A 57,671-nucleotide genomic window follows, 5' to 3' on the forward strand; every position below is an offset into this window, starting at 1 on the left:
GGCGGGGCCCAGCCGGACGCCGGTGCCGCCCAGGCTCACGCCCGCAGGCTATGACTATGCGACCATCGGCATCTTCTACGAGACGCTGGAGGACGAGCTTCGCCGGCTTGTCGGCCAGCTTGGGGAAGCGCAGGTGTTTTGCGGCGATCCCGGGCTTCAACTGACCTCGGCGCAAGTCGGGATGGCCGGCGATCCGGTTACGGGGCTTGAAAGCGCGCTGGCGGCGCTGAAGCGCATTGTCGAGGAAGGGGAGGGCGCGCCGGAGCATGTCGATGGTTCGCATTTCCAGCGCTTCGTTGCGGTGCGCGATGAACTGCGCGAACTGACGGCACGCAATCCGGCCTTCGCTCCGGCATGGCCCTGCGCCGAGAATCCGGTCTTGCGCAAACCGCCGCGTCCCGAGGGGCGCGTGTGGTTGGAAGATCCAGAGGCGGTGGCGACGGTGGATCTCGCCAATGCCATCTATGCCCTGGCGCTGCGGCTGCTGGGCGGAACTTACCTGATCCCGGCGCAGGATTCGGAAAAAGCCCTTTACGCGGGGTGCGCTATCGGCCTGATGCACGGCATCGCCCATGTCGCGGCACGCGCCGCGCGGCTTCCGGCGGGGGCTTCCCATCCGGGCGTGAACGCCGGAATCACCTTCACGGCGCTGCGCAACGCTGCCGCGCTTCCGCATGGCCCCTCCGCGCGGCGGTTTTACGTCGAGCGGGTGGAAGAGCTTGCTGCCGTGGCGGCAAGCCTCGACCAGAGCGATCCGCATTGCCACAGCGCGTCGGCCTTGCTCGACAAGATGGTGCAGCGTCTCAAAGGGACGCCGCCGCCATCGCCCACGAGCGTGTCACAGTGACCGAGGGAAAGGCCATGACCGTCAGCTTCGAGGGGCGACGCTGCATTCATTCCCGCATGTGCGTGACCCGAGCGCCAGACAGTTTTCTGGCCGATCGTGCCGGGGACTGGATTTTCCCCGATGCGACCGACCCGGAACTGGTCAGCGCCGTCATTCGCGAATGTCCCTCGGGCGCGCTGCAATACAGCCGCAAGGACGGCCACAATGAACCGGCACCTCAGGTCAACCTCATCGCCGTGCGCGAAAACGGACCTTATGCCGTGCGCGCGCAGCTGGCGATCGATGGCGGGTCCGACGGCTACCGCGCTGCCCTCTGCCGGTGCGGAGCATCGCGCCGCAAGCCCTGGTGCGACAAATCGCATGTCGCTTCCGGTTTCCAGGCCTCCGGCGAACCCGACACGCGCGAAAGCCAGGCGCTGGCGGTTCGCGATGGGCCGCTGGCGATAGCGCCCGAAACGGATGGTCCGCTGCACATAGCCGGCAATCTGGAAATCGTCAGCGGTACGGGGCGGATCGTGTCGCGCGTCACGGAGACGCGGCTGTGCCGGTGCGGCGGCAGCAGCACCAAGCCGTTCTGCGACGGCACGCACCGCAGGATCGGCTTTCACAGCGAATAAAGGAGCATTCGGACATGAGCAGGCTGCAAGGCAAAGTTGCCGTCGTCACGGGAGGCAGCAGCGGCATCGGTCTCGCCACGGCGCGGCTTTTCGTGGAACACGGCGCCCGCGTGGTGATTACGGGCCGCCGTCAGGACGCCCTTGATGCAGCCCTGCGGGAGATCGGCGATGGCGCCGTGGCCATCCAGGGCGACATTGCCGATCTGGCGCATCACGACGATGTGGCCCGTATCGTGCGCCAGGCGTTCGGCGGGGCTGACATCTATGTCGCCAATGCCGGCGTCAACACGATCACGCCTGCTCACGAGGTGACGGTCGCCGAATTCGATCAGCAATTCGGTATCAACACGCGCGGCACGTTTTTCGGCGTCCAGAAGATCACGCCTTTGCTGCGCTACGGCGCATCCGTCGTGGTGGTCGGCTCCCTCGCCAGCGAGCGGGTGCTGGCGGGCCATGCGGTCTATGCCGGGACCAAGGCGGCGCTGGGCGCCTTTGCCCGCAGCTGGGCCGTGGAACTGAGCGGCCGGGGCATCAGGGTCAACATGCTGAGCCCCGGACCCACCGATACCGCCATCATCGAAAGGCTGGGTGTCCCGGAGGCGGAATTGGAGGGTTTCATAGCCGGGATGTCGGCGGCGATTCCGCTTGGGCGGCTCGGCGCACCGGACGAACTGGCCCGCGCGGCGCTGTTCCTCGCTTCGGACGAGAGCAGCTTCGTAACGGGCATAAATCTTCGCGTCGATGGAGGGATGGCGCTGCTCTAGGACTTGTGCGCCATAACGTGGACTCGTATGATCCACGTTATGGCGCACATTACCGTCAGCGTGGAATATGGCATGCACTCGCTCCTCTGGCTGGTGGGCGAGAGCGATCGACCGCGCAGCGGCCGGGATTTGGCAGCGTTTCAGGGCATTCCTCCCAGCTATCTCCTCAAGGTATTGGCCAAGCTGGAGAAAGCAGGAATCGTCCGTGCTTTCGAGGGCGCCCGCGGCGGCTTCCGATTGGGACGTCCGCCCGAAGAGATAACCCTGCTTGATGTTGTCGACGCGATCGAGGGGCGCAAGCCGCTGTTCGATTGCCAGGAAGTGCGGGGGCGCTGCGCCCTCTTCCAGCCGGAGCGACCGGCCTGGGCCGACCACGGCGTCTGTTCGATCCATGCCGCGATGCTGCAAGCCGAAAAGGCGATGCGCAGTTCGCTGGCGGCGCAGACGCTCGCCCAGATATCCGCCTCCGTTGCGACCAAGGCGCCCGATACGTTTTCGGCTTCCGTCAGCGACTGGTTCGAGAACCGCAAGGCGCAGCCGGCCCAGCGGGCGGGAGAGGGCACATGATGGACATCGCAATTGCCGCGGGACAGCCGCTGGTCATCGTGGTCGACGATGACGAGGAAATCCGCATGGCCATCGCCGAACTCATGCTCTCGGTCGGGATCGAGGCGGCCTGTTATGCCTCCACCCGGGAACTTCTGGCGGTACCGCTCCCCGACCGGCCCTGCTGCCTGATACTCGATGTGCGAATGCCGGGGGCGAGCGGCCTCGATCTTCAGCATCATCTGGTCGCGGCGGGCAATGCCAAGCCGATCGTCTTCCTGACCGGGCATGGCGATATCCCTATGTCCGTCCAGGCCATGAAAGCCGGCGCCGTGGACTTCCTGACGAAGCCGGTGCGCGACCAGACGCTGATCGATGCGGTAACCGCCGGTATCGAGCGCGATATTGCCCAGAGCGCCGAGCGCGCGCGCGTACGGCGGCATGTGGAGCGCTTCCAGAGCCTGACCCCGCGCGAGGAACAGGTGCTGCGCGAAGTCGCTCGCGGCCGTCTCAACAAGCAGATCGCCTACGATCTCGGCATCAGTGAGATCACGGTGAAACTCCATCGCGGCAATGTGATGAAGAAAATGGAGGCCGCTTCGCTCGGAGAACTGATCCGCGCCTGGGAAAGTCTGCCCACGGAGTTGCGGGAAGCGGTACGGACCTAGACCTTGGTATAGTTATAATCCCGGGCGGTTTGGCGGCAAATTGGAAGGGCGGCCGCAGGCCCGAACCACAAGGGTATTTCTTTGGCATCCGCCCCGACAGTTGCGATTATCGATGACGATGAGGACGTCCGTGAAGCCTTGTGCGAACTGCTTGAAGTGATGGGCTTCGTCTGCCGTCCCTTCGAAGGGGGAAGCGCGTTTCTTGCGGCATTTCCGTCTGGCCGGTTCGACTGCGTCATCACCGACATCCGCATGCCGGAGATCAACGGGCTGGACGTGATCGATCGCTTGAAGGAGCTTGGCGCAGGGACACCGGTGATCGTCCTTACTTCGGCCATGGATGAACACAGCCGCCAGAGAGCCGTGGCAGGTGGGGCCTGCGCCTATCTCATGAAGCCGGTCGACGATGCGATGATGCTCGCGAGCCTTGAGCGCGCGTTGAGCGGTTCGGGTTCCGATCCCCGTACGGATGCCAGATGACATGAAGCAGGGCCCTCAACACCCAGAGCGGCCTGCATTCCCCGCCGCGAGCGATATTCATGGCATGGAGCTGCCGTGCTTCCGCATCGATATCTCCGCGCTTCGCCCTTTGTTTGAGGCGGCGCAGCTTGAGCAATCTATTGGCCTGGACGGCACGGTTTCGCTCCTTTCCGGAACGCGGGTCGTCGATCTCAACGAAGCGGCGGTCCATCTGATCGTGCCTTACTCGGCGCGCGGCGGAATTGCGGGCCAATCGCTTGCCGAAGTCTGGCCGCCCGAAAGCCAACCGGAACTGGCAGATGCCATAGCGGCCCTGGCCCGGCGGAAGCCTGCGGCGGGCAGGGAGGTGCGCGAAGTCCGCTCGCTGGTCCTCGACCGTCCCTCGCTTTCGGTCTGGCGGGACGAAGGGGACCGGGACGAGGTGTTCTTCTCGGTCTCCGGCCAGTTGAAGCAGAACCGCACTTATTACCAGTTGTGGACGAGCGAGGCGCGCTTTCGCAGGCTGATCCATCACTTGCCGTTTGCGCTCCTGCAGGTCGATGCCACGGCCATGGAGCCGATATGGAGCCGGCTGAGGACGGAAGGGGTGACGGACCTGTTCGCGTACCTCGATGCCCATCCCGAACTGGTCGCGTTCTCGTGCGAGGCGGTGCGCGTAACCGATGCAAACCACTATGCCATGAGCCTGTTCGGCCTGGACGATCCGGCGCCGCTGCTGACCTCGGTGGAGTATCTGTTCTCCCAGGCACAGGACACCGCGCGGCGCGTGATGAACGCCCATTTCAAAGGCAAACGCTCCTATACCGAAATTACCCGTATCGCGCGTCACGATGGAGAACTGCGCGACGTGCGCATCTCGGTCACTTATCCCACTGCGCCCGAACTCCTCGATATCACCATGATCAGCCTGGAGGACGTGACCGCCCGGCTACAGACCGAGGCACAGCTCCGCCAGATCCAGGCCGATTTCACCCATGCCGCGCGGATCTACACGCTTGGCGAGCTGACGACATCGATAGCCCATGAGGTGAACCAGCCCCTCGCCGCGATCGTTACGAATGCCGATGCGAGCTTGCGCTGGCTGGGGCGCGGCGCCCCCGATCTGAGCAAGATACAGCACCTGACCTCGCGGATTGCAGCCAACGCCCGGCGCGCCGGTGACATCATCCAGCGGATCCGGGGAATGGCGGCCAAACGGCGGCCGGAGCGGACGGTCGTCGATCTCAATGCCATTGTCGAGGAAGCCTTGCTCTTCGTCCGCCACGATATCGAGAACCGGTCGATTGCGCTCAGCATGACGCTGGCAAAGGTTTCTCCGCGCGTGCTGGGTGACCGGGTCGAACTCCAGCAGGTCCTGGTCAACCTCCTCCTGAATGCCGCGCAGGCGCTGGAAACCGGCGAACACCTTGGTGGACGCCATATCATCGTGGTCACCCGCACGAACCAGGACGGGACGGCGGTGGTGGTGATCTGCGACAATGGACCGGGCATCGCGCCGGAACACTTCGAACGGATCTTCGACGGCTTCTTCTCCACCAAGGACGGAGGCATGGGCATCGGCCTGTCGATCTGCGAATCCATCATTTCAGCCCATCAGGGGCGCATCGAGATCTCGAACCGGGCCGATGGCGGCGCCAAGGTGGAAGTGACGATTCCGGGCGTACAGGATCGGCCGGGTTAACAGCTAATAGGGCAGCGGATCGCTGGCGGGGAAGCTGTCGGCAAGGGCCTGGTCCAGCCATTCGTCATTTCGCCGCACATCAGGCTCGATGCGCTCCGCCGGCAGGATCAGGCGGATGGTGGTGCCTTCGCCATGGTGGCTGTCGATGGTCAAGGCGCCGTCAAGGTCCCGGGCGAAGCGGTGGACGTTCACGAGGCCGAGCCCGGTTCCGTCAAGCTTGGTGGTGAAATAGGCCTCGCAGGCCTGAGCCTGGACTTCGCGGGTCATTCCCGTGCCGCTGTCCGCCACCTCGAGCATGATGCTGTCTGCGGCCGTGCGCTTGGCCGCGATCACGATCAGGCCGCGCTCGGCAATGGCGCTGTCGGCGTTGAGGACGAGATCGACGATCACGTTCTCCAGCCGGCACGGGTTGCAGCGCAGGTTCGGAAGGTCCGGCGCCGCATGTACCGCCAGAGTCACATTGTCCTTCACCAACCATTGCAGACGCCTTTGGCAGCTTTCGAGCAGGGTGCAGAGGTCCACCGTTTCGTCGGTGCGCGCCTCGGGCGCAGCGAACTGAAGGAATGCCCTGACCATGCGGCCGATCTGGCTGACTCCCTCGGCCGCGTCGTCGATCACGCTGGCAATTTCGTCCGGTTCCAGTCTGGCGGCCGATTTCAGGATATCGATCGTGCTGGTCAGCAGTTGGACGCGGTTGCGCAGCTCATGTGTCATGCCGCCGATCATGATGGGCAGAGCATGGGATCGCAGCGCGGCCTGCTCGCTGCGCAATTGCTGCGTGGACGCAACGGCCTTGTGATCGGAAATCGCAGATCGGGGCATGGACATCGCTAACTCCGGGTGTGGATGAAAGGGAAAGTGAGGAGCCGGACAGGTGGGATGCTCGCCTGCCAATTCGTTGGCCGCAGGGTGAAATCGGAAAAACCCCTGCGTTCATCATCCCTGTCGCGTCCGATTGACACGGCTCCCCCAGGTGTGGGGCTTCGGGGGTTGGCGGATTTGCAGCGCCCGTTGTGGGGATGGCGATAGTCCATCGCCGGCTGCCGCTTCGGCCACGGCGCCACAATGATCGCATGGAGCCGCTCCGGTTAAGTCCCGAGATGGCGGCAAGCGCCTGTACCAAGCCCGGTTGGTACATCGTCATTTGCCTGTCTCGGTCCTGCCGGCGGCATTCCCGCTCCCTTATCCCTTTGCTCGTCGGATCGACCGGCATCTGCACATGCAAGGAAAGGACAGCACGATGAAGATCGTCGTCATCGGTGGAACGGGATTGATCGGCTCCAAGGTCGTGGCAAGGCTTGCGCAGGCGGGGCACGATGTCCTGGCCGCCGCCCCGAACACGGGCGTAAACACCCTGACCGGAGAAGGCCTGGCCGAAGCGCTGGTCGGCTGCGAGGTCCTGGTCGATCTCGCCAACTCGCCGTCCTTCGACGATCAGGTGGCCATGGACTTCTTCCAGAAGGCGGCCGCCAACCTCATGCCTGCGGAGATCGCGGCGGGGGTCAGGCACCACATCGCGCTTTCGGTGGTGGGGACGGATCGGCTTCAGGAAAGCGGCTATTTCCGCGCGAAGCAGGTTCAGGAGACGGCGATCCGCGAGAGCGGCATTCCCTTCACCATCGTCCATGCCACGCAGTTCATGGAATTCCTGCGCGGCATCGCGCAGTCGGCGATCGTCGGCGATGAGGTTCGCCTGCCCCATGCCTGGATCCAGCCCATGGCCGCCGACGATGTCGCTGCCGCCGTGGCTGCCGTCGCGCTCGACAAGCCGGCGGGCGGCATGGTGGAGATCGCCGGGCCGGAGAAGTTCCACCTCGACGAGATCGTGGCGCGCGTGCTCGCCTTCGACAAGGACCCGCACCCTGTCGTCCGCGATCCCGAGGCCCGGTATTACGGCATTCGCCTGAGCGACGATGCGCTGCTGCCGGCTCCGGGCGCGCGGCTGGGTGAGACGGCATTCGACTGGTGGCTGGCCAACGTACCGCCGCCGCCCAAGCGGTGATCGTGCCATGGGACGTGCCTGTGCGTGTCCGTCCCATTGCCGCCCCATCCCTGGATCAATCCCCGCAACGAAAGGCCCCGTCATGCTCATGAGAAGCTGCGCGATCATTGCCCTGCTGCTCGGGCTCCTGGCGCTCGCGAACGGAGCCTTCATGCTCTATGCGCCCTCCGCCTGGTATTTCGCCGTTCCCGGCGTCACCACCACCGGCCCCTTCAACCAGCATTTCATCCGCGACATCGGGCTGGTCTTCCTGTTCCTGGGAGCGGCGTTCCTGATCGGGGCCGCAAGGCCGCAATATCGCACCGTCTGCTGGGGCGGCGCGACGGTCTGGCTGCTGGGCCACGCGCTGTTCCACTACTGGGAAGTAGCCGTGGGCATCTGCGGGCCCTCCGCCATCCTGCGCGATTTTCCCGCCGTGAGCCTGCCCGCCCTGCTCGGCTTGGCGATCACGGCCTGCGCCATTCTCGATCCCACCAAAACCGCAACTGAAGGAGATTATCGATGACACCACGTATGAACATCTTCCAGGCCGCGCCCGATGCCATGAAAGGCATGATGGCCGTGGAAAAGGCGATCGACGATGCCGGCATCGAGCATGGCCTGCTCGAACTGGTGAAGCTGCGCGCCTCGCAGATCAACGGCTGCGCCTTCTGCATCCACATGCATGCCAAGGATGCGGTGAAGAACGGAGAGAGCGACATGCGCATCCACCTGCTGGACGCCTGGCGCGATTCCCCGCTGTTCTCCGAACGCGAGCGTGCCGCGCTCAACTGGACGGAATCGCTCACCAAAATCGCCAAGACCCACGCGCCGGACGATGCCTATGCGATGCTGAAGGCGCAGTTCGAGGACAAGGAAATCGCCTACCTGACCGTCGCCGTCGCGGCGATCAACTTCTGGAACAAGGTCCAGATCGGCCTGCGCGCCGTACATCCGGTGGAGACGCCGGTCACCGCCTGACCGCCTGCCGCGTCGATGGCCGGAGTGCTGCCGCAGGCGGTGCTCCGGCCGTCCCTTTTGGGAGATATGACCATGAAGCTCTATTATTGTCCTTGGGCCTGCAGTCTTGCCGTGCACATCGTGCTCACCGAGGTGGGCGAGCCGTTCGACAGCGAGAGTGTCGATCTCAAGACGAAAGTCACGGCCAGCGGCGGCGATTTCAATCGGGTGACCACCAAGGGCTACGTCCCGGCGCTGGTGCTGGATGACGGCGAGGTCATTACCGAGAACGTCGCCGTGCTCTACTACCTCTCCACGCTCTACCCGGCTTACGGCCTGGAGGATGCGCTGGGGCGGACGCGGCTGCTGGAAGTGCTCTCCCTGGTCGCGACCGAGATCCACAAGGGATTCAAGCCGTTCTGGCACGGCGGCACCGAGGAAGAGAAGGCTGCTGCCAGCGCCAGGCTCACGGCCCTGTTTCAGCAGGTCGAGAGCGGCATGGTGAGCGACTACCTGTTCGGCGCGCGCCCGACGGTCGCGGATCTCTACGTCTTCGTCATGACCCTCTGGGCCGCGCGCTTCGGTGTCGAAATTCCCGAACGGCTGATCGCCTTGCGTCGGCGCATCGGGGAGCGCGAAGGCGTGAAGACGACGCTGCGCTCGGAAGGCATGGTCATGCCGAAGAACATGCGCGAGGAAGGGTGATCGGGGCGGCGAGTCGCCGCTGCCGGCCCGCTTGCCTCTTGTGGAAATGGAATGCCGATGCCGACGCGCCCGTTCGAGTTCACCGCCCGCTCGGGCCTGCGATTGGCGGGCCGGTTGGAAGTGCCCGCCGCCACCGTGCGCGGCTGGGCGATCTTCGCGCACTGTTTTGCATGCGGCAAGGACAGCCATGCCGCGGTGAGGATCGCCCGTCGCCTGGCCGGCGCCGGCATCGGCGTGCTGCGTTTCGACTTTACCGGTCTTGGCGGCAGCGAGGGCGACTTCGAACCTGCTGAAAAGGGGCGGGACGTCGCGGATTTGCTCGATGCGGCGGCCGCGATGGCCGTGCAGGGCATGGCGCCGTCACTGCTGGTCGGGCATAGCCTTGGCGGCTCGGCCGTTCTCGCAGCTGCCGGATCGCTGCCGATGGTGGAGGCCGTCGCGACGATTGGGGCGCCTTTCGACATATCCCGGATGTCGGCTGATGGTGACACCGTGTCCATCGAGGACAAGGCCTTCACCGTCGGGCGCCACCTTGCCGAAGAACTGCGGCTGCAGGACCAGGGCAAGAGGATCGCGGAACTGGGAAGACCGCTGCTGCTGCTCCATTCCCCGACCGACCGCGTGGTGCCGGTGGCAAGCGCGACGCGGATATATCTCTCGGCGCAGAATCCCAAGAGCTTCATCGCTCTCGACGGCGCTGACCATCTGCTGACTCAGGAGAAGGACGCCGAATTCGCCGCCGACATGATCGCCACCTGGGCTGGGCGCTACCTGAGGATGGCGCCCGCCGATGCCGCGTCCTCTTACGACGCCGAAGCGAGCGAGACGGGCCTGGGCAAGTTCCAACTGGCGATGCGCGCGGGCAAGGCGCATTTCCTTGCCGACGAACCTGCCGAAGTCGGGGGCATGGGAAGCGGCGCCACGCCCTACAACCTGCTGTCTGCCGCGCTCGCAGCCTGCACGACGATGACCTTGCGGCTCTATGCGGCGCGCAAGAACTGGCCGGTCCGCCACATCCACACTTTCGTGAAGCACCACAAGACAGGGCAGGGCGATCGGCCCGATACTTTCTCACGCAGGATCGAAGTTACCGGCGAAGTAGACGCCGCGCAGCTCGAAGAATTGCAGCAGGTGGCGGAGCGCTGCCCCGTGCACCGTACTCTGGAGGCCGGATCGCAGTTCAACCTCCCGGGAGTGGAGTTGTCTCCAGAACAGGACTGATACCAAAGTTCTCTGACAATGACTCATGTCTCCCCTCGTCATTGCGAGCGACCGCAGGTCGCGCGGCAATCCAGGGGCGGCTTATGTGGCTCTGGATCGCTTCTCCCGCTTCGCGGGCTCGCGATGACGAAAAGCAGGAGACGGGTTTCAATCCAAGAGTCTTGGTATGAGCGCGAAGTCGGTACCGATGCGGTAACGGTACAAGAACAGCGGTCTATCTTGGGTCTGTTCCACTGATCTGACGGGGATCATTACTTTCGGAGACGAAAACCTCTGAAAGGAATGGTTCGATGAAAATCGCAGTCGTTGGCGGAACCGGGCTCATCGGCGAAAAGCTCACCGAGCGCCTGACAGCCGCCGGGCACGACGTTGCCGTGGTCGCCCGGTCTCGCGGCGTGGATGTATCGACAGGCATCGGTCTGGAAGATGCCCTGGCCGGCGCAACCGTCGTCTTCGACGTGTCCAATCCGGGTTACGAAGACGCCGCGGCCATGGAGGCCTTTTTCGCGGCGGCCGGATCGAGGCTGATGCCGCTGGAGCGCGAGATCGGGGTCGCTCACCATATCCTGCTCTCGGCGGTCGGCGCGGACGCGCTCGAGGGCGGCTATTTCCGAGCGAAGCGAACGCAGGAACGCCTGGTGCGGGACGGCGGCGTGCCTTTCACGATCCTGCGCGCCGCGCCGTTTTTCGAGTTCATCTACAACATCGTGGATGCGGGAGGGCAAGGCGACGCCGTGCGGCTGCCGCCCGTCCACATGCAGCCCGTCGCTGCCGACGATGTCGCCAATGCCTTGTCCCGCATGGTCTTCGCGCCTGCGACCGGCCATGTGGTGGAGATCGCCGGCCCTGATCGTCGCACTTTGCCTGACCTCGCCGCGATGATCCTGACCGCCAACGAGGACAGCCGGCGGATCGTCGTCGATCCCGATGCGCCCTATTTCGGCGCCCATTTCGAAAGCGAGCCGCTCACGGGCGGCGACCACCCCCGGTTTGCGCCAACTAGCTTCGAAGACTGGCTGCGCCACTGGATCGCAATGGCCTGACGCGCGCCCTGACGATCTACCCCATCATCACAGGGAGATTTTCGATGATTTCGCCCAATGGCGACGGCATTTCCGCGCCGTTCTGCTGCAGCCGCCGCGGCGTACTCGGCGGAATGGCCGCCACCGCATTCGTCTTGACCGGCGGGCCGTTGTTCGCCGGGACCGGCCCCGCTCAACCCCTCGACCATGGAGAGACCACAATGACCAACTTTACGACGCGTGACGGCACCCGCATCTTCTACAAGGACTGGGGCCCGAAGAGTGCGCAGCCCATCTTCTTTCACCACGGCTGGCCGCTGAGCGCCGATGACTGGGACGCCCAGATGCTGTTCTTCCTCGACCAGGGCTATCGCGTGATTGCGCATGACCGCCGCGGTCACGGTCGCTCCGTACAGACCGACCAGGGCCACGACATGGATACTTATGCCGCGGACGTGGCTGACCTGGTCGAAGCGCTGAACCTGAAGAATGCCGTACACATCGGTCACTCCACCGGCGGCGGCGAAGCGGCGCGCTATGTCGCGCGGGCTCGCCCGGGGAGGGTTGCGAAAGCCGTCCTCGTCGGCGCCGTGCCGCCGCTGATGCTAGAGACGCCTGCCAATCCCGGAGGCGCACCGCGCTCCGCATTCGACGAGCTACGCCGCCAGCTTGCCACGAACCGTGCGCAGTTCTTCGTCGATTTTCCCAGCGGCCCGTTCTACGGCTTCAATCGCCGCAAAGGCGGTGTGGTGCAATCTGTCGTCCAGAACTGGTGGCGCCAGGCCATGATGGGCGCGGCAAAGGCGCAATACGACTGCATCAAGGCGTTTTCCGAAACCGATTTCACCGAAGATCTCAAGGCGATCGCCGTCCCCACACTCGTCATGCATGGCGACGACGATCAGATCGTCCCGATCGCCGACTCGGCGGAGCTTTCGATAGGGCTGCTCCAGCGCGGGGAACTCAAGGTCTACAAGGGGCTGCCGCATGGGATGTTGACGACCGACGCCGGTAGACTCAACCCCGACATACTCGAATTCATCCGTCGCTGAGGCCTATCGGCAAGGGCATTGAATGGGGTTATCCTCATTCGATGCCCTGGTCATTGCGTGGCCCGGAAGCGCGCAATCCGGAGGCCCGACCAAGAACGTCAACCTCCGGGGTATCCGCAAGGCCAGCAGTTGTTCGCGCGGAAGCGGCGGCTCGGATCTGCCTGATGGACATCTGCGAAAGAGGCGAGATCAGGTTGAAACCGAAGGGTCGGTGGGTGAATGCGTCTGGTGTGTTCCACGCAGCGCTTCGATCACATCGCGCATCGTTTCGGTGTCGCGCACGTTGAGGTCGCGCTGGGGGTAGGGGACTTCGATGCCCTGCTCGCGCATCAGGCGCCAGAGCGCCTTCAAGACGTCGGACCGCACATTTCCAACGCCTTCCTCGGGATCGGTGATCCAGACGTGGATCACGAAGCTGACGCCGCGCTCGGCGAAACTGTCGAGCCAGACGGTGGGCGGCGGGGCGGTCAGGACGCGCTTTACCGACTTGGCGGCGTCCAGCATGAGATGTTCCACGCGTTCGATATCGCAGGCGCAGGGCATGACCACGGAAACCTGGATACGCACGTTCTTGCTAGAATAGGAACAGTTCTCGATCTGATTTATTATCAGAAGATTCGAGGTTTCACCGGATCTCAGGAAATCTGAGAGATATCAATAATGTTTTCTACTCAGATATTTAATGGTTCGTGTCGGAGCATGACTTCTCGCGGTATCTCGATAAGCTGTATCCTAATTGTATCCTAATTTTGTCGAAGCTTGGAATTAGGATACAGGATGCGTCGCCAGTGCAGCGGCGCTTCAGCCGATATATTCGATCCGAAGGGTAACAAGACAGCGCTGGGCAAACAGTTGCCAAGAGCCACCTAGCTTGGCTACACGTCTCGGATGAAAAACCGTCCGCTTGCTGCCCGTTGACCATGCTGCGTCCCTGGCAGATAAGCCTCAGTCAACGCATTGACGCCGGACGTATCGAACCCATCTACATGCAGATCATCCAGGCGGTGATCCGTGATATCGAAAGCGGCCGTCTCACTTCGGGCAGTTACCTGCCCAGCAGCCGCGAACTGGCTGTCAGCCTGGGTATCAACCGCAAGACGGTGGTCCTGGCCTATGAGGATTTGATCGCGCAGGGTTGGCTCTCTTCGGCCGGCACGCGCGGCACCATGGTATCGACCGCGTTGCCCGATCCCGGTCCTTCCCCCGCTCCCGAAAGCCCGGGCGAGGCCGCGCGCGCCGAGTATCGTTTTATCTCCGGCCCGGAGCACCCGCTGGCAGTTCCCGAAGGGCCCGGTCTCAAGCTGGACGAAGGCGCTCCAGATGGGCGACTGTTTCCGGTGGAACTCCTGTCCCGTGCCTATCGCGCCGCCGCCCAGCGCCTTGTGCGCTCAAACGGCCTGCAATACCGCGATCCGCGCGGCGCGCCGGTCCTGCGCGAAAGCGTGGCCGAAATGCTGAAGAGCCAGCGCGGCCTGCCGGTGACGGCGGAGAACATCTGCATCACCCGCGGAAGCCAGAACAGCATCTTCCTCGCCGCCAGCCTGCTGATCCGTCCCGGCGACGCAGTGATCGTCGAGGAACTGACTTACGAGCCCGCCGTCGCTGCCTTCGCAGCGCGCGGTGCGAAGATCGTGCCGGTAGGCCTCGACCGTGACGGCATATGTCTCGAAGACGTGGAACTGGCCTGCCGCCGCAACCGCGTGGCGGCCGTTTTCGTGACACCGCACCACCAGTTCCCGACAACGGTGGCCTTGCGACCCGAACGGCGCCTGCGCTTGCTGGACCTGGCCCGTCAGTTCGGTTTCGCCGTGATAGAGGACGACTACGACCACGAATTTCACTTCGCCTCGCAGCCGCTGTTGCCGATGGCGGCCTATGCACCGGGGCGGGTTATCTACGCGGGCTCACTATCCAAGCTGCTGCTGCCCGCGCTGCGCATCGGCTATATCGCCGCGCCGGTGGAGGTGATCGAGGCGCTGGCCCATGTCGTCTCGCTCGTGGACGGCATGGGCAACACCCTTACCGAGACGGCCGCTGCCGAACTGATCGAAAGCGGCGAATTGAGCCGCCACGCCCGCAAGGTCCGGCAAATCTACGCCCAGCGGCGCACCACTTTCGCCGCCGCGCTGGACGCCACTCTGGGCGACCGGGTGAGCTATGAAATGCCTCCCGGCGGCCTGGCCTTCTGGCTTCGCTTCGCATCGGAGGACATGCTGGACCGGATAGAGGCGGGCGCGGCGGCGGCCGGGCTGCGCTTCGCGCCGTCCCGCTCTTTCATGACGCGCGACAGTGCTCCGCGCGGCCTGCGTATCGGCTTCGCCAGCTTGGACCAGCACGAAGCGCGCGGGGCACTGGAAGTACTCCGGTCGGTGGCGGGCTGACGGAGCCGTTCCGGATCAGGTCCGGGACAGCGGCTGGTTCGCCTCCCGCATTGCCGCGGCCAGCCCCGTATCCGGGTGCCCGGCCAGTATCTGGGCAAGGCTTTCCGGACGTTCGTCCTGGCCCAGCTTGAAGGTCGCCTCGCAGGACAGCACCGTGGCCCGGAAGGCAATGATGTGGCGGCTCATCGGCTCGTAACGCTCGCCCATCTTCGCTACCGTCCAGCGGTCCGGGCGATAGCCCTCCATATGGGCAATCAGGCGGTCGAGTGCCTCGCCGTTGTCCTGGGGTGAAAAGGCAATTTCCACTTCGAAGCGCGCCACCGCGTAATTCCACGTCGGCGCCCATTGCGGCTGCGTCACCAGTTCAGGCGAGATGTACCCCTGCGCGCCCTGGAACAGCACCAGCGCGCGCGCTTGCTGCCGCAGCGCCTCGACCTGCGGATTGGCCAGCGCGAAGTGGCCGACAAGCGCGGCGATGCTCCCGTCCGCCGCCAGATCCGCTACCAGCGGCAGCGGCGTCGCATGGAACGAGGGCGTACCCGATACCACCCAGGCGAGGGGGTGGCGGGCGACCAGCGCCGCGATTTCGGCGGCATTGCGCGGGGACCACCGGCTCATGCGCCGGCTCCCGTGTAGCGTTCCCGTCCACCGACAATGGTGCGCAATACCTCCACTTTGAGTAACCTTTCCGAATCGATGGTCGTGGGATCGCTGTCCAGCACGGTGATGTCGGCAAGGAAGCCCGGCGCGATCCGTCCGAGCCGATCTTCCTGAAAGCCGGCATAGGCATTGGCCACGGTATAGGCCGTAAGCGATTGCTCCACCGAGACCTTCTGGTCGGGCAGCCAGCCTTCCGGGTTGGCGCCGTCGATGGTCCGGCGCGTGACGGCGGCATGGATGCCCGCCATCGGGCTGAGCGGCGCGACCGGCCAGTCCGAACCGAAGGTCACCGTTGCGCCGCTCTTCATCAGCGAGGAGAAAGCGTAAGTGCCGTTGAGGCGCTTTTCGCCGATGCGCTTGACCGCCCATCGACCGTCGTCGACGGCGTGATAGGGCTGGACCGAGGCGATCACTTTCTGCCGTGCGAAGCGCGGGATCGTGGCGGGGGCGATGTGCTGGGCATGTTCGACGCGAAAGCGGCGGTCACGCTTGCCGTTGAGGGCTTCCGCCTCGGCGTAGAGATCGAGGATGTCGTCGTTCGCCTCGTCGCCGATGGCGTGGACGGTGATATGCAGGTCCGCGCGATCGGCGGCGATCACCGCTTCGCGCAATTCGTCGAGCGGCATGACCCGCACTCCCCGCGTTTGTGGATCGTCGGTGTAGGGATCGTGGAACAGCGCGGTGCGTGCGCCGAGCGAACCGTCGACCAGAGCCTTGAGGCCGCCCCAGCGCAGCCAGTCGTCGCCCCGACCTTCGGCCTTCACGAGGGCGGCCATTTTCTGCCAATCGCGCAGCGGCACGAAGTTGTAGAAGCGCATGTCCGTCTCGCCCTTGGCGCGCAGGCGTCGCAGGGCGTCGAAGCAGTCCCAATCGAAGGGATCGGGGATATGCACCTGCGCGATGCCACACTTCAGGCCATGCGCGATGCCGCCCCGCAGTGAGGCTTCGAGCTGTCGGTGTGTCAGCGGCGGGATCACGCGCTTGACCAGAGCCTTGGCGTTGTCCTTGAGCACGCCGGTCGGTTCGCCTTTCGCGTCGCGCACGATCACGCCGCCTGCCGGATCGGGCGTGTTTCGGGTGATGCCGGCCAGCTTGAGGGCAACCGAGTTGCACAGGAAGCTGTGCAGGTCGGTGCGCGGTATCGCGATCGGGGTGTTCGGGCTGACCGCATCGATCCAGTGGCGCGTGGGCAGTTCGCCGCCGATCCGCTGTTCATCCCACGATCCGCCGAGCAGCCAGTCGCCGGGGTGGGCCTGCACCGCAGCGGCGATGCGGGCCACGAACTCGGCGCGGTTCCCTACATTGAGCAGGTCCGGTTGGGAGAGCGTGTCGGAGCCCATCAGGAAATGCGTGTGGTTGTCGGTAAAGGCCGGCATTGCAAAGGCGCCCCCCAGGTCGACCACTCGGGTGGATGCCCTGGTGCGCGCTTTCACCGCATCGGATCCCACGGCGACGATGCGGTCGCCGACGATGCCGATCGCGTCCGAGCGCGCGCCGGTTCCGGTCCAGACCTTGCCGCCGACCAGCGCGCAATCCAGCGGCGCATCGGCCGCGAAAGCACTTCGCGCAAACGGCATACTCATCGCTGCGAGCGCAGTGCCGGATCCCAGAAACCGACGACGATCGAACATGGCTATCCCCTTGCCGTTCATGAGCGACAATTCCCTTCGCCTACCCGTTCGGCCCAGCCAACATCCAATATCGAGTGGGTTCAAGGGTCCAATGCCGCGGGGGCGCGTAATGCATTGGACCCATCGACTTCCGGAAAGTGGATGTTCCGCATGGGCCGCGGTTGCGCTTCATGATCAATCTAGCCGCGAGGCAAAGTCAGATCGCTCCCGAGGGCGACCGCAAGATCAGGGATTCAAATGATGGAACAGCTTCTCCGCGCACGCCGCCGGTCGATTCTGGCGAGCACGGCTCTCATCGCACTGAGCGCGTCGGCAACGCCGGCACTGGCGCAGGCCGAAACGCCATCCCGTTCCGACGATGCCGCCGCTTCCACGCCAGGCGACATCGTCGTCACCGGATCGCGCATCGACCGTCCGGGCTATGAATCACCGACGCCGCTGCTGCACATGACGCAGGACGATCTCCAGATCGTCAGCCGCCCCAACATCGGCGCGGCACTGGCCGACCTGCCGCAGTTCAAGGCCTCGCAGTCGCCGCAGACCTCGGGCACCAACGCGCAGGCGGGCCGCTTCCCCGTGAACATCCGCGGCCTTGGCGAAACCCGCTCGCTGGTCCTCGTCGACGGTCGCCGCCTGGTCAGCGACAACGACCTCAACACCGTGCCCTCGATCATGGTCAAGAGCGTGGACATCGTCACCGGCGGTGCCTCGGCGGCCTGGGGCTCGGACGCGGTCGCGGGCGTGGTCAACATGATCGTCGACGGCGATTACGAAGGCGTGCGCCTGGGCGCGGAAGGCGGGATCTCGTCGCGCGGCGACGCCGGGCAGGTCCGGATCGAAGGCAAGTACGGCACCAGTTTCGCCGAAGGTCGCGGCCACTTCGTGATCGGCGGAGAGTTCGTCGACAACAAGGGCATCCTGAAGAAGACCGACCGCGAGAACACGGGGCGCTTCGCGACGGTCAATAATGCCCTGACCCCGAACGTCGGCCACGCTACCCGCCTGATCGGCGGTTACATCACTTCGGGGCCGGCCGGGCTGCGCGGCATGGGCTTCAATCCCGATGGAACCCTTCGCGTGCCGGACATCGGCACGGTCGTGGGCACCAACATGATCGGCGGCGAGGGCCCGTCCGACGACGAACGCAGCCCGCTCATCACGCCGCAGAAGCGCTATGCCGCGCTCGCCAAAGCCTCCTACGAACTGACCGACACGCTGAAGCTCAGCGCCGACTTTCGCTATTCGCGATACTGGAATAGCTATACCTGGTTCGGCGATCACACCAACAGCGTCACCATCCGGTCGGACAACGCCTTCCTGAACGACGACGTGCGCCAGATCCTGGCCAATTCCGGGCAGAGCAGCTTCACGATGGCCCGTTACAATGCGGATCTTTCGTACAGCACGATCAACCTCGACCGCCGCAGCATCCAGGGCACCCTGGCGCTTGACGGCAGCTTCGGCGACGGACGCTGGCGCTATTCGGCCTATTACAGCCACGGAGAGTATCGCAACAAGATCGACACGCCGGGCTTCCTGATCTCCCGGAACTTCGCCAACGCGGTCGATGCGGTGATCGACCCGGCGACGGGCCAGGCCGTGTGCCGTTCGGGCGCGGCGGGCTGCGTGCCGCTGAACCTGTTTGGAGAAGGTGCGCCGTCCCAGGCGGCGATCGATTACGTCACCGGTACGCCGCGTTCGAACAGCCTCAACAAGCTTGATACTTACGGCGTTTCGCTGCGCGGCGAGCCCTTCGAACTGCCCGCAGGCCCGGTTTCGATCGCGATCGGCGCGGAAGGGCGCAATCTTTCGACCAATGCCAAAGTGGGCGAGCTGGATGCCGCCAAGGCCTTTTCCACGTTCTACTTCACTTCGCTGCGCGGCAAGTACGATGTGAAGGAAGCCTTCGGTGAGATCGTCGTGCCTGTCGTCAAGGACCTGCCGGTTCTGCGCAAGCTGGAGCTGAACGGCGCGGTCCGCGTCTCGGACTACAGCACCAGCGGCACCGTATGGTCGTGGAAGCTGGGCGCCACCAACGAGTTCCTGCCCGGCGTGATCGGCCGCGTAACGCGTTCGCGCGATATCCGGGCGCCCAATATCAGCGAGCTCTATTCGAACCAGACCGTCAGCTACGTGGGCGTCATCGATCCGCAGTTCAGCGGCGAAGGCAGCCGCAGCGTATTGATCTACGGCGGCGGCAATGCCGCGCTCAAGCCCGAGAAGTCCGACACCTGGACTGCCGGCATCACCACCGCTCCGCTGCGCGGCCTGACCGCCTCGATCGATTACTTCAACATCGCGATCAAGGACGTCATCACCAGCATCGGCGCGCAGGTTCTTGTCGACCGCTGCAATGGCGGCAACGCCAGCCTGTGCAATTACATCACCCGCGATTCCACCGGCCGGATCGCCAGCATTGCCTCCTCGCAGGTCAACCTGTCCGAATTCAAGACGGACGGCGTGGACGCGGAACTGGCCTATAGCCTGCCGGTTGAGAACGAGGCCAACGGCCGCGTGATCTTCCGCCTCGTCGGCACCTGGGTAAACCACTTCACGACCGACGACGGCACCGCCAAGATCGAATACGTGAAGTCGCAAGGCTATGCCTTCGTCAACGGCGTGCCGCGCATCCGTGCCAATGCCTCGGTCGGCTATTCCAGCGATGGCTTCAGCGGACTGGTGCGGGCGCGCTACACCTCGTCCGGTTACTGGAACCGCACGAGCGCCACGCCGATCACCAACAACCGCATTCCCGCCTATACGTACATCGACGTCCAGCTGAGCCAGAAGGTTCCGTTCGGCCAGGACGGCAAGTATTTCGAGATCTATGGCAACGTGTCGAACCTGTTCGACAAGGATCCGCCGCTCTACTCGAATTTCTCGCCCTACTACGATGTGATCGGTCGCTACATGACCCTGGGCGTGCGCCTGGAGTTTTGACACCGGCCCTGCAAGGCAAACGGAAGGCGGCGGGTGCAGAACCCGCCGCCTTTTTGCGCCCTATCAGTATTCGAAGGAAGCCGCGTTGCCCTGCTTTTCCTCGAAGGCTGCGGCCGTGCGGATTGCCAGCGCGACGTCCTCTTGCGACATGTCCTCGAACCACTGGGCTTCGCGCTTGCGGATGCGCGGCCACTGCTCGTCCAGAGTGGCGGCTTCGTAAAGGCGGCCGTTCTGCATCACCAGGGACAGCGAACGGGTGTTGCGGATATCGACCGTGGGATCGCGGTCCAGCACCAGCAGGTCGGCCAGCTTGCCCGGCTCGATGGAGCCGAGATCCAGTGCCCGCCCGATCACTTCGGCAGAGCCGATCGTCGCCGCATGCAGGATCTGCGAGGGGCTCGCGCCGCCAGACGCCATGGCTTCCAGTTCCCAGTGATAGGACAGCCCCTGAACGACGCTGTGCGAGCCGACGCCGAGCAGTCCGCCGGCGCTCCCGATATCGCTTGCCTGCTTCGCGAACAGGCTGAAACCTTGCCCATCGGCGCGGTTCCATGTCACGGAGTCCCGCTTGGCGGCGAAGGCGAATTCGGGGACGAAGCGGCCCAGCTTGGCGTCGAAATCCTGCTGGTGCCCTGCCGCCATCGCGCCCATCGCGCTCGGCGCGCCATAGAGCACCAGCATCGTCGGCACCGTGGATATGCGTGAGCGCACCAGCATCTGCACGATGTCGTCATGGAGCGGCGCGATCGGCAGGCTGTGTTCGTTGCCGGCATAGCCGTCGAGCATCTGGGTGAGGTCGAGCCGGTAGTCGCTGGCACCTTCCGTGGTGGGCATCAGGCCCAGGGCCCGTGCGCCTTCGATCAAGTGGCGACGCTCGGCCCGGTCACCGACCATGTACTGCTTGATGTTGGGGGTGCGGTAATGGTCGGAATAGCGGCGCAGCGTGGCGATCGCGTCTTCGCGGCTGCCCATCGGACTGTTGCGGAACACGCCTTCGCCGGTGGAGAAGGCGCGCAGGCCCGGCATCAGCCCGGCGTCGATCATGTCGGCATAGCCGAAAACGTCGGGGTCGAAGGTCTGGACGTCCAGTCCCGCGGTCACGCCGTAGGCCAGGTTCGCGGCGAAATCCCAGTGGCCGATGTCGAGGATGCGGCGGCGGGTTTCGAACCAGTGGGCATGGGCATCGATGAAGCCGGGCACGATGAACTTGCCGGACATGTCGCGCACCTCGGTGCCCGGCGGCACCTTCATCTTTCCGCGCGGGCCGACGCCGGCGATGCGGTTGTCGACGATCAGGACATCGGCATCGTCGATGACTTCGTCGGCCTTCATCGTAATGACGCGCGCCCCTCGCAGCAGCAGCTTGCCGCTGGGCACATCGCGCGGCAGTACCACGTCCATGCGCTTGCCGCCGGCGCGCTTCTCGATGGCGGCTGGCGCGCCGTCTTGCGCGGCATCCAGCGGCAACTGCCGCACCGTGGAACCGACCGACCAGACGAGCGAGCGCATGTCCGGGGCCCAGTCCATGTAGTCCGCGCCGATCGCGGTGATCCGCCGCGCGCTCGAGGCGGGATCGCTGACGTTGACGGTGGGCGCGGTGCCGTCCTTCGCCGGTGGCACCGGAACGAGATAGAGCTGCGAGGCGAGGCGCACCAGCGCGGTGCGGCCATCGGCGCTGAGCTGTGCGTTCCTGAGCGGTGCGGGCGCATCGAAATACTGGCTGTCGGGCCGGGCGACCAGCTTCGCCAGACGCCCGGCCCCGCCATCTCCGGCGATTGCATGGGAGGAGATCCAGCCGTCCGAATAATAGCGCACCCGCGCCGGATCGGGATCGCGGCGCAGGTCCATCGCCGCGCCGACTTCGCCCAGCCTGGTCGCTTCGCCGCCGTCCACAGGCAGGCGCATCAGCGTCGAGGGCATGGGGCCGAGGCTCTCGGCGGTGCGGTAGAGCCGGTCATGCTGGGTGGCGGAGAAAGCGACCACGTCCTTGCCGCCCGCCAGGAACAGCGGCTCGGAATAGAACGCCGCCTGCGTCGTGATCCGGCGCGGGGCGGTCCTGCCGTCCGCGGCGGCGACCCAGACGTGGCCGCCTTCCTTAGCGGTCCAGGTGACGTAAGTGACGAAGCGCCCGTCGTCGGACCAGCTGGGCTGCCAGGCCGCTCCCGGCACGTCGAGGCGGCGGGGTTTTGCGCCACTGCGGTTGGCGGCGATATAGATGCGGCCAACGGCGCCGAAGACGACCTGCCTGCCATCGGGCGAAAGTCGCGGGGTCTGGATCACGCGGACATGTACGGGGCCGGTCTCGACCCGATGCTGGCGGCGCAGCGGCAAGGGCATCTCGTGGCGCACATGCGCCTCGAACGGAATGTCGGCGAGCGAGCCGGACGCGACGTCGAGCCGCTTCAATCCGCCACCGAGGCCAAGGTAGATGCCAGTGTCGTCGGGGGAGAACACCATGCGCGGCATCAGGTCGACGTAATAGCCGCCGGACTGTCCATCCGGATCGAGGGGGCCATGCAGCCGCCGGTCGGTTCCGGTTTCGAGATCGTGCAGGCGCAGCACGGTCTGCTCTTCTTCCCGCGTGACGTAGGCGAGCAAGCGGCCATCGTGCGACAGCACCGGGCGCATCCCGCCGCCGGGCGTCGTCAGCACCGTGTGCTGGGTGCGCTTGGCCAGGTCGAAGCGCGCGATCGTCCAGTGGGGCAGGGCGCCGCTGCTCCAGGTCGTCCCGGCCTTCGTGGCATAATAGAGGTTCTGGCCATCGGGGGAAGCGACCACCCCCATGGCATTTTGGCGCTGGGGATGGGGATCGTCACCGTTCGGCTGCGCTTTCACCAGCACTTCGTGCCTGCCGCTCTCGACATCGAACGACCACAGTTCGAACGCCAGCACGCCCCAGATCATGCGCGACACATAAAGAGTCCTGCCATCCGGTGACCACGCGGGCGAGCCGAAGTGCGGGGCGCCCTTGTCTTCCTGGGAGACGCGGCGGGCATGGCTGCCGTCCGCATCGGCGATCCAGAGGTTATCGCGCCCGTCCCGGTCGCTGACGAACGCGATTTTGCGGCCATCGGGAGAGAATACCGGCTGCGTATCGAACGCATCCCCGGTCATCACCGGACGGGCCTTTCCGCCTTCCGCGGCAAGGGCGTAGACGTCTCCCAGCAGGTCGAAAAGGATGGTGCGACCGTCGGGTGAAACGTCCAGTGCGGGCCATGTCACCTGCCGGGTGTCATATTCGATCACGCGCCCGGTCAGCGGCGGCAGCGTGTCCGCATGCGCCGCCTCGCCAGCAGATAGTGCCATGCTCGCCAGAAGCGCCGTACCTGCCAGCCATGTCTTCACTGCATCACCCTCTCGTGCATCATCAGGCCCTTCCTTCGCCGGCCCGGCTCGCTTGCGAAACATCCAGTTCGGGGGAGGGTGAGGGGTCCAGTCAGACCGTGCTCAGCAAAAGGCTGGTTTCGCTGTTCAGTACCCCCTCGATCATCCGCACCTGCCGCAACACCCGGTCGAATTCGGACAGGCTGGACGTGCGGATATCCGCCACCAGATCCCAGTTGCCGTTGGTGGTGTGCAGGGTCTGGATCTCCACCATTCCCCGCAGCTTCTGGATGACCTGGGTAGTCGACTTGCCGGTGATCTCGATCATCATCACCGCGCGCACGGACAAGTCTTCGTAGTCATCGCGCACGCGGATGGTGAAGCCCAGCAGCGTCCCCGTGTCTACCAGGCGGTCGAGGCGGTTCTGCACGGTGCCGCGCGCCACGCCCAGGGCATCGGCCAGCTTCGACAGCGAGGCGCGGCCGTCCGCCCGCAAGTGCGCGATGATCCGGCGATCGAGGTCGTCAGGGATGAATTTAGCTGAGGAGGACAAGGCGGGGCGCTTTCGGCTGTGCAATTTGCGCAATAACCATGAAATATTTGTTCAATAACAGACGGTTTGCAAGCCGGTTCTGCGATTTTTTACAGCAATGCGTCAAGCTAGCATGGGCCTGCCTGAGCAAAAGCCAGAAAAGGACAGACCATGGCTCCGCCGCCTTCTCCCCTTGCCTACATACCTTTCGTCAGCGTCGAGAACATGATGCGCCTCGTCCATCGGTTCGGGATCGAGGACGTGCTGCGCGAACTTACCGATGCGATCGAGGCGGATTATCTCCGCTGGTCGCTGTTCGAGAAGGCGCCACGGCTGGCCTCTCATTCGCAGGAGGGCGTCATCGAACTGATGCCGACTTCCGACGGCGAGGCCTATGCCTTCAAGTACGTCAACGGCCATCCCAGCAATACCGCCAAGGGTCTTCAGACGGTCGCCGCGTTCGGTCTGCTGGCGCGGGTGGACACCGGCTATCCGTTGCTGCTGACCGAAATGACGCTGCTGACGGCGCTGCGGACGGCTGCCACTTCGGCCATGGTGGCGCGCCGTCTCGCTCCGGCAGGATCGCGTGTGATGGCCATGATCGGCAACGGCGCGCAGGCCGAATTCCAGGCCATCGCCATGAAGGCCATCGTCGGCATCGAGGAAGTGCGCCTTTACGATATCGATCCCGAGGCCACTCGCAAGGCCGCCCGCAACCTGGCCGGTTCGGGACTGAAGGTGGTTGCCTGCGAAACCTCGCAGGAGGCGATCGAAGGCGCGCAGATCATCACGACCTGCACCGCCGACAAGGCCTATGCCACGATCCTGTCGGACAACATGGTCGGCGCGGGCATCCACATCAACGCGATCGGCGGCGACTGTCCGGGCAAGACCGAGTTGCACAAGGACATCCTCGGCCGTGCATCCGCTTTCGTGGAGTTCGAGCCGCAGACCCGCATCGAGGGCGAGATCCAGCAGATGGAAGCCGATTATCCGGTCACCGAGTTCTGGCAGGTGCTGTCCGGCGAGGCGCAGGGCCGGACCGATGAGCGCCAGATCACCCTGTTCGACAGCGTCGGCTTCGCGATCGAGGACTTCTCTGCCCTGCGCTACCTGCTGGGCAAGCTGGACGGCACGGACTTCTTCCAGCAGCTGGACATCATCGCCGATCCCGATGACCCGCGCGACCTGTTCGGCATGTTGCAGCGCGCGGCCTGAGCCGGATCACGGGGCTTGGCCTGCAAACGACCGACGGCGCGGGCATGGTCCCGCGCCGCAGGGATAACTTGGACCTTTACCCGCTGCCTGCCGCAGTGAAGAAGCGGTCCGGCCGACACTGGAGAAGACTACGATGGGCGAAACGATCCTTGACCGAGTGACCGCGAACCGCCGCACGGTTCTGGCTGCCGCGCCCATTGCGCTGAGCGCCGTCGCGCCCGCCTTTGCAAAGACCGCTTCCAAGGGCGAGGCGAACGAGATCGTCATGATGAACGCGACGGACCTGTCCGCCGCGATCCACCGCAAGGAGCTGTCCAGTCGCGAGGTGATGACCGCTCATCTGGCGCAGATCGACATGCTGAACCCGCGCTTCAACGCCATCGTTTCGCGCGTGGACGGCGATGCCCTGTTGCGCCAGGCAGCGGCCATGGACGAGGATGCGGCCGCCGGTCGCTTCCACGGGCCGCTGCACGGCTTTCCCCATGCGGTGAAGGATACCGCGCCGGTCAAGGGCATCGCCAGTACGCAGGGATCGCCGATCCTGAAGGGGAACATTCCCGCTGCGGACAGCCTTGTCGTATCGCGGATGCGCAAGGCGGGCGCCGTCTTCATCGGCAAGTCCAACGTGCCCGAATTCGCGCTCGGCTCGCACAGCTACAACCCGGTCTTCGGCACCACGCACAATGCCTACGCCTACGGCAAGGCTGCGGGCGGCAGCACCGGGGGAGGCGCGGTGGCACTGGCGCTGCGCATGGTGCCGGTGGCGGACGGCAGCGACTTCGGGGGATCGCTGCGCAACCCGCCGGGCTGGAACAACGTCTTCGGCCTGCGTCCCTCGTTCGGCCGCGTTCCTTCGGTGCCGAACAGCGACCTGTTCTGGCAGAACTTCGCGACATCCGGACCGCTGGGCCGCACCGTGGCGGACCTTGCCATGCTGTTGTCGGTCCAGGCAGGCGGCGATGCCCGCTCGCCGTTTTCGCTTGGCGATGATCCCGCGATGTTCGCCGGTTCGCTCGACCGTGACTGGAAGGGCGGCAGGATTGGGTGGCTGGGCGATCTCGGCGGCGTGCTGCCGATGGAGGCGGGCGTCATGGACACCTGCACGAAGGCGCTCAGGGCGTTCGAGGCCATCGGCATGCAGGTGGAGGCTGCCCGGCTGGACGAGCCCGCCTCGGACATGTGGCAGACCGCGAAGACACTGCGCCACTGGTCCGTTGGCGCCGATCTCCAGGCCTTTTACAACGATCCGGCCAAGCGCGCCCTGATGAAGCCAGAGGCGATCTGGGAAGTGGAAGGCGGCATGAAGCTGACCGGCCCGCAACTGGCCGCGGCCTCCGAAGGCCGCACGCGCATCTACAAGGCGTTCGAGGCCGCGTTCGAGCATTTCGATTTCCTGGTGCTGCCCACGGCGCAGGTCTTCCCTTTCGACGTCAGCGAGCACTGGCCGACCGAAATCGGGCGCAAGACTATGGACAGCTATCACCGCTGGATGGAGGTGACTCTTCCCGCGACGATGGCCGGGCTTCCCGCGCTGGCGGTGCCGGCCGGCTTCGGCGGCGCGCTGAAGCTGCCCATCGGCCTCCAGATCATCGGCAGGCGTCACGCCGATCTGGCGGCCCTGCAAGTGGGCCACGCTTACGAGAAGGCGTCGCCATGGATCGCTCGAAGCCTGCCACCGGTACTCAAAAGATCGGGTTAAGTTTTACTCAATATCAATCTTGATTATTTGAGGATCGGGACGTCGATTCTGCTTGAGTCAGCGCCAGGGAGCGGCGCGTTCCGCTTCAGGACGGTCCTCAAGTGGCTACATCAGGTAAGCGGCGCCCCGACCCGATGCAGATTACCCGTCGACCGCTTCAATTTATACGTCCTAGCGGACCTATTATTTTCGTCGGCGGAAACTACTTGGTCGAAGATTGGAAGTCGGCCAATTGGTTGTCGTCTCCGTGAAGTAAATCTTCTCGAGTTTCCCTGCCCCTCGTTCCGGCTCATTCACGATCTGTCGAACCGAGAGCTTCTATCACAAGCTTGAAATGGCGCGCTGCTATTGGGTAACTATGTCGGCGGAATTCCTTGGTGAGGCAGGGGCTGCGGGCAGGCTGCGACAAAATACGAGCAGATGTTCCGCGCTTCGCCGGCGAGAGCCACGCACTGGAAGATGGCGCGCGCGCCATGACAATTGTGCGTGACCGCGCAAGCGAGTGGGGCATCGGCCCAAGACGGGTCGGCTTTATCGGATTCTCGTCCGGCGCGTTCCTCGCAGCCGATCTGGCAATCGGCGCGAAGGCGAACCGGCCAGACTTCGTAGGTCTGATCTACGGAGGGTCGCGGATGCCCGTGCCTGCCGATGCCTCTCCCGCCTTCATCGCGGCTGCCGCTGACGAAAACTACCTGCCCGATGACGCGGTGCAACTCTACACAGCGTGGCGAAAGGTGGGCGTCCCCGCGGAATTGCACGTCTACGAGCGCGGGGGCCACGGGTTCGATCTAAAGCCCCAGGGCGGGACTAGCGATCACTGGTTTGAGGAGTTGATCTGGTGGATGCAATCTCGCGGCCTAATGGTGTCGATCAACCATTCGCAAATCTGCGCGGCAACGATGCGGTATGATACTACCTCACTGTCCACGCACGCAATGTGCCGGTTTCTGCGAAACCTGTCATTCTTAGCCACCTTTGGAAACGACTGCTAAGTTCCACGATGCGGCGTTCGGCGCTCGGGAAAACCGACCCTAGTCGGTCGTTCGCCGCCAAGTTTTGGAGCCCCAGGTGCGGACGGTCTGCTCTCCTGGCAGCACGCGACCAGCTCAAGACATTCGGCGTCGTTAATGTGACCGGCGACTCTTGCAGAAACCCGCCATTCGGGCCCCTTCGATGCGCATCATGCCGAGCGGGAATCCTTCCCGGCTCATCAAGCAGTTCCAGCGATCCCACCCGGTCCGCGCGGCCCTAGACTAATCAGTTTAGCCGTTCTGCGGACCGAACACCTGGGCTTCGGGTCGATGCACTCCAAAATGCAGCCAGAACTTCTTCGCGAGCGGTAGCAGGCCGGCCACTTTGATCCGGTCGAGGCGCAATTCACCGATCAGTGTTTCGTCCTTGAACGCGGGCCGTGTCGGATGATGATCGCCGAGGATCATGAAATGATCCCGCACGCCGTAGATACTCGCCATGACGATCCAGGGGCCTTCGATCCCGAATTGCTGGAGCCGTGTCTGGGTCGCCCGCGCGGCGGTGATCAACCCCTCCTCGAAGGACGGCGCGAAGACCAGTTTCATATCCTCGCCTTGCTGGTTCTGCCGCGTGCCGCCGATCGTCCAGGCAACGTCGGTGCGCCCGTTACGATACGTGATCGCGAAGCTGCGCACCCGCCCGGTCGCCTCATCGACGGGGGTGTGCAGCATCACCCCTTCGATCATATCGATGGAACTGTAGGCATTGGGGCGGATCGGTACGAGCGCATGATCGTCCGTGATCGCGATTTCGCGCTCTTCACGAAACAGCGAGAGCGGCATGATCGAAACGACGGCGGTCGGATCGCTCATGATCGCAAACGGCATCTCGATACCGCGTGCGCGCTCGATTCCTTCCGCGTGATATTGGCGGAAGCGTGCCGGGAGCCGGCTTGCGTCCACGAAGGCGTGGCGCAGTTCGTGGACATCTAGCTCATATTTGCCGCGGCTCGTACGGGCATAGAATTTGCCGCTGTTGCGGAAGGTGACGCGATAGGGTGACTGAAGGCCTGGCGGTATACGAATGAGCAGGGCGCCATTGCCCGCGGCGAAGGGGATATGGCGGATCCGGACGCCGATCAGCCTCGGATCGACATTGGTTCGGATGATCTGCTCCAGCCGGAGGATTTCGTTGTCGATATTGGCGATCGCGACGCCAGGGAGCGCGGCTGCAACTCCTTCGACATCCTCGATCCCGAAGATGAGATCCCCGCCGTTGGTGTTGGCAAGCGACGTCACGTCGGCAAGGAGTTCGCGAATATTGTCCGACTCCTGGCCGGGCAGGTCGCGTTTGAACTCAAGGTCACGGCTTTCCGACGTTTCGTTTGCAACAAGCTGAACAAGCGCCGCCTCGTCGATGTCATCGAATGCTATGTCGAGCATGATCGGTATCTCTCCTGCGTGCGATTGGGCTTCAGACGAAATATGGATCGTCTTGGAGGGGATAGTTATCCAATGTCATAAGCTCAAAGGCGATTCCCTCCTCCTTGAGCGCCTCCTCCGCGCTGGCCAGCCGTTTCTCCTGCTTCTTACCCGTGTCCATCACAGCGATGATGGCACGATCGGGGCGAAGCTGCAGGCTAAGCTTGACAACATCGTCTATGTCGGACGGCTTCAGGCCGGCCCAGGAGGATTTCACCTCGCAAATGATCGTCTTACCATCGATGACCATCATCAGATCCGTCTCTGAGACGGGACGCGGCCTCAGACCATCGTCGTCATAGAACCATGTGGGGCCGTCATAAAAGAAGGATGCTCGGGCATTTGATTTCTGCTTGTCGAGGACCCAAAGCAGTGAGAGGACGCTATGGTCGCGCAGCGCTTCTACGAGAAATTCATTGGCCCGGAATTGCCAGTCGTTCGAGATTGGTGCGCTGTCTTGCAGCCGGCAGATTTCGCAGATTAATGTTGGGCGCATCTCAGAAAGTCCGACCCAGTTGCGATGATGGCACTGGGGACATAGCCATTGCGTGCCCTGAAAAAGCATCTGGCGCGCTCGCATCTCTACGAGACATTCGTCGACTGCGGCGCGCTCGTGCGCGTCCCAGTCGAATTCGGAATTAGAGCTTCGCTCCTGACCATGCCTCTCCCAAAAGGCCTTACGATGGATGTCCCATCGTTCCACCAAAGCCTTGTGCTTCACAAAATGCTGGGGAGTTTTGAGTGAGCGCCCTGCCTTCACGATCAGATGTCCGAGGGCAATCCGGTCGTCCTCGTCGCCCAAAACATAAGTCGGCACTGTCGGTGCAAGCTCTTTCAGCTTGTTGATGACGGGCTGCACCTTCTCGCGCGGAAGGATTGGCGTCGCTCCGAGGCGTTTGAATTCCTCAATCCAATAAGGGTGAAGGATCAGGCTCTTTGCACGATCGAGGCCGCCGATCATGCCGAGGATGCCCATCAAATATCGTGCCTCATTGGAAGGCTGCATATCGGCAACCTTGGCTGGCGGCGTCGCCCTGTTTTCCGGCTGACCACGCCGGCTGTAAAATCCGTCTCGCACTAGAGCATGTTGCAGCGCCTCCGCCGGCGCCGGTACGGTGATCGACCGGACAGGCCGCTCCAGTCGCTCGAAAAGCGTCAGCTCACCGCCGAGCGTACTCCTCGGGAGATAATTGAGGTTCATGCCATCGGGCGGAAAAGATGCCTTGAAGGAGCCCGCCATGCGCCATCCTTTTGGAAGGAGCCACCAGTTCTTGACGCCCGTCCTGGGCGAAGGCCCGTCGAGTTCGAGGAGATAGTCGGTCGCCCAACAGCCCATCGCAAAGCTCTGCCGGGGCGGACAGTCACTCAGATGATCAGGGATACTTGCCGGCGGCTGCGCTACCTTGCCGTCCCACTGGAACTCTAGCCAATCAGGCCGTACGGTGAGACCAGGACCGTCGGTCCTGAGTATCGATGCATTCTCCAGCTCTTGTTTTGGCGGAACGACTTCATCGGCACTGTCGATGAATTCGGCCCGGCTCATGCTGAAGCAACGCGCGTTTTGCAGGCGTTCGCGCAGATCCTCCAGTTCGACAAGCGCCACCGAGGTCGATCTAACCGTCAGTCGATACTGGCCGCCAGTGCCGTCATTCACGTGATTAAAATTATTGATGAGGCGGGTGAGGAGCAAGAAGAAGTTGGGGTCTCGGGTCTGCTCCAGATCCACGCGGAGCCCGCAGAGGGAAGCCCCTTGCCAATGCGGGTTAAGAAGCCGCGCATTCCAAAAGAGCAGCCGGTCGGGGAAGCTCTCGCCGACGACCAAGTTGAAGGAATAGCTGAACCGGTTATGGTGCACATCGAGCTTCGAAGCAAAACGCGTGGCCGCTTGCGCTAAGCTTGACGTCTCCTTGGCGCAGAATTTTGCCAGCGCTTCCATCTCGTCATGAATGACGTTCAGGTCTCGCGGCAAACCATACTGCGGGTTCTCCCACTTGTCCTTGGCAACGATCGTCAAAAGCTGGGCGGCTTGGCGGGCATCGGCAGGGAAACCGCTCGTATGAAAGGACGAATGGTAAGTCCCGAAATTGTCGGCCAGAAAACGGGAGGGCTCTTCCGTGTACCAAGCGTCGATAAAGCCAGCCGGCTCGCGACCTGGGCCGTAGCCCCGATGGCGCGCTACGCGAAAGATTGTCGAAAGTGAGGATAAGGGCGAGACGCCGTAACTCGGTCGGAACCAGCCGAGATCCGGCTCTCCCTGTTCTCGGACCTGATGCTTCTCCAAGAGGGACGGTTGAAGGCGTCCGTGAATGCGCTCCTCTTCGTCCGAGGCGAGAGGTGCATACGCATAGACAATGTCCGGATCATAGGCCTCGAGCCAATCCCAATATCTCGCGGCAATGCGGCCTTGGCTGCAGGGGGCGATCAGGCTGAAGCGTCCGCCCCAGCGGCTATAGCATTCAGCAAATATGGCATCTAACTGAAGGTGCGCGTAGGGGCCTTCTTCAAGAAGATAAGCGATCCTGAGCGGTCTAGGCCTGCTCTTGCCTTCATGAGGTGCGCTGCTGATCATTCCGGATCTGTATCAGCTACTAAGAGACGCTTCTATACCGGCAGGAGGCCATCTAAACGGCGAAAGTCGTCGGCGTCTGCTGCGTCCGCAAATTTGCGAAAGGTCGCTATTTCAATCTAGGCGCCCTTATGCGGAAATTCCGGTATCGGCCCGTTAATGTTGCCTGTTCATGAGGTGAGTGAGGTAAAGGTGCGAATGTCCGGTGTTTCACCGAAACGGGTCATTGCGGCTTATGCTCGGGAATGGCGGGTAACTCCCAAAACGCGGCGTTGTATTGCAACGATGGCGGCGGTGCCGTGCTGCCGGCGGAAGCCGACCCTTTGTCGCCGTTCAGAGAGCGATTTTCGCTCCCCGGGTGCAGACCGTCCGGTTCCGGCTGCTCGCGACCAACCCAAGCCATTCCTGTGCGGGCGCCGAAATGACGGTTTGCGCCGAAACCGGTCCCTCGCAAGTTTGACAGCTGCCGGTCGGTCATACGCCCCTTGCGGCCGCTCAACTGCTCGATCCCCGCACCCAGAAGCGGAAACCCACCATAACCTTCATCGACCGGTGGGAAAGGACAACGCTTAGGACATTTCTGGCCTTTTGTCCGTTCTGCTAGATGGCGGATCTCCGGCCGGAAGTAGCCAGACGCAACCTGGCCATCGACTGCTGAAACTTGCTTGCGCATTCAACTGGGATGGTTCATCCGCCATTCCTCGTAGGAATAGGTGTGCATGGACCGCTTCGCTACATATCAGCTGCTGGTCCGGGTTGTCGAATTGGGTAGCTTTACTCGAGCGGCACAGGAGCTGGGCTTGGGGCAGCCAGCGGTCAGCAAGCAGATCGCCGCGCTGGAAGCCAGCATCGGAGCCCGGTTGGTCGAGCGAACGTCGCGCGGACTGCGGCCTACTCCCGCAGGGCTGGACCTGTACAATTCCGCAGTGCGTCTGCTCGACGATCTCGATGAAATCGAAGGGCGAGTGCGGAGCGGCAATCTCGGTCCGGCAGGGCTGGTTCGTGTTGCGACCCCGCCGGTATTGGGCCGCATGTTCATCATCCCGAAGCTGTCTTCCTTCCTTTCCCAGTTTCCTGAAGTGGAGATAGAATTCACGGTCGCGCAGCGGCGAGTGGACCTCGTGAAAGATGGCATCGACGTCGCTCTGCGGGTAGGCCACCTCAAATCCTCGAGCCTCGTCGCCCGCAAGATCGGCACCATGCAAATGGTCACAGTTGCCGCACCCAGCTATCTTGCAGATCACGGCACGCCCCTGACTCCGCGGGAGCTGGCGAACCACAGACTGATCGTGGGGCAGACCGACGGCGCAGCCCTGGATTGGCAGTTCAAGGGGGACGATGGGGCATTCTCGATCACCCCTTCCGGCTCGCTGCGCTCGGACGATGGCGAAGACCTGCGCGCGTCCGTGCTGGCGGGAATCGGCTTGCTGCATGGACCAATGGCTTTGCTTTATGGCGATATCCAGGAAGGTAGGGTCGTCCGGATACTCGAAGCCTTCGCGCCCGATGCCGTGCCGATCCATGCGGTGAGCATGAGCGGACGAAAGATGCCACCCCGCGTTCGCGTATTCGTGGACTTCCTTGCTGCGACCTTTGCGGCCGAGCCAGCCTTGTCGCCATGAACGTCGCCCTGCATTCCGTGAAGGAATGTTTGGTAGTCGCTAACGCCGCCTACAGCGGCCCCGCTGCTTTCCATAGATAGCATCCGTCTCGCGCAAGCGATCGACAGATAACAAGGAAAGCAAAATGTCGGCATCAAGCCAAAGCGCCATCTCAACCCTCGCTGCGGACAAGCTCGCTGTGGCGGACGCCCTCTATCGGTATGCGGCCGGCATCGATTTGCGCCGACCAGACGTACTGGGCTCCTCGCTCGCAAGCGATGCGACGATCGACTTTCGCGCCGCCGCCGCCAAGGCAGGCTTCGAATATCCGGTGCTCGAAGGCCGGGACACTATCGTCGCCGCGCTGTCGGGTTCGCTCAAGTCGCTGGACACCACGCATACCGTGAGCAATCCCCGCGTGGTCCTCGATGGCGAGAAGGCGCATCTGGAAGCCCTGGTCGAAGCGCAACACCTGCCTTCCGACGATCACGGCCGCCATTATATGATGAAGAACCGCTACGATGTCGAACTGGTGCGCGACGGCGAGACGTGGGTCATGCGCCGTCTGCTGATTGATAATGTCTGGCGCGACGGCGACCCCACCGTTCTCTCGGTCGTCTGAGACCCGGCGCCGTAAATCTCCCCCTGAACGAGGTCGACGCTGCAGGTGACTGCTGGGCGTCGACGCTCGTATAAGAGGAAACATACCATGAAACTCGCTGGAAAAATCGCACTGGTCACGGGCGCATCAAGCGGCATCGTTGCGGGTAAGCGGAGAGGCGATCGGGGCCGCTGGCGGCGCACGGGGCATCTAACATGACGAAAGAACGACGCTCCGTGCCGAGGCAGAGCGACCTCATCGACATTCTGGAAATCCAGCAGTTGAAGGCCCGTTACGCCCGCTTCGGCGATACGAAGAACTGGACGGAGCTGCGCCAATGCCTGACGGACGACTTCCACTGTCTCGTCGACGGCGCACCGCGTGCGTTAGTTGCGGCGCCGGATCGATACGAGGTTCACAGCGCTGACGATTTCCTGGCCAACGCCGTCAGGATGGTCGCTGAGGTACAGCCGATTCACCACCTGACTCTCCCCGAGATCGCGATAACCGGAGACGGAACCGCGACCGGCATCTGGGCCATCCAGGATTACCTGATCGCGCCGCACTGCATCTTCCGGGGCTGGGGCCATTATCACGACCACTACTTGAAACGTGACGGTCGCTGGAGAATCCGTGAAAGTGTGCTCACCCGGATCAGGGTCGAGGAGACCTGGCTTTAACACGCGGTCACTCTCCGGAGACCGCGGGTCCGACATGATGAACGGTGAAGAGCGTCCACTCCACTTTGGCTCGATCAATCACCGTATGGGTCGGCGACGAGGCCATATCATTCATCATGCCATGCGCGGCAAGATGCCCGGGATCTGCTGACTCCCACACAAGCATATCGACGATAAAGCCATCATCACGTTCACTGACGTGGCGCGAAACGAAGCCGGACTAATCCTCAAGCTATGGATCGATATTGGCATTCGTCGCGATGAAGTCGGCGATCAAAATGCCCTCCTCAAGGAGGAAAGTGGTGTTTTCGACAGCCCGAGGCATCACTCTTTCTGCCCTAGGATTTCATGCCTGCGGAAGCAGGCAGGCACATGATCGTTAGTGATGCCGACAGCCTGAAGCCATGCGTAGACGATCGTGGGCCCCACAAATTTGAACCCCCGCGCCTTCAGATCCTTGGAGATGGTCGCTGAAAGCGGCGTCTGCGTGTCGTAGACGCTGCCTTCGATCGGCCCACCGGCCGTGAAGGACCAGCAATAGTCGGCGAAATCCTCGCCGCGATCCTGCATCGCGTTGTATATCTGCGCCCCTTTGATTGTCGCTGCGATCTTGGCCCGAGCGCGGACAATGCCGGGGTTGGCCATCAATCGTTCGATGTCCTGCTCGTCGAACCGGGCAACCTGCTGCGGGTCGAAGCCAGCAAACGCTTCGCGGAAGGTATCTCGTTTGCGCAGGATGATTTCCCAGGAGAGCCCGGCCTGGAAGCCTTCGAGCATTAGCGTCTCCCACAACATGCGCGGGTCGCGCTCAGGGACGCCCCATTCGGTGTCGTGATAGGTCTGCATGAGCGGGTTGGAACCCGCCCATCCACAACGCTGCTTTGCTTCCACGGTCGGGCTCTCCTGATCAGTCACAGATCGATGATCCGGGTATCGGCGATCGTCAGCGCGAAATCATCGCCAAACAGCCCTGCGGGCGTCTGGAATCCTGGCCGCGCCTCGCCGCCGATCACCCGCCGAGCGGCCTCCGCCGCAGCGATGGTGGTGAAGGTATAGCCATTGACGGTATCGAGGATCGAACGAACGATCGTACCATCCGCGCCAGTTACCTCAACGGAAGCGTGGTAGCGATTGGCTTCCCGCTGCTCGGCCGTGGGTCCGTCCGGCATGGCGGCCAGATCGCCTGCGGGAAAGGCGCCGTCCGTTACATAAACGAAGGTCTCGATGTCCGGGATGTCCGTTGCCCGCCAGATCGTGATGAGATCGGGTAGCGTCACCGGGAAAGCCGTGGCGGGTCCGTTGCCGAAGTCGAAGCTGCGGACCTCGTCGGCGCCGCGGCCGACAAGCTGCCCATCGATGCGGCGCAGCGTCTCGGTCGTCACGTTCTCGCTGGCGCTAACCGCAGAGCCGCGCGAGAAACCGCCCGCGACATGCAACGCGATGCTGAGGCGGACGGGTTTCTCGACGCGCATCGCCGCATGTCCGGCAAGCGAACCCAGCATGGCGACGCTGCCCCCACTCCCCGGCAGCAACATGACGCCTGCGGCCTGCGCCTCGCCATCAAGGACCTCCGCAAGCCGGTAGCTGTCCAGTTCGGCCGCGATGTCGAGATAATGGGTTCCGGTGGCGATGCATGCGCGCATGAGCGGCTCGGCGGTGCGCATGAATGGCCCGGCACAGTTCAGCAGAACGCTGATATCGGCCAGTGAAGCTGTGGCGTCTTCGACCGGGAACAGGCGGTATTCTACCCCGAGTTCCTTGGCGATGGGTTGCAGCTTGGTTTCATCCTGCGCCCGTCCGGCGATGACGAAGTCCAGACCGTGGGCCTTGGCGTTGTTTGCGGCCATACGTCCGGTATAACCGGCGGCGCCGTAGATCATCAGTTTTTTCATGTCAGTGCTGCCAGTTCTTGTAAGTGAATTCGAGGCTGTATCCGTCAGGGTCCAGCACGTTCGCGGCGTAGTAACGCGGGTCGTAGTGCAACCGGGCTCCAGGCGTTCCATTGTCGGTTCCGCCGGCGGCGATGGCGGCGGCATAGGCCGCGTCCACTTCCGCCTGCGAGTCCGCGACGAACCCGACATGGGCCGCTGCGCCTTCCACGACACCTGGCCTCAGCCAGAAAAAAATGCGGTTGTTCCTGCCGAAGCCTTTGAGGTCGGGATGCCCAGGAGGGCCATCCTTGCCATCGTAATCAACGCGCTGGGTGATCCCCAGAGGCGTCAGCGCTGCGGTGTAGAAGGCGATCGAGCGATCGAGGTCGCTGACCGACAGGAAGACGTGATCGAGCATGATTTTCTCCGAATTCAGATGATATAACCGCCGGCGACTTCTATCGACTGCGCATTGATCCAGCGGCTTTCATCGGAAAACAGCCCGGCGATCGCGCCGCCGACATCGTCCGGTTCGCCCACGCGGCCCAGCGCGGTCTGTCCGGCAAGGATGGCCTCGAACTCGTCGTTCAGTCCGCCGCCAAGATCGGTACGGATCGCACCCGGCGCCACTGAGTTGGCGCGGATGCCACGGTCGCCGAACTCTGCAGCCATGTAGCGCGTCAGCACCTGCAGGCCGCCCTTGAAGCTGGCATAGGGTGCGACCCCGGCGGTGGCCACGCGCGTCGTGGCGCTGGCCACGTTCACGATGTGGCCGCCATCGGCCATGATGGGGAGCAGCGTCTGGGTCAGGAAGAACGGACCCTTGAGATGCACTGCGAACAGGCCGTCGAACTCGGCTTCCGTCACGGTCGCGATCGGATTGAACACCCCGTATCCGGCGTTGTTAACGAGACCGTCGAAATCGCGGCGGTCCCAGGTCGCCTTGAGCGCCGCGCTCACCGCATCGCGGAACGCTGGAAACGTGGAGGTATCGGCAACGTCCAGCTTAAGGGCGACGGCCTTGCCGCCATCGGTCTCGATCCCGGCGACGACCGCATCGGCCGACGCGGGATTGCTGTTGTAGGTGAGAATTACACCCATGCCATTCCTGGCGCACAGGCGCGCAGCGCTGGCGCCAATGCCACGGCTTCCCCCGGTGATGATGACAATCTTCATGGCAAATCTCCTCGTGTTGCTGTCGTCCTTTCAATTACGCCAGGGCCGAGGGCTGCGCTCACTCGATCCTCTTTGATCCATGCCTATTCCTGCTTTTGACTTGGCGGAGGCATCAGCGCGTGGGATGATCCCGGCCATGATAGAGACCCTGAACGAACTGCGACGCTTGGCTGGCCATGCCGAAAACCGCCGTACTGACACCGGCATTCCGCGCGTTGCGATGGTCCAGGGTGCGATCCCCGAGCACCAGCTTGCCGCCGTCTACGATCCGATGATCAACCTGATCCTCACCGGATCGAAGACGATGACCGTAGGCGAGCGGACGCTGCAGTACGATCCGGCCACGTATTTCGTGATGTCCGTCGATCTTCCGGCGGTCGGTTCGGTCCATCCTGCCGTAAGCGGCGAGCCCTATCTTGCGGTCAGCCTGACGCTGGAGCCGGCCATCGTCGCGAACCTGCTCGCCGACCTGCCCAAACCTGCCGGAGGTGAACTTTACAGTCCGGGCTTCTCCATCGCGCCCGTGACCGACGAACTGCTCGATGCCTGGGTGCGAATGCTTCGCCTGATGGAACGGCCTGGCGACATCCCGGCGCTGGCGCCCGCCTATGAGCGCGAGATCCTTTACCGTGTCCTGCAGGGACCGCAGGGGTGGATGCTGCGCGATATCGCCGCGCCAGGAACCGCACTGTCACGCATTGGCGTCGCCATCCAGTGGATACGGCAGAATTTCACCAGCCCGCTCAGGATCGAGACCTTGGCCGCGATGGCGGCGCTAAGCGTTTCGGCGTTCCATCGCCACTTCAAGGCGGTGACGGCGCTAAGCCCGCTCCAGTACCAGAAGCGAATCCGCCTGCTCCATGCACGTTCGCTGCTGATCGCTGGCGAAGGCAATGCGACCTCGGTGGCGTTCGGTGTCGGATATGAGAGCGCCACCCAGTTCAGCCGCGAATATTCCCGCTACTTCGGCCTGCCGCCGTCGAAGGATGCCCTGCACATCGTGCGCAATGTCCATCCTTCGATCGCCTAGGACGCCCGGCGATCAGGCGTGGGGGATCCACGGACCTTCGCCGTGTACATGCACCACCGTATCTTCCTCGGACCAGGCAAAGTGCGGGGTGCCCGGCGGGATCGCCACCACGCCGCCCGGCGGCACGGCTATCCCCTTGGATCGGTCGAACGTTTCGCCGATGCCCACGTAGAGCGTACCCGAGATCACGGTGTTGCGATCGATGAACGGTGCCTGGTGTTTGTGCGGCGGCGTATCGATGCCGCCCGGAAACCGGACCCGTGCCAGAAACGGACCCGGCGAAAAGATCGTGCCTTCGACATCGACGTACTGAACGCCTGGTGCGCCCGGGAACTCCTTCCATTCAACGGTTTCGAACGTTTCGATGATAAGCTGGTCTGCCATATCGCACTCTTCTCTGTTCAGCGGGCCGAGGGGCGGCGTCGCTTTTCAGATGCGAGATAGAGCGGGCTGATTTACCCGCAAGAATGCACAAAAACGTGCGCCACGCACACGAATGTTCGTGCTTCAGGTGGTTCTGCGGCCACTCAACCGGCGTCTTTGGAGCGATCGTCATATCCCGATTGGGCTGTTTCAATCGTGGGCCTGTTCGTTTGTGCCCAAGCCATGAGCGTATCGAGTGGATCGATCAGTGAACGCCCCAACGGCGTCAGCTCATACTCCACCTTCGGCGGGATCGTCGCGAAGGCGCGGCGCTCAAGCATACCGTCGCGTTCCAGCGCGCGCAGGGTCAGCGTAAGCATCCGATGGGAAATGCCGTTGATGCCCCTTTGAATGGCGTTGAACCGGGTCGGGCCTTTGGCCAGCACGCCCACCACCATCACCGTCCACTTGTCGCCAATGCGATCGAGCACCTTCAACAGGGCGTGGCAGCCGGAATGGTCATCACCATCTGCAATGCTGTCGAGAGGGCCGGTGTTGTTGGAGTTTGGAATGGTGGAGTACCTAAGCTTCTCGGATCAACAGACGTACTCACCTGTGCCGACGAGCTCACATCGATCTTAGGAACAAAATGTTCGCAACGATTAAATTAGCACAAGATCCACTGTCAGGGAATCGTCAAGTAAGGACGTTGGGGCAAAGCTGCCGTTTTGCCCGGAGCTGCGCAATGCCGTATTTGGCCGCGAAGCAACGGCAGGCAAACGGCAGCTATCGCAGAATAGCAACCGCAAACCCCACGTTCCGCAAACGGCACGTCGCGCGCATCCTTGGAACGACGATTGGGCTTCAGCAATGGCAGGTGTTAGATGGGGACCTGCCATTCCCGGCCCGGCTCACGAACGCCGGTTTTGTCCCACAACGCGGCGTTTTGCGCCCGGCAAAACCGACCCTTATCGGTCGCTCCCCGTCCAATTGTTGATCCTCAGGTGCTGACGGTCTGCTTTCCCGGCAGGTGTCGACCAGATAGGCGCCGTTAGCTAGCAGTGATGCTAACGGCCGTTTGTTTCAAGAGCCGTCGTTCGCCTGCCGCCGACACGCGGTACTGGTCGCGTGGTGCACAGGAGGGGCGCTCCTCGCTTCCCAGCGTCCGGTAAGCAATGTCCCCAACTGACCCGGGTCTCGTCTTGCCACCATAACACTATGTGATTGCCTTTGATCAGGCCGCGCCGGATTTGCGCCAGGCGCGCGGCGAACTCATTTTGACGATGTCCTCGCGCTTCTGCCCGTGACGGTGCGGCCGGGTCGAGAGCTTGCGATATCCCCATGGTGCGCAACTCGTGGCCCAGCGCCTGCTTACTGATCGAGATCGCGAACTCCTCCCACATCACTGCACCAAGTCGATGATCCGCCAGCGCACGATGCCTTGCACCGCAGGGATCGGAACCAAGTCTCAAAACTATCCACCTGATGCCCGAAGAGATCATCGCGGTGTGCCACCATCGCCTGTTGCCGGTTGACGAACAGCCGACAGCGGGATGGCTCACCGAGCAGACGCTGATCCATAACGGCACCCCGGGTCGCGGCCTCAAGATCAATTCCACAGCAGCGTTGATTCAGGCGGCCATTTCAGGTCGAGGCGTCGCTTTGATGCGTAAGGCTCTGGTTGTACAGGAGCTGAAAGCCGGGCGCCTTGTCCATCTGCTCCTGAAGTGCTGTTGGCCGGTCAAATGGGCATACTACATGGTGGCATCGTCTAAGGCGCTCCGCCGCTACGAAGTGGCTGCCTTCCACGATTGGCTTGTGCGAAGAACCCTTTTAGACGGATGATGGAACACCGGTCAGGTGACGACCGGGTACCCTGAATTCCGCTAATTTGATCGCGGGCGCATCAGCTTGATACGGATGGCCCCGATGCGATCGGTCGGAACGATGCTGAGCCGCTCGTCTCCATTCAACACGCGGCCAACCTTCCAGCCTTGCGTATCGAAACGCCCTTCTTCCACTCGATCAACTTCGGCCAGCTTCGAGCCGATGGCGAAGTCCGCCGTGAAACCCTTCCCGACGACAAGAAAGGTATCGTGGCCTTCGTCGATGATCAGGCCGAACGCCCGGCCGTCTCCAGGGGCAGGGCGCGTGCCGGGGCCTTCGGTTTCACTGGGCAAAGGCGGCGGCGGTGGCGGTGCCTGCAATCCAACGTCGAGCAGCATCTGCTTGAGGAGCGCCATCGTTTCCTGAACGGTGATGCTGTAGCCGCCGAGCTTGATGACCACGGGCTTGCCATCATCCAACAGAACGCCGGCGATGCGTCCTTCGGCCTGCGCCTTTGTGATCGCCTGATCCATGCCGAACAACTCGGCGTAGGCTTGAGCCAGTTGTCCATCGGTCCGTCCATCCTCGATACCGAAGACAGAATAACCGATCGTGCGATGCTGGCCGAGCGCCCAGAAAATGTCGCCTGTCCGAAACTGTGCTTCCGGGACGAACAGCGGATTGCTGGCATGGTCATAGTCCGCCAGCACTTCCTTGGTGTTGGGGGCGTATATGTCGGGCGACAGCATGTCGAGCGATGGAGCCGCTGCGCGCCAGACGTCGAGCACCCGCTTTGCCGGACCGCCGCTGGGATATTGGCCGGCCATGGGCTGACCGTCCTGCGGGCCGAGCCAGCCATTGGCATACATCGGCAAGGCCAGTTCCCGCTTGCCCGCAGCAGCGAGCGCCTCCATGTAGCTGGCGAAATGCCAGGCCATGAAGACTTCCTCAGCCTGCCAATCGGTGCCGAACACGTCTGACCAGGTGCCCGAAGCGCGACGACCCTGACGGCTCCAGACCGCGTCCAGTTCCGGCTTCAGGCCTGAGCGATGGGCAGCGAGGTATTGGAGAAGTTGCGGCGGTACCGGGGCCTTCCAGGCGCGCTCTGCCAACGCCGAACGGTCGCGGCTGTCGCGCAGCATCCCCGTCTCGTTGTTGACCTGCACCATGATCACCCGGTGATCCGTGTCGACTTCGGCGAGATGTCTCATCAGTGCTACGAAGGCGGTGCGATCCGCTTTCAGCAATTCAGGCGAAAACACCGACAGCACCGGCTTTGGCATGGCGCCCTTGTAGGTGAATGCCTCTGACATCGTGCCCTGCGCGATGGCACGCGGGAATCGCCGCTCATTGCTGCGCAACCAACTGGGCGCGTAGGTCGAGGCCGCATTCTTGAATGCCCCGAACCAGATCAGGACAAGGCGCATGTCACGCTTTCGGGCTTCTGCGATCTGCGCGTCGACCGCTCGGAAATCGAACTGGCCTTCCTTCGGCTCGAAGTCCTCCCAACTAACCGTTCCGACCACCGTGCGAACATGCATAGCCTGCAGCTTGTCCCAGATCGGCTGCATATATTCGGGACTGGAGGCGCTGGAATTGTGCAGCTCACCGCCCAGCGCGAGGTAGGGCTTACCATCCACCAGAAGCTGGTGATCCCTAATCACAGGCAGCTGTTGGGCACTTGCTGCGGGGATCACTGCCAAAATGGCAGTCGCAGACAGTGCCAGGCGGCACAGGGTATCTCTCACAACGTTCCCCCACGGTATATCGTTATAGGCAATATTAGAATTATGATTCATATTATGCAACCCTAAGGCGGAGGGCCAGCGTTGCTCCTGCATCCCGATGAAGTAGCTCAGTGTTCGCTGTGGCTGACTCGCCGCAAACGGCAGCCCCGGCCCGCATATTGAGGAGCTCATGATGGGTAGCTATTTCAACCTCAGTACGAAATCTGGTCGGCCTCGTAACGGCCAGCGCTGATTGTTTAGAGGCAAACCGGCACCGACTGGCGAAATGTCCGTTTCGACCCTTATGAGACGCTCGGCCGCCGATTTCACCTCTCTAGGTGCGGACCGTCCGGTTCCGGCAGCTTGCGCCAGCAGGATGGATATTCCATGACTAATTAATGGCCTAGTTAGCAGTTCTTCGTCACCTGCGCCGAGCGCACATTGCGTCGTGAGAAGCCAGTCTGAGACAATTGTCAGAGGCCGAGTTCAGGCCGGACTCGGCATCAGTTTCGGAACAGGGAGCCGTGCTGTGTTCGCCGCCTCTAGACTGTCTACAATTCCCTTAAGCGCGTCGTAGCGCTGACGCTTGGCATCGCCGCGACCGACCATCACGCGCAGGCCCACGCCCGCTGGAAGAGCGATCCACCAGGTGTTCGTTGCGACCAGCACACTCTTGGCGGCTGCGCCGGCAATCGTCGCCTTTGCCGCGCGTTCGCCGAAGACGACGCCGCGCTCCTCCCAGTTGACCCGGGTTTGGCTGAAGGCCGAGAACGCTATCACCGCAAGTCCCAGGGCAGACGGCACGAAGTCGCTGGCGCCGACGTGGTGCCCGATACCCGCCGCTGCCTCGACCTTGTGCTGGAGAGCGCCTTCGGCGATGCCACTGTCGGTCACATGCTCGGGCGAGAGGCCCAGCGCCATAAGGTGACCGTGAACCTCGGAAGTCGTGGTGATATCGATGTTCGGATAGCGCTCCAGCGCTTCCCTCACATAGCTGGCGGACTCAGTCGCCTTGGCCTGAATTTCGTGAACGATGTGGCCATGGGTATCACGTACAAGGATGTCATAGCCCGGCTGCGTGGCCGACGTAGCAAGTTCGGCATGAAGGCCATCGCTTAGCGCGCTGTTGAGCTGATCCACCAGCTCTATCTCGAACAACTTGCCCTTCACACCGTTGACCAAGTGCACGAGATTGTCGGTAGGAATGCGGGCTACGGCATCAGTGAACGTCTCACCCGCCGCCGTCAGCCCAGGGTAAGCCAGCGTAAAGGCTTGCTGGACTTCAAACGGCACGTCGTCTGGATGGCGCAGCAAATCGGCGAGTGAAACACCGCCTATCACCAGCAGATCCAGCAAGGTATCGCGCCGGCGGAATAGACGTGCGAAGTTGATCCGCTCCAGCTCGACCTGCGCCTGCTCGCGCGCTTTGGCACCGGCGAGTGCAAGCCGCTGCTCTATCGCATCGAAATCTGCCTGGGTCAGCGCAATCGAATCCATCGCGCCCGACATAGTGGCGACGGTACCCACGATCATGCTGCCGGTTGCAGCCCCCACCGTAGGCGACACCCGCCGCGTGACGCCGCCAAGCCCATTAATGGATTTCCCCAGCAGACGGGTGAAACCAATGGCCGAATCCGCCGCGGCATCGATTAGCTTCTCGCCGACGTTTTTGGCCGGCCGCACACCCTTGCGATTCTCCGCAAACGCAGCAGCCTTCTCCGCCAGCGCCTGTCCAGCAGCCTCGGAAGCCCGGCCCGCCCAATCCAGCGCTTCACGCGTGGAACCGGCGATGTCATCGCGCCGCTCTTCCATGAACTTGGCGGCACCATCAAGCGCATCACCACTCGCTTTGAGTGTCCGGCCAGCAGCCGCCTTGGCCTTACCTATCCTGTCGTCCTTCATCAGATCCCAGCCCCGCTTCACCCTCGAAATAACCGCGGGCTCTTAATAAACAAAGCTGTTCTAACGAAAGTTTGAGCAACACCGACGATTCAGGCTCATGACAGACTGGTTCTTGCCGCCATCGACCCTTTGTCGCCATTCAGGCATCAATTTCGCATCCCCAGGTCCTGACTGTCCGCTAACCGGCAGGTCGCGACCAGGCCCGGTCGTTCATCGTTCGCCGCAGGAACGGCGGGATTCACCGCTAGCGGTCATTCGATTGCCGATGATTGATGGGGTCAGTCAACCTCCGATCCCAGGCGAGTGATCTTCGCGCTGGAAGGGCCGACATGGGGGGAACGCGGTCATTGACCTACACCATCGTTCGGGCATGTTTCCGAGATGAAAAGACCAGCATTTCGCCCATTGCTTGTAGCGATGCTTGTTGTTGCCACCGGGTCCGGTGTCGCCGGGGTGTGGGCATTTAACAGTGCGGATGCTCCAGCCAAGACTGAGCAGTATCAAATGCGGGCTATAAGCCGCGCGGTTTTCGCAGATGGCCGTCTTTGGATGATGAGCGATGACGGTTCGCTCTTATCCATTGGGCCCAGTCAGCTCAAACCCGAGCGCGTGGAAACTGAGGGCAAAACTATCGAGATCTGTAAATCCGAGAGCCACCTTGTTGCTCTTGTTCAGGCTGATAAACGCCATTGGTCGATAAAACGGCGTTCGTCTGCGGGGTGGGACGTCGGGCCTACAATCGCAATCGACAACGAAAGTCTGGCAGCACTTGGTTGCGCGGATGAAGGGACTACCGTCGCCATAGTTACAAATCATCGCCTCGTAGAAATCGAGGGCAGGGTGGTGCGCGCTGTGAAACTTTCTGAGGAATTGAAGCCGCCGTTTGCCGTCGGAACGGCGCTGATTAACGAAAACACGATTTGGGTTGGCTTCAACGCCGGGGAATGGGGTGGTGGGCTTCGACGGATAACGCGCGGCGAAGGAAGAATCGAAGCCGTCGAGAAAAATCAGTCTGGAGAGCTTTGTGGCGGGCCGCTCAACACAGAGTGCGACCCGGTGAACGGGATCGTCGCCTCGCCTTCAAATCCTTCCTGCGTGGTGGCAGCAGTCGGTCTTGTGCACATGATGTCTCATGGTCGCATTGTCGAGGTGTGCGACGAAACGGTACGACGCCTGTATTTTAAACCGAATGATCCTCAGTCGTCTTACGGCAAGATTGACGAGGAAGAGCCCGCGAGCACAACCGCCTTCTTTGGCCTGACCCGCGTTGGCGATACGGTGTGGGCGCTTGGCACAGATGGGCTCTATCGGTTTGACGGGTCATCGTCACCCCAGTTTCGTTCGCTTCCAAAGTTTGAAAATAGAGGCGGCTATCGGGTCAGCTTTGACTTGCCCGGTGTTGTTCTGCTGATGACCGATGTGAACCAGCGCCGATCGCTAAGTGGCGCGGTGCCAATTATGGTGGCACGCTGAATGTCCGCAACGGGGCGCCTGCCGCCGGGTCGGTTTCAGGAGCGCTGCTGCGCGCCCTCCTTGATCGAAAGTTTGGGAGAGCTCACGATATTCCACCGACGTTTTACTTTTTGAATGTTGATTTATAGCCGTCAGCGAAGTTGAATGTAATACGGGTGATCTTATCGTGCTTGATGGTATAGTCGTAAACGCGGCATCCAGTTTTTTCGCAGATTAGCGTGACATGTTTCAAGCCATTACTCAAGTTTTGAACAGCAAACGTTTTCCCATTGCAGAACATTTCCTTTTCGGCATTTGCGGGAAAAACTAGCGTCAAGCCGACAGCGTCTATGCATTTATCACTTATGGTTTGAACGCTTATTCCTTCGATTTCCAGTGCGCTGGCGATATCTTGCGATTTTGGCAGAGGACCCATCAGTATTTTTCCGCGGCCATACACGAATCCGAAACCATCAGGGCCGGCAAGCACTTTGACCTCTCGATCCTTCATGGTCGCAAGTGGCTGAGCCTTACACGCCGTCACACTCAAAACTGCAGCGCAGCAGACTAACTTTAACGAGCAGCATATTCGCGTGTCATCGAAGTATTCTTGCTCGTGCCGAACGATCGTCATGTCGAAACAATAGCGCGAAGGTCAACGACTGCAATGGGCCGTTTCGTGACTTGCGGGAATCCGCGATGAACGGGAGAAAAACTGTCAGTCGGAAAGCGCCCCTTGGAGGACGCTAGCTACTGTGCAGCCCCAACCCCGATTGCGGACTTAGCGCGCACCTGCGAGATAGCTTCCATGAGCAAACTCACCCTGCGCTACAAGTTCGATGCAAGCTTCTTCGACGCGAGCTTGACGCGCGACGACTTCGGCTATCTCTCCATTGACGTCGAAACAGATCGCATATCCGCGAAAGGCGGCTTCTGGGTTCAGTGGCAGGACGTAAAGGAGTTCGGCGAAGCTCTAGGTCGATATCCGATTGGTGAGGATCAACCCGTGGTGGCGCAGTGGGGCTTTGAAATGCAGGAGGGCGAAGACCTCAAGCTCCGCCTGGAGGTTGCAACAGATGACAGGCGGGGGAACTTGTCTGTTCGGTTTGAAGTCGCCGACGACGACAAGCCAGAAGACCGAGCCCGCGGTCGATTTCTGACAAACTACCCGGATGTAGATGCCTTTAGGCTTGAGATCGCACGTTTGATGAGGAACGAGGTCGAAGAGGCTGTCCTGAACGGACGATAATTCTCGTGGTGAACCTAGGCCGCCCACGCGGATAGCGGAAGGTCCGCCATCCACCCAAGTCAGCCTTTCCCGAGCCAAGATCACTCGCCTGGAACCGGACGTTCGCTATGCCGATCTGGCGTCAAAGGTCCGGCGGGTTATGGCCGAGTCAGCCGTTCAGTAGTGATGTCGGGAATGGCAGTTTTGTCCCAATTTCGGAATGACGGCTTACCGGCTAGACAGGGCAGATAGCTGCCTGTTGCCTTCAGGTTTGGCGGGTCAAGGGCGATGAGGTTTTCTACCGGTCGGCAGGCGCCAACAAACCGGACGTTGCCACTGATGCCAACTGCATCGTCTTGCCGTGCACCGGCTTGAACAAGCCCACGCGCTTCATCTGTGCGACGCCTGGACCATCATTGGACTGGAACTTGTTGATCTGGTCTTGAGCCGCGCGCTTATTTGCCGCGTCTCAGCACGTACCATAGGCCAGCTTGCCTCGGGCAAAGCATCCTACGTGAAAGAGGGCAACCGCATCTGCGCTGAAACGCAGCCGCGATACACCATCTTTGTAGGCGAAGACTGGGCTGGGCGAGGGGACCGCCGTGTGGACGCCTACCGCTTCCGCAGTTGGCAGATAGTGGAAGGACGCTTGGTGCATCATTCACCTATCTGCCAAGCAAGCGTCAGTCAGCCACTTCGAATGAGCCGCCAAGCGCAGCGGTTGAGCTGTTGCCGGCGTAGACATCAAATGTGGTCGCGTCCTGCACGAACGAGCGGGTTGATGCCGCCCAATAGCTCAGGTCATCAGGGCTCAGTGTAAAGCGCACGGTCCGGGTTTCACCTGGTTCCAGGGTCAGGCGCTCGAAGCCTTTCAATTCCCGAACTGGGCGCGCGGCAGTGCCATATCGCTGGTGGATGTAAAGCTGCGCGACTTCATCCGCCTTGCGGCTGCCGGTGTTGCGGACATCGACCGAGACCGGCACCGCTACGCCCCGCGCAACCTTTGCCTTGTCCACCTTGAGGTTGGAGAATGCGAAAGTGGAATAGCTGAGACCATACCCAAACGGATAAAGAGGAGTATTGGACTCGTTCCAGTATCGCTCCTCGACCGTTTTGGGCTGATGCGTGGTGAGGTGCGCGTAGGGCAGCGGAACCTGACCGATGTTGCGCGGCCAGTTGTAGGGCAGTTTGCCGCCCGGCGAGACTTTACCGAATAGCAGGTTGGCCACGGCCGTCCCGCCCTGCGTGCCGGGATACCAGATATCCATCAGCGCCGCTGGCTTGCTGCCCTTGATGTCCAGCGGGCGCGCGCTCATCAGCAGGACGACGACCGGCTTGCCAGTGGCGATTACGGCATCGAGCAGTTCCTGCTGGCGTCCCGGCAGATCGAGCGAGGAGCGCGAGGCATTCTCGCCGACCATGATCTGCCCTTCGCCCAGCACCAGCACGGCGACGTCCGCATCCTTGGCAAGCGCGACCGCGCGCTGGATTTCGGGCGTGTCGTCGACATTCCGGGCCTTGCCCGCTGCGAATTGCTCGTCGGACTGGAAGATCGACTTGTTGACACGCGCGGGCAGGGTCACGCCCGGCGAATAGGCAACCTTTACGCCGCTGCCGACCTCGGCTTTGATGCCGGCCAACACCGTGACGGTTTCCTTGTCGTCCTGGTCGAACACCCATGGTCCCACAGTATCTCGCGCGGAATCGGCTAGCGGTCCGATCACCGCGATCGACTTGAGCGCCCTGCGGCTGAGCGGCAGCGCGCCGCCTTCGTTGCGCAGCAGCACGGCGCTGCGTTCGGCCGCCATGCGGGCGACCTCGCGGTGAGCGGGATCGGCCAGCACCCGCTTGGCTGCCTGGAGGTCGACATAGGGCTTTTCGAAAAGACCCATGCGAATCTTCGCTTCGAGAACGTGGCGCACTGCATCGTCGAGTTGCGCGGTGGTTATCTTGCCTGCCGCCAGCGACTGCGGCAGCGTCTTGAACGCGGACATGCCGAAGGGCGGCGCCATCTCCATATCTACGCCTGCCGTCAGCGCACGCACGGCCGCGTCCTCATTGCTGGCGGCGAATCCGTGGGTCAGCAGGTCATGGGCGGCACCGGCATCGGTGACGACAAAGCCCTTGAAGCCCCAGGTCTTTCGCAGGACGTCTGTGAGCAGCCAGCGATTGCCCGTGGCGGGCACGCCGTTCACGCCCATGTAGGCGCTCATGATATTGCCCGCACCGGCGTCGACCGCGGCCTTGAAGGGCTTCAAGTAGACGTTCCAGAGCTCGCTGTCGGAAAGGTTGACCTCGTCGTAGTCGCGGCCGCCGATAGAGGCGCCGTAACCGGCGAAGTGCTTGGGACCGGAGATGACATGGCCGGGACTGCCTATGTAGGAACCCTGAAAACCGCGCACCTGGGCCGCCGCCATGGCGCTGCCGAGGTAGGGGTCTTCGCCCGCGCCCTCGATAAGGCGGCCCCAGCGCGGATCGCGCGCGATATCGAGGTTGGGCGCGAAGGCCCAGTGAATACCCACGGCGCGGGCTTCGCGCGCTGCAACAGTCTGCGCCTGTTGTGCAACGCCTGGGTCCCAGCTTGCAGCAACGGCGATCGGCACCGGCATGATGGTGCGCAGGCCATGGATCACGTCATACCCGAAGAGAAGCGGGATCTTGAGCCGGGTCTTCTCGACGGCGATGTGCTGAAGGCGGTCGAGTTCGGCAGGATCGTGCACGAACAACAGCGAACCGGCGCGGCTGGCCGCCATCTCGTCGGTGACGCGCTTTGCCTCCTCCGGAGAATCGGTGAAATCGAAATACTGGGTGATCTGGCCGGCCTTTTCCTCCGGCGTCATCTGCGCGATCAGCGCATCGGCGCGCGCCCGGACGACTTCGTCGCTCAGCGGCATGCCCGATGTTGCCTTGCTTTGCGCGCTGGCCGTGCCGGACGCGGTGAGCGCCGCGGCCAGCGCGGCTCCGGTGAGCGCTTTGCGGCGCAACTTGTTTTTCGATGTCATCGGGCGTCCCTGTTTGCTGATGGGAGGAGGGGTTCGAAAGGTCACGACGGCTCAGGCGCGTTTCGGGAAGAGGGTGCGCAGACGGTTGCGGATGGGTTCGTCCCAGAACCTGTAAGCTGCCCAGGCGGCGATGATGAGAAACGGCACCAGCGCCACGCCGATCGTGGCCATCCGCGCGGGCGAAGGCTTCTCATTGGCGACGTAGTTCATCCAGATGTAGAGAAACGGAAAGTGCGTGATGTAGATGGGGTAGGAGATGCGTCCGCTCGCTCTGCACAGGCCAATCATTCCCCGCCCGGCCTTCGAATGGCTGCCCGCATGGACGATCAGTGGGAACAGCAGGATGACGCAGAGCGTTTCGTAAAGACCATTCAGGGGCACGCCGGCGACGGGATTGAGCGTGGGGAACGCGGCAATGCCGATCAGCAACAGGGACAGGGGCACCCAGCCGAGCCGGATCGAGGGCAGGCGATCCCGAACCCGGTAGAGCCAGAGGCCGGCAACGAATGGAAAGCACAGGCGAACCGGTGCCATCCAGAAGGACGGCCATGCGGAACCCTGGTCGATGCTGTCCAGCGTAGCCGTGCATGCGATTAGCAGCACACCGCTCAGCACCGCCAAAGCGCCCAGCGTGCGGGCGCGCATGTGGCGCAAGGCGAGGGCATAGACGATGTTGCCGATGTATTCCTGCAAGAGGCTCCAGCACGGCCCGTTGAACGGATGCGTGTCGCCCCAACGGTTTGGCAGCATCGGCGATGGCAGCAGCAGGAGGCCGAGGGACAGGGCCACGAGCAATTCGCGGATCGGTACGCTCTGCGCGGTGCCTGCGAAAGGATCCACGAGATAGCTGACGAACCCCAGCAGCGTTCCGAGAATGACCAGCGGATGGAGGCGGATCAGCCGCAGTCTCATGAACTGCATTACGGTCATCCGGTCCCAACGGTCGTCATAGGCGTAACCGATGACGAAGCCGGATAGCATGAAGAAGAAATCGACTGCCAGGATCGCATGATGAAGGATGATCCGCGCACCTTCCCACGAAACGGTTATGCCCTGTATGTGGAACAGCACCACGAGCATGGCGGCCGTTCCGCGAAGGCCGTCAAGAACCTCGAAATGCTGTTTCCCGTTTGCCGTCCTGTCGACGGCCAGATCCGGATCCGCGGTGGTTTGCATCGTCAAATCACCCGCCGCGTTCAGGGTTGCAGCTTGCTCCACTTATCCGCTCCCATTCTTGTCGCGGCAGGGCTGGGTGATTTATCGTTAAACCACAAGCATTATTTGTTACACCGATCCGCGTTCAATCATCTCGAACGGGATTACCGTATCCAGCGGAACGGGGCCCGACTGGGGATGCCGCACCGAGCCTGACAGATATTCCATCGCGGCCGCTGCCATCACGCGGACCGGTTGGCGCACAGTTGTGAGCGGCGGCCAGACCCGCGTAGCCAGAACAGTATCGTCGAAGCCGGTGACGGAAAGATCGCCGGGGATGGAAAGGCCGCTGTGATGCGCGATCCACAACACTGCGGCTGCCATGTCGTCGTTACCGGCGATGATCGCATCCGGCCGGTTCTCAAGGCTCAAGAGCTGCTGCGCGGCGACGAGGCCCGACTGAAACGTGAAATCGCATTCGATGCAAAGCGCAGGGTCGATGGGGAGCGCGTGTTCGCGAAGTGCGTCGCGATACCCTTCCACTCTAGCGACGCTGTCGGAGTGGTGGAGCGGGCCGCTCAGCACGGCGATCCGGCGTCGGCCATGGGCGATGACAAGCTCGGTCATCGACTTCGCGGCCGAGCGGTTGTCGATACGGATAGTGGCGATGTAGGGCAAGGCGTGGCCCGTGGCGATGGCCGCTATCGGAACGTCGAGAGCGGCAACCCTGGGGTCTTGTCCCAATGCCTCGGCATAAGGGGGAAGCAGCATCAATGCCTGCGCGCCTTTGCCGACAAGGTCGCGGGCAACGTCGATGGTGGCTTCGAGTGAGGGGTCCGCGGCTGACCGGATCTGCAGTTGGACACCGCATTCGGCCGCGACCACTGCCACGGCCGCCAGCGTCATTTCCACGAACACGCTGTCCACATCGGCGCAGATCAGCCCGACGCAGGTGACGCCCGCGCCGGTCAGTCTTCGTGCCGACTGGTTGGGAACATAGCCCAACTCGCCAATGGCGGAGAGAACCCGCTCGCGGGTATCCGCACTGACGCGTCCCGTGCCATTGATGACGTTCGATACGGTCATGGCGGAAACGCCCGCGCGCGTGGCTACGGCATGCAGCGTCACGCGGCTGTGGTCACTGGGCCGACGGCTCATGACGAGGAAGCTTGTTGGCGGTCCATGATGCTTCATGATCGACGTCAAGATCGTGCGCAAGCACCGCCCGTTCATGGCTGTTGGTTTGCTGCAAAAGGTAGTCGAGAGGATTGCTCCAGGCCTGCTCTATCGGCGGAAGCCTTTGGTTGGGCGTGGCGCTATTCCCGCGGATGGGAGCATTGCGAGTTGCGGGAAGCAGCTACCTGCATCGGCAGATTGCGGCACGACCGGTAAATCGCGGGTCTCAACTTCTCTCAGCTTGGTGGGCAGCCACACTCGACGCCACAGATGAGAACAAGAAAAGGATGGCGGCGGTCTCGAGAATGGCAGGTAGACGGTGGTCCCAGAGAAAGCCGTAAAGTAGGGCGAAGAAAGTCTCGAAAAGGATCATTTGTCCCACCATTGTCATCGGCAGAAGCCGGGACATTCTGTTCCAGAGCGCGAAGCCGATAATCGACGAGAACAGTGCAACGCTGCTGCACACGAACAGGAAGTTCAGCCAGTCTCCGGTGCTGTGGGACGTTCGCTCGAACAGAAGCGCTGCCGGTATGAGCAGCAGCGCTTCCAACCCGGACGTTACTCCGGTCAGAAGGCTCCATTCCTGCGACGAGACATGGTCGAGGCGATGGAGGGTTCGGCCGTTCCAAACGGCGAAGACAGCCCAGGTCGCGAGCGCGACGATGGCGCAGAGCAGGGCCATTAGTTGGTCCCAGGACCGTTCCCCTTCGCCATATACCAGCGTTTGCCAGGAGATTGCGACCATTCCCGCCACGCTGAAAAGTACCGATGGAATGAGTTTTGCAAGCGGAACGGCACCTTGTTCGCGGCTGCCGATGACCGTCACGACGACGGGGAGGAAGCCGATGACCAGCGATGTCATGGGTACGCCGCCAAGCTTCACCGCAACCGTCAGAAACACGTAATGCGCGGTATTTCCGCAAAGGCTGAGGCCTGCAAGGGTAAGCCAGTCCCGTCGATCCAGCTTTCGCAGCAGAGCCGGCCAGCGCCGACCGATGATCGCGGCGGCGAGCAAGCCATAGGTGGCATATCGTCCGATCGCGATCTGGAAAGGGCCGAAGGCGTGAAGGATCGCCGGAACGAGAAAGACCAGCCCCCATAATGCCCCGGCACCAACGCCGCAGGCAATGCCCGCGGCAATAGTCGTTCCACTTTTCCGCCCGGAAATGGAGAAAGCTTCAGGTTGCATCGCGGCTCGCTGCCCGGGCCCGGATAATCGATCGATCAAGCACCGGAATGAGCCTCGCCCTGATACCGCGACACGATGACGATTCCGGCGAGCGTCACCGCCATTCCCAGGCCCATGGCCAGCGACAGCGGCTCTCCGAACATCGCGCGGGCCCAGATCATTGTCACGGGAGGGCTGAGGTAGAGAACACTGCTGACCCGAGCAGGCGAAAGCCTGGCGAGGGAGAAGTAATAGAGTCCATATCCCGCAAAGGTGGCAAGCACGATGAGCCAGAGAACGCCGATCCAGAATCCCGCTTCCAGCGGCGGCGCGATCCTGCCGCCGCGCCAGCAGATGAGCAGGAAAAGCGCGGCACTGACGAGGGACTGGATGCACAGGGTCTGGTGGATCGGCAGTACCGATGCGGGCCAGCGCTTTTGTGAAACCGTCACGAAGGCGAGAGACAGCATTCCCAATATCGGCAGCACATAGGCCCAGATTGGCGCATCCCCTGCGTGAAGGGCCCCGGCCGAGACCATGAGCACGCCCAGGACGGCAATTGCCATCCCGAGCCATTCCCCGCGCGAGATGACCTGGCCCAGCAAGGGTATCGAAATCAGCACGATCGCCAGGGGCAGCATGTCGGCGATGAGCGCGACGAGGCCGGTCGGCACGCCTTCATCGATGGCATAGGCAAAGCCAAGCATGTAACCCGCCATCGCGAACAACCCGATGATGGATTGCACCACCAGGACCTGCAAAGTCAGGCGGGGACCGGTCAGCAGTGCGAAGGGCAGCAGGACCAGTCCCGCGATCAGGTTGCGCCAAAGCAGGATCAGCGAAACGGGGGCATGGCCGACCGCGAAACGCATGCCGATGAAGCCGGAACTCCAGCACACGAGCAGAACCGTCAGCAGCAGCCACGCTTTCCAGTCGGTCGGCGATCGGTGCCTGTGCGGCACCTCAAAAGTCTCCGGCGAAAGGCCAGTATCGGTAAGCATCACGCGTTCGCCTCTCCCGGGGCTGTTTTTGCGATGTTTCGAGCGATCGCCGCGCTATTTGTGTGAAGAGTAGAGGATCGCTGCCGATAGAGCCGGCGACCCGATTCCAGCGGTAGCCGATCTGCGTGTTTCGCCCCGCGCCAACCCAGACCTGTCACGGCTCGCATTGCAGCTTGATGGGTCGATTTCGAACAACGTCAGCATATGGTGAACTGCCAGTAGGGCCGGCGCCAGTACGGTCATTGCACGGGCCTGGCAATGGGGAGCGCCTGCTCCTCCGCAATGCCAATGCCGTATCTTCCCAGCGCGGCCCGTTCATGCGGGGAATCCGTCAACAGGGAAACCTGCCCGGCCCCCAGTTCGGTCAGGATCATGGCTGCCATGGCATAGTCGGCCGCATCCTGTTCGCCGCGTTCGTGAAGGGACCCGGGATGGAGTTCCCCGCGCAGAGGCATAAGGATGCCCCGGCCTTCCTCGGCGATCATGCGCATGGACTGTTCAAGTCCTCCCACGCCGGTGCCGGCGCCGTACAGATCGGCAAGGACGGAAACGGCGTGAAGGCGCACGGGGGTGGGCCTGGTAGGATCGATCTCGCCCTTGACCAGCGCAACCTGCTCCGTACCAGTGGCGCGGTTCGCGAACGTGATAGCGCGCCAGGTGCCGCCCCAGCGGGAGTCGAAGGCGGTTTGCGACCGTTTTTCCACGAGACTGTCATGGCGGCGGCGATAGGCAATCAGGTCCCGGATCGTGCCGACCTTGAGATCGTGCCGGGCTGCAAAAATCATGAGATCGTCGAACCGGGCCATTGTCCCGTCGTCGTTCATGATCTCGCAGATCACGCCCGAGGCGTTGAGGCCGGCCAGCCGCGAGACGTCGACCGCCGCCTCGGTATGGCCGGGCCGCACCAGCACGCCGCCGGCACGGGCGACCAGCGGAAAGACATGGCCCGGCGTGACGATATCGTCACGTCCATTGAAAGCATTGATCGCCACCGAGATCGTCCGCGCGCGGTCTCCGGCGGAAATGCCCGTGGTAACGCCAACGCGCGCCTCGATCGAGGTAGTGAAGGCCGTCTCGTGACGGGTGCCGTTGTTCTTGGTCTGGAGTTCCAGCCCGAGGATTTCGGCTCGCGCCTTCGAGAGGGCAAGACAGATGAGGCCCCGGCCATGGGTGGCCATGAAGTTGATCTTTTCCGGGGTCGCCATCTGGGCCGGGATCACGAGGTCTCCCTCGTTCTCCCGGTCCTCGTCGTCGACCAGGATGAACATGCGCCCCTGGCGGGCCTCTTCGATGATCTCTTCGATCCCGACGAGGGCCGCGGGACGGGTATGCGTCAAAGTCGCGACGGTCATGGCGATCCTACTCCGCAGTGTAATCGAAGGAAACGTCGCCCCAGCCGGCGAAACGGCCGGTGACGCGGCGGTCCGGCTCAAGCGCGACGGCGGCGAGGCAGCTGCCCGGCAGGATCACGTCGCCGGCCTTGAAATCGACGCCGAACTCCGCGACGCGGCGGCAGAGCCAGGCGATTGCAGCGACCGGGTTGCCGTAGATCGCGGCGGTGTTGCCTTCGGCGACCTGCTCGCCGTCGTAGAGGATCTCGCCGTTCATGTCGGAGAGATTGAGTTCGCTGAGCTTGCGCGGCTGGGCGCCGAGGATCACCGCACCGGTCGAGCCGCCGTCGCACAGGGTTTCGAAGATGGTGATCTTCCAGTCCTTGACGCGGGAGTCGATGATTTCGAGAGAAGGCAGGACGTAGTCGGTGGCCGAGATGACGTCGGCTACGGTGACATGAGCGCCGCCGAGGTCGCGCTTGAGCACGAAGGCGGGTTCCAGCTCCACGAAGGGCGCGATGAAGCTCGACGCCGGTACGCGCAGGTTCTCGGGCAGGAACAGGCTGTGCTGCAGGGGACCGAAATCGGGCTGATCGACGCCGAATTTGGTCTGCATGGCCTTGGCGATGTTGCCGAGCTTGAAGCCGACGATCTTGTCGCCGCGCGCGACGGTGCGGCGGACGACTTCCTGCTGGACGCGGACGGCATCGGCAATGCTGCCCTGCGTGCCCGGCGCGACGAGTTCCTTGACCGGCTGGCCGGCGTCACGCGCGGCGATGAGAGTCTCGGCAATGGCTTCGACGTTGATCGACATGGTATGATCCTTCGGTTCTGAGCCCGGGCTTGTCGCAGGGACGATGGGGGCTGGGCTCGTGCAGTTGTTCGGTTCGGCGCCCGGGTTCAGGCTCCGAGGTGCCAGATCTTCATCGCGGAAAGCATTTCGCGCGGATCCCAGGCCACCCATTCCTCGACGATCCGGCCGCCCTGGTGGCGCAGGAACGAGGCGCCGTGGACCACGACTTCGCGGCCGGTGGCCGGGACGTCCATGAAAGCGCCGGTGTGACGGGCGGTAGTGCGCCAGTGCAGCGCGATCATGTCGTCCTGCGCCACGGCATGGAGCACTTCGACGTTGAATTCGCCGAAGGCGGCATGAGAGGTTTCGATCTGGCCGATCAGTTCGGGCAGGTTGACCTTATGACCGTCCTTGGAGTGGCGGACGTAGCCGGGGGCCACGATCGCCTCGAAGGCGGCAGTGTTGCCGTCGCCCCAGGCACTGATCCAGGCCTTCTCGATGCGCGCGACCATTTCCGGCTGCGACGGCGCTGCGGCGGGCTCGGCAGCTTGCGGAGCCTGATAGCTGCCCAGCTTGCCCTCGCAGAAGACCAACGAATTGCCGCGGCCGACGTCCATGGCGGCGATCGTGGCGATAATC

Annotated in this window: 52 protein-coding genes (2 of these 52 running past the window's edge); 26 read left to right on the plus strand and 26 right to left on the minus strand. The window is 62.8% G+C overall.

Features of this window, described 5'->3' with window-relative positions; translation table 11 throughout:
• The 7 genes from EDF57_RS06820 to EDF57_RS06850 form a co-directional block, all read left to right on the plus strand.
• A protein-coding gene (locus EDF57_RS06820) for a ferritin-like protein (RefSeq protein WP_134093584.1) crosses the window boundary here: on the plus strand, positions 1–847 show its 3' portion. 419 nt of this gene lie to the left of the window's left edge; only the last 847 of its 1,266 coding nucleotides appear in the window; its start codon lies off the left edge, out of view; it ends in the stop codon at positions 845–847.
• A 14-nt stretch (positions 848–861) separates the two neighbouring features.
• Complete coding sequence (locus tag EDF57_RS06825; RefSeq protein ID WP_134093753.1) at positions 862–1,464, plus strand: CDGSH iron-sulfur domain-containing protein; 603 nt, start codon at positions 862–864, stop codon at positions 1,462–1,464.
• Between the two features lie 14 nt (positions 1,465–1,478).
• The gene (locus EDF57_RS06830) at positions 1,479–2,228 is read left to right on the plus strand and encodes a glucose 1-dehydrogenase (protein WP_134093585.1); all 750 of its coding nucleotides are present in this window, start codon (positions 1,479–1,481) and stop codon (positions 2,226–2,228) included.
• 39 nt (positions 2,229–2,267) lie between these two features.
• The gene (locus tag EDF57_RS06835) at positions 2,268–2,795 is read left to right on the plus strand and encodes an Rrf2 family transcriptional regulator (protein ID WP_134093586.1); all 528 of its coding nucleotides are present in this window, start codon (positions 2,268–2,270) and stop codon (positions 2,793–2,795) included.
• Positions 2,792–3,442 (plus strand): response regulator transcription factor, encoded by a 651-nt coding sequence (locus EDF57_RS06840; RefSeq protein ID WP_134093587.1) that lies wholly within the window; start codon positions 2,792–2,794, stop codon positions 3,440–3,442. The genes EDF57_RS06835 and EDF57_RS06840 overlap by 4 nt, the downstream gene beginning before the upstream one ends.
• 81 nt (positions 3,443–3,523) lie before the next feature.
• Positions 3,524–3,922, plus strand: coding sequence for a response regulator (locus EDF57_RS06845; protein ID WP_134093588.1), 399 nt, complete (start codon positions 3,524–3,526; stop codon positions 3,920–3,922).
• 64 nt (positions 3,923–3,986) lie between these two features.
• On the plus strand, positions 3,987–5,603 hold the full coding sequence (locus EDF57_RS06850) for an ATP-binding protein (protein WP_166675195.1): 1,617 nt from the start codon (positions 3,987–3,989) through the stop codon (positions 5,601–5,603).
• Positions 5,604–5,606: 3 nt separating this feature from the next.
• Here EDF57_RS06850 and EDF57_RS06855 read toward each other — a convergent pair whose 3' ends face one another.
• Positions 5,607–6,431 (minus strand): ATP-binding protein, encoded by an 825-nt coding sequence (locus EDF57_RS06855; RefSeq protein WP_134093590.1) that lies wholly within the window; start codon positions 6,429–6,431, stop codon positions 5,607–5,609.
• 412 nt (positions 6,432–6,843) lie between these two features.
• Between EDF57_RS06855 and EDF57_RS06860 the strand changes: the two genes are divergently transcribed.
• The 7 genes from EDF57_RS06860 to EDF57_RS06890 all read left to right on the plus strand — a co-directional run bounded on the left by EDF57_RS06860 (position 6,844) and on the right by EDF57_RS06890 (position 12,544).
• Entirely contained in the window at positions 6,844–7,605 is a 762-nt protein-coding gene (locus tag EDF57_RS06860) for an SDR family oxidoreductase (RefSeq protein WP_134093591.1), read from the plus strand.
• An 82-nt stretch (positions 7,606–7,687) separates the two neighbouring features.
• Positions 7,688–8,110 (plus strand): hypothetical protein, encoded by a 423-nt coding sequence (locus tag EDF57_RS06865; protein ID WP_134093592.1) that lies wholly within the window; start codon positions 7,688–7,690, stop codon positions 8,108–8,110.
• Entirely contained in the window at positions 8,107–8,565 is a 459-nt protein-coding gene (locus tag EDF57_RS06870) for a carboxymuconolactone decarboxylase family protein (RefSeq protein ID WP_134093593.1), read from the plus strand. The genes EDF57_RS06865 and EDF57_RS06870 overlap by 4 nt, the downstream gene beginning before the upstream one ends.
• Positions 8,566–8,637: 72 nt before the next feature.
• The gene (locus tag EDF57_RS06875; RefSeq protein WP_134093594.1) at positions 8,638–9,249 is read left to right on the plus strand and encodes a glutathione binding-like protein; all 612 of its coding nucleotides are present in this window, start codon (positions 8,638–8,640) and stop codon (positions 9,247–9,249) included.
• A 51-nt stretch (positions 9,250–9,300) separates the two neighbouring features.
• Positions 9,301–10,470, plus strand: coding sequence for a bifunctional alpha/beta hydrolase/OsmC family protein (locus EDF57_RS06880; RefSeq protein WP_134093595.1), 1,170 nt, complete (start codon positions 9,301–9,303; stop codon positions 10,468–10,470).
• A gap of 290 nt (positions 10,471–10,760) precedes the next feature.
• On the plus strand, positions 10,761–11,513 hold the full coding sequence (locus tag EDF57_RS06885) for an SDR family oxidoreductase (RefSeq protein WP_134093596.1): 753 nt from the start codon (positions 10,761–10,763) through the stop codon (positions 11,511–11,513).
• Positions 11,514–11,713: 200 nt separating this feature from the next.
• Positions 11,714–12,544: an alpha/beta hydrolase gene (locus EDF57_RS06890; RefSeq protein WP_134093754.1), complete on the plus strand. Its 831-nt coding sequence runs from the start codon at positions 11,714–11,716 to the stop codon at positions 12,542–12,544.
• 189 nt (positions 12,545–12,733) lie between these two features.
• On the opposite strand, the gene EDF57_RS06895 is transcribed toward EDF57_RS06890, so the two are convergent.
• Positions 12,734–13,111, minus strand: coding sequence for a mechanosensitive ion channel domain-containing protein (locus EDF57_RS06895; protein ID WP_243840929.1), 378 nt, complete (start codon positions 13,109–13,111; stop codon positions 12,734–12,736).
• A 419-nt stretch (positions 13,112–13,530) separates the two neighbouring features.
• Here EDF57_RS06895 and EDF57_RS06900 point away from each other — a divergent pair, with 419 nt between their 5' ends.
• Positions 13,531–14,925: a PLP-dependent aminotransferase family protein gene (locus EDF57_RS06900; protein WP_243840930.1), complete on the plus strand. Its 1,395-nt coding sequence runs from the start codon at positions 13,531–13,533 to the stop codon at positions 14,923–14,925.
• 15 nt (positions 14,926–14,940) lie between these two features.
• Here the strand turns inward: EDF57_RS06900 and EDF57_RS06905 are convergent, their stop codons facing one another.
• Together EDF57_RS06905 and EDF57_RS06910 are read right to left on the minus strand one after the other, a co-directional pair.
• Positions 14,941–15,543 (minus strand): FMN-binding negative transcriptional regulator, encoded by a 603-nt coding sequence (locus EDF57_RS06905; RefSeq protein WP_134093598.1) that lies wholly within the window; start codon positions 15,541–15,543, stop codon positions 14,941–14,943.
• Complete coding sequence (locus tag EDF57_RS06910) at positions 15,540–17,162, minus strand: amidohydrolase family protein (RefSeq protein WP_243840931.1); 1,623 nt, start codon at positions 17,160–17,162, stop codon at positions 15,540–15,542. The genes EDF57_RS06905 and EDF57_RS06910 overlap by 4 nt, the downstream gene beginning before the upstream one ends.
• Positions 17,163–17,456: 294 nt before the next feature.
• Here EDF57_RS06910 and EDF57_RS06915 point away from each other — a divergent pair, with 294 nt between their 5' ends.
• Positions 17,457–20,156: a TonB-dependent receptor gene (locus EDF57_RS06915; RefSeq protein WP_134093600.1), complete on the plus strand. Its 2,700-nt coding sequence runs from the start codon at positions 17,457–17,459 to the stop codon at positions 20,154–20,156.
• 63 nt (positions 20,157–20,219) lie between these two features.
• On the opposite strand, the gene EDF57_RS06920 is transcribed toward EDF57_RS06915, so the two are convergent.
• Positions 20,220–23,462, minus strand: a complete 3,243-nt coding sequence (locus EDF57_RS06920; protein WP_166675196.1) for an amidohydrolase family protein — start codon at positions 23,460–23,462, stop codon at positions 20,220–20,222.
• A gap of 130 nt (positions 23,463–23,592) precedes the next feature.
• On the minus strand, positions 23,593–24,033 hold the full coding sequence (locus EDF57_RS06925; RefSeq protein WP_134093602.1) for an Lrp/AsnC family transcriptional regulator: 441 nt from the start codon (positions 24,031–24,033) through the stop codon (positions 23,593–23,595).
• Between the two features lie 150 nt (positions 24,034–24,183).
• Here EDF57_RS06925 and EDF57_RS06930 point away from each other — a divergent pair, with 150 nt between their 5' ends.
• From EDF57_RS06930 to EDF57_RS06940, 3 genes are all read left to right on the plus strand, one after another.
• Positions 24,184–25,230 carry an ornithine cyclodeaminase gene (locus EDF57_RS06930; RefSeq protein WP_134093603.1) on the plus strand — a complete coding sequence of 349 codons (1,047 nt, stop codon included), beginning with the start codon at positions 24,184–24,186 and terminating at the stop codon, positions 25,228–25,230.
• A gap of 133 nt (positions 25,231–25,363) precedes the next feature.
• Positions 25,364–26,929: an amidase gene (locus tag EDF57_RS06935; protein ID WP_134093604.1), complete on the plus strand. Its 1,566-nt coding sequence runs from the start codon at positions 25,364–25,366 to the stop codon at positions 26,927–26,929.
• Between the two features lie 377 nt (positions 26,930–27,306).
• Entirely contained in the window at positions 27,307–27,921 is a 615-nt protein-coding gene (locus EDF57_RS06940) for an alpha/beta hydrolase fold domain-containing protein (protein ID WP_208324807.1), read from the plus strand.
• Positions 27,922–28,191: 270 nt separating this feature from the next.
• On the opposite strand, the gene EDF57_RS06945 is transcribed toward EDF57_RS06940, so the two are convergent.
• The 3 genes from EDF57_RS06945 to EDF57_RS06955 form a co-directional block, all read right to left on the minus strand.
• Positions 28,192–29,343 (minus strand): ATP-binding protein, encoded by a 1,152-nt coding sequence (locus EDF57_RS06945; RefSeq protein ID WP_134093605.1) that lies wholly within the window; start codon positions 29,341–29,343, stop codon positions 28,192–28,194.
• Between the two features lie 31 nt (positions 29,344–29,374).
• A complete protein-coding gene (locus EDF57_RS06950; protein WP_134093606.1) occupies positions 29,375–31,951 on the minus strand; it encodes a hypothetical protein in 2,577 nt (858 codons plus the stop codon).
• A gap of 220 nt (positions 31,952–32,171) precedes the next feature.
• A complete protein-coding gene (locus EDF57_RS06955; protein WP_134093607.1) occupies positions 32,172–32,621 on the minus strand; it encodes a hypothetical protein in 450 nt (149 codons plus the stop codon).
• A gap of 46 nt (positions 32,622–32,667) precedes the next feature.
• Between EDF57_RS06955 and EDF57_RS06960 the strand changes: the two genes are divergently transcribed.
• The 3 genes from EDF57_RS06960 (at position 32,668) to EDF57_RS06970 (ending at position 34,830) form a co-directional block, all read left to right on the plus strand.
• Positions 32,668–33,570, plus strand: a complete 903-nt coding sequence (locus EDF57_RS06960; RefSeq protein WP_134093608.1) for a LysR family transcriptional regulator — start codon at positions 32,668–32,670, stop codon at positions 33,568–33,570.
• 124 nt (positions 33,571–33,694) lie between these two features.
• The gene (locus EDF57_RS06965; RefSeq protein WP_134093609.1) at positions 33,695–34,171 is read left to right on the plus strand and encodes a nuclear transport factor 2 family protein; all 477 of its coding nucleotides are present in this window, start codon (positions 33,695–33,697) and stop codon (positions 34,169–34,171) included.
• A 194-nt stretch (positions 34,172–34,365) separates the two neighbouring features.
• A complete protein-coding gene (locus EDF57_RS06970; protein WP_134093610.1) occupies positions 34,366–34,830 on the plus strand; it encodes a nuclear transport factor 2 family protein in 465 nt (154 codons plus the stop codon).
• Positions 34,831–35,154: 324 nt separating this feature from the next.
• On the opposite strand, the gene EDF57_RS06975 is transcribed toward EDF57_RS06970, so the two are convergent.
• Genes EDF57_RS06975 through EDF57_RS06990 form a run of 4 tightly spaced genes read right to left on the minus strand, consistent with a single transcriptional unit; the run spans position 35,155 to position 37,877 of the window.
• The gene (locus tag EDF57_RS06975; protein ID WP_134093611.1) at positions 35,155–35,721 is read right to left on the minus strand and encodes a DNA-3-methyladenine glycosylase I; all 567 of its coding nucleotides are present in this window, start codon (positions 35,719–35,721) and stop codon (positions 35,155–35,157) included.
• Positions 35,722–35,741: 20 nt separating this feature from the next.
• Positions 35,742–36,833, minus strand: a complete 1,092-nt coding sequence (locus tag EDF57_RS06980; RefSeq protein WP_243840932.1) for a saccharopine dehydrogenase NADP-binding domain-containing protein — start codon at positions 36,831–36,833, stop codon at positions 35,742–35,744.
• Positions 36,724–37,119 carry a VOC family protein gene (locus EDF57_RS06985; protein WP_134093613.1) on the minus strand — a complete coding sequence of 132 codons (396 nt, stop codon included), beginning with the start codon at positions 37,117–37,119 and terminating at the stop codon, positions 36,724–36,726. Before EDF57_RS06985 ends, EDF57_RS06980 begins: the two co-directional genes overlap by 110 nt.
• 14 nt (positions 37,120–37,133) lie before the next feature.
• A complete protein-coding gene (locus EDF57_RS06990; RefSeq protein WP_134093614.1) occupies positions 37,134–37,877 on the minus strand; it encodes an SDR family oxidoreductase in 744 nt (247 codons plus the stop codon).
• A 136-nt stretch (positions 37,878–38,013) separates the two neighbouring features.
• On the opposite strand from EDF57_RS06990, the gene EDF57_RS06995 reads away from it, so the two are divergent.
• On the plus strand, positions 38,014–38,907 hold the full coding sequence (locus tag EDF57_RS06995) for an AraC family transcriptional regulator (protein ID WP_134093615.1): 894 nt from the start codon (positions 38,014–38,016) through the stop codon (positions 38,905–38,907).
• 12 nt (positions 38,908–38,919) lie between these two features.
• On the opposite strand, the gene EDF57_RS07000 is transcribed toward EDF57_RS06995, so the two are convergent.
• Together EDF57_RS07000 and EDF57_RS07005 are read right to left on the minus strand one after the other, a co-directional pair.
• A complete protein-coding gene (locus tag EDF57_RS07000; protein ID WP_134093616.1) occupies positions 38,920–39,291 on the minus strand; it encodes a cupin domain-containing protein in 372 nt (123 codons plus the stop codon).
• A gap of 143 nt (positions 39,292–39,434) precedes the next feature.
• Positions 39,435–39,761 carry a helix-turn-helix domain-containing protein gene (locus tag EDF57_RS07005; protein ID WP_243840945.1) on the minus strand — a complete coding sequence of 109 codons (327 nt, stop codon included), beginning with the start codon at positions 39,759–39,761 and terminating at the stop codon, positions 39,435–39,437.
• Positions 39,762–40,755: 994 nt separating this feature from the next.
• On the opposite strand from EDF57_RS07005, the gene EDF57_RS07010 reads away from it, so the two are divergent.
• The gene (locus EDF57_RS07010; protein WP_134093618.1) at positions 40,756–41,115 is read left to right on the plus strand and encodes a LysR substrate-binding domain-containing protein; all 360 of its coding nucleotides are present in this window, start codon (positions 40,756–40,758) and stop codon (positions 41,113–41,115) included.
• 41 nt (positions 41,116–41,156) lie between these two features.
• Here EDF57_RS07010 and EDF57_RS07015 read toward each other — a convergent pair whose 3' ends face one another.
• A complete protein-coding gene (locus EDF57_RS07015; RefSeq protein ID WP_208324808.1) occupies positions 41,157–42,845 on the minus strand; it encodes a DUF5597 domain-containing protein in 1,689 nt (562 codons plus the stop codon).
• A 465-nt stretch (positions 42,846–43,310) separates the two neighbouring features.
• Entirely contained in the window at positions 43,311–44,726 is a 1,416-nt protein-coding gene (locus tag EDF57_RS07020; RefSeq protein WP_134093620.1) for a hypothetical protein, read from the minus strand.
• 417 nt (positions 44,727–45,143) lie between these two features.
• On the opposite strand from EDF57_RS07020, the gene EDF57_RS07025 reads away from it, so the two are divergent.
• Positions 45,144–46,199: a hypothetical protein gene (locus EDF57_RS07025; protein ID WP_134093621.1), complete on the plus strand. Its 1,056-nt coding sequence runs from the start codon at positions 45,144–45,146 to the stop codon at positions 46,197–46,199.
• A 103-nt stretch (positions 46,200–46,302) separates the two neighbouring features.
• Here EDF57_RS07025 and EDF57_RS07030 read toward each other — a convergent pair whose 3' ends face one another.
• Positions 46,303–46,812, minus strand: a complete 510-nt coding sequence (locus tag EDF57_RS07030; RefSeq protein WP_134093622.1) for a hypothetical protein — start codon at positions 46,810–46,812, stop codon at positions 46,303–46,305.
• A gap of 174 nt (positions 46,813–46,986) precedes the next feature.
• Between EDF57_RS07030 and EDF57_RS07035 the strand changes: the two genes are divergently transcribed.
• Complete coding sequence (locus tag EDF57_RS07035; protein WP_134093623.1) at positions 46,987–47,427, plus strand: hypothetical protein; 441 nt, start codon at positions 46,987–46,989, stop codon at positions 47,425–47,427.
• Positions 47,428–48,089: 662 nt separating this feature from the next.
• On the opposite strand, the gene bglX is transcribed toward EDF57_RS07035, so the two are convergent.
• The 8 genes from bglX to EDF57_RS07075 form a co-directional block, all read right to left on the minus strand.
• Positions 48,090–50,408 carry a beta-glucosidase BglX gene (gene bglX, locus EDF57_RS07040; protein WP_134093624.1) on the minus strand — a complete coding sequence of 773 codons (2,319 nt, stop codon included), beginning with the start codon at positions 50,406–50,408 and terminating at the stop codon, positions 48,090–48,092.
• 51 nt (positions 50,409–50,459) lie between these two features.
• Complete coding sequence (locus EDF57_RS07045; protein ID WP_134093625.1) at positions 50,460–51,584, minus strand: acyltransferase; 1,125 nt, start codon at positions 51,582–51,584, stop codon at positions 50,460–50,462.
• Between the two features lie 108 nt (positions 51,585–51,692).
• The gene (locus EDF57_RS07050; RefSeq protein WP_243840933.1) at positions 51,693–52,781 is read right to left on the minus strand and encodes a LacI family DNA-binding transcriptional regulator; all 1,089 of its coding nucleotides are present in this window, start codon (positions 52,779–52,781) and stop codon (positions 51,693–51,695) included.
• Positions 52,782–52,965: 184 nt separating this feature from the next.
• Entirely contained in the window at positions 52,966–53,928 is a 963-nt protein-coding gene (locus EDF57_RS07055; RefSeq protein WP_134093626.1) for a DMT family transporter, read from the minus strand.
• Positions 53,929–53,963: 35 nt separating this feature from the next.
• Positions 53,964–54,908, minus strand: coding sequence for a DMT family transporter (locus EDF57_RS07060; protein ID WP_134093627.1), 945 nt, complete (start codon positions 54,906–54,908; stop codon positions 53,964–53,966).
• Positions 54,909–55,147: 239 nt separating this feature from the next.
• The gene (ribB, locus tag EDF57_RS07065) at positions 55,148–56,260 is read right to left on the minus strand and encodes a 3,4-dihydroxy-2-butanone-4-phosphate synthase (protein ID WP_134093628.1); all 1,113 of its coding nucleotides are present in this window, start codon (positions 56,258–56,260) and stop codon (positions 55,148–55,150) included.
• 7 nt (positions 56,261–56,267) lie between these two features.
• Positions 56,268–57,053, minus strand: coding sequence for a hypothetical protein (locus EDF57_RS07070; protein WP_134093629.1), 786 nt, complete (start codon positions 57,051–57,053; stop codon positions 56,268–56,270).
• An 86-nt stretch (positions 57,054–57,139) separates the two neighbouring features.
• Positions 57,140–57,671: the 3' portion of a flavin reductase gene (locus EDF57_RS07075; protein WP_134093630.1), read on the minus strand. It continues 413 nt past the right edge of the window; only the last 532 of its 945 coding nucleotides appear in the window; the start codon falls outside the window, past its right edge — the gene reads right to left on this strand; the stop codon is at positions 57,140–57,142.

It is taken from the genome of Novosphingobium sp. PhB55, assembly GCF_004368805.1.
Classification (GTDB): Bacteria; Pseudomonadota; Alphaproteobacteria; order Sphingomonadales; family Sphingomonadaceae; genus Novosphingobium.

Bases quoted from the DNA above. Each gene is read 5' to 3' on its own strand.
- ribB (WP_134093628.1), bottom strand. From the start codon at position 56,260: ATGACCGTCGCGACTTTGACGCATACCCGTCCCGCGGCCCTCGTCGGG.
- EDF57_RS06990 (WP_134093614.1), bottom strand. From the start codon at position 37,877: ATGAAGATTGTCATCATCACCGGGGGAAGCCGTGGCATTGGCGCCAGC.
- EDF57_RS06955 (WP_134093607.1), bottom strand. From the start codon at position 32,621: ATGCGCAAGCAAGTTTCAGCAGTCGATGGCCAGGTTGCGTCTGGCTAC.
- EDF57_RS06850 (WP_166675195.1), top strand. From the start codon at position 3,987: ATGGAGCTGCCGTGCTTCCGCATCGATATCTCCGCGCTTCGCCCTTTG.
- EDF57_RS07035 (WP_134093623.1), top strand. From the start codon at position 46,987: ATGAGCAAACTCACCCTGCGCTACAAGTTCGATGCAAGCTTCTTCGAC.
- EDF57_RS06995 (WP_134093615.1), top strand. From the start codon at position 38,014: ATGATAGAGACCCTGAACGAACTGCGACGCTTGGCTGGCCATGCCGAA.
- EDF57_RS07060 (WP_134093627.1), bottom strand. From the start codon at position 54,908: ATGCTTACCGATACTGGCCTTTCGCCGGAGACTTTTGAGGTGCCGCAC.
- EDF57_RS06865 (WP_134093592.1), top strand. From the start codon at position 7,688: ATGCTCATGAGAAGCTGCGCGATCATTGCCCTGCTGCTCGGGCTCCTG.
- EDF57_RS07020 (WP_134093620.1), bottom strand. From the start codon at position 44,726: ATGAAGGACGACAGGATAGGTAAGGCCAAGGCGGCTGCTGGCCGGACA.
- EDF57_RS06870 (WP_134093593.1), top strand. From the start codon at position 8,107: ATGACACCACGTATGAACATCTTCCAGGCCGCGCCCGATGCCATGAAA.
- EDF57_RS06860 (WP_134093591.1), top strand. From the start codon at position 6,844: ATGAAGATCGTCGTCATCGGTGGAACGGGATTGATCGGCTCCAAGGTC.
- EDF57_RS07010 (WP_134093618.1), top strand. From the start codon at position 40,756: ATGCCCGAAGAGATCATCGCGGTGTGCCACCATCGCCTGTTGCCGGTT.
- EDF57_RS06880 (WP_134093595.1), top strand. From the start codon at position 9,301: ATGCCGATGCCGACGCGCCCGTTCGAGTTCACCGCCCGCTCGGGCCTG.
- EDF57_RS06840 (WP_134093587.1), top strand. From the start codon at position 2,792: ATGATGGACATCGCAATTGCCGCGGGACAGCCGCTGGTCATCGTGGTC.
- EDF57_RS06835 (WP_134093586.1), top strand. From the start codon at position 2,268: ATGGCGCACATTACCGTCAGCGTGGAATATGGCATGCACTCGCTCCTC.
- EDF57_RS07055 (WP_134093626.1), bottom strand. From the start codon at position 53,928: ATGCAACCTGAAGCTTTCTCCATTTCCGGGCGGAAAAGTGGAACGACT.
- EDF57_RS06855 (WP_134093590.1), bottom strand. From the start codon at position 6,431: ATGTCCATGCCCCGATCTGCGATTTCCGATCACAAGGCCGTTGCGTCC.
- EDF57_RS06960 (WP_134093608.1), top strand. From the start codon at position 32,668: ATGGACCGCTTCGCTACATATCAGCTGCTGGTCCGGGTTGTCGAATTG.
- EDF57_RS06965 (WP_134093609.1), top strand. From the start codon at position 33,695: ATGTCGGCATCAAGCCAAAGCGCCATCTCAACCCTCGCTGCGGACAAG.
- EDF57_RS06945 (WP_134093605.1), bottom strand. From the start codon at position 29,343: ATGCTCGACATAGCATTCGATGACATCGACGAGGCGGCGCTTGTTCAG.
- bglX (WP_134093624.1), bottom strand. From the start codon at position 50,408: ATGACATCGAAAAACAAGTTGCGCCGCAAAGCGCTCACCGGAGCCGCG.
- EDF57_RS06985 (WP_134093613.1), bottom strand. From the start codon at position 37,119: ATGCTCGATCACGTCTTCCTGTCGGTCAGCGACCTCGATCGCTCGATC.
- EDF57_RS07070 (WP_134093629.1), bottom strand. From the start codon at position 57,053: ATGTCGATCAACGTCGAAGCCATTGCCGAGACTCTCATCGCCGCGCGT.
- EDF57_RS06950 (WP_134093606.1), bottom strand. From the start codon at position 31,951: ATGATCAGCAGCGCACCTCATGAAGGCAAGAGCAGGCCTAGACCGCTC.
- EDF57_RS06980 (WP_243840932.1), bottom strand. From the start codon at position 36,833: ATGGAACGCCTGGAGCCCGGTTGCACTACGACCCGCGTTACTACGCCG.
- EDF57_RS07030 (WP_134093622.1), bottom strand. From the start codon at position 46,812: ATGACGATCGTTCGGCACGAGCAAGAATACTTCGATGACACGCGAATA.
- EDF57_RS06875 (WP_134093594.1), top strand. From the start codon at position 8,638: ATGAAGCTCTATTATTGTCCTTGGGCCTGCAGTCTTGCCGTGCACATC.
- EDF57_RS06830 (WP_134093585.1), top strand. From the start codon at position 1,479: ATGAGCAGGCTGCAAGGCAAAGTTGCCGTCGTCACGGGAGGCAGCAGC.
- EDF57_RS06890 (WP_134093754.1), top strand. From the start codon at position 11,714: ATGACCAACTTTACGACGCGTGACGGCACCCGCATCTTCTACAAGGAC.
- EDF57_RS06915 (WP_134093600.1), top strand. From the start codon at position 17,457: ATGGAACAGCTTCTCCGCGCACGCCGCCGGTCGATTCTGGCGAGCACG.
- EDF57_RS06885 (WP_134093596.1), top strand. From the start codon at position 10,761: ATGAAAATCGCAGTCGTTGGCGGAACCGGGCTCATCGGCGAAAAGCTC.
- EDF57_RS06920 (WP_166675196.1), bottom strand. From the start codon at position 23,462: ATGGCACTATCTGCTGGCGAGGCGGCGCATGCGGACACGCTGCCGCCG.
- EDF57_RS06825 (WP_134093753.1), top strand. From the start codon at position 862: ATGACCGTCAGCTTCGAGGGGCGACGCTGCATTCATTCCCGCATGTGC.
- EDF57_RS06910 (WP_243840931.1), bottom strand. From the start codon at position 17,162: ATGCCGTTTGCGCGAAGTGCTTTCGCGGCCGATGCGCCGCTGGATTGC.
- EDF57_RS06935 (WP_134093604.1), top strand. From the start codon at position 25,364: ATGGGCGAAACGATCCTTGACCGAGTGACCGCGAACCGCCGCACGGTT.
- EDF57_RS06970 (WP_134093610.1), top strand. From the start codon at position 34,366: ATGACGAAAGAACGACGCTCCGTGCCGAGGCAGAGCGACCTCATCGAC.
- EDF57_RS06905 (WP_134093598.1), bottom strand. From the start codon at position 15,543: ATGAGCCGGTGGTCCCCGCGCAATGCCGCCGAAATCGCGGCGCTGGTC.
- EDF57_RS06900 (WP_243840930.1), top strand. From the start codon at position 13,531: ATGCAGATCATCCAGGCGGTGATCCGTGATATCGAAAGCGGCCGTCTC.
- EDF57_RS07045 (WP_134093625.1), bottom strand. From the start codon at position 51,584: ATGCAAACCACCGCGGATCCGGATCTGGCCGTCGACAGGACGGCAAAC.
- EDF57_RS07025 (WP_134093621.1), top strand. From the start codon at position 45,144: ATGCTTGTTGTTGCCACCGGGTCCGGTGTCGCCGGGGTGTGGGCATTT.
- EDF57_RS06930 (WP_134093603.1), top strand. From the start codon at position 24,184: ATGGCTCCGCCGCCTTCTCCCCTTGCCTACATACCTTTCGTCAGCGTC.
- EDF57_RS07000 (WP_134093616.1), bottom strand. From the start codon at position 39,291: ATGGCAGACCAGCTTATCATCGAAACGTTCGAAACCGTTGAATGGAAG.